This window comes from Mesorhizobium sp. LSHC412B00, assembly GCF_000503035.1.
Classification (GTDB): Bacteria; Pseudomonadota; Alphaproteobacteria; order Rhizobiales; family Rhizobiaceae; genus Mesorhizobium.
Window position 1 is genome coordinate 1 of the sequence record NZ_AYWB01000001.1, and the last position, 57,671, is coordinate 57,671.

44 protein-coding genes and 4 pseudogenes (1 of these 48 running past the window's edge) are annotated in these 57,671 nt (G+C 61.2%); 29 read left to right on the forward strand and 19 right to left on the reverse strand.

Annotation, left to right across the window (positions count from 1 at the left end; translation table 11 throughout):
• Together X757_RS1000000168765 and X757_RS164360 are read right to left on the reverse strand one after the other, a co-directional pair.
• Positions 1–275: pseudogene (locus tag X757_RS1000000168765) on the reverse strand (hypothetical protein); the annotation flags it as partial.
• 411 nt (positions 276–686) lie between these two features.
• Positions 687–1,064, reverse strand: a pseudogene (locus X757_RS164360) (type IV secretory system conjugative DNA transfer family protein); the annotation flags it as partial.
• Between the two features lie 2,637 nt (positions 1,065–3,701).
• Between X757_RS164360 and X757_RS1000000169505 the strand changes: the two are divergent.
• Positions 3,702–6,599 (forward strand): Ulp1 family isopeptidase, encoded by a 2,898-nt coding sequence (locus X757_RS1000000169505; RefSeq protein WP_023724795.1) that lies wholly within the window; start codon positions 3,702–3,704, stop codon positions 6,597–6,599.
• Between the two features lie 2,084 nt (positions 6,600–8,683).
• Positions 8,684–10,609 carry a Ulp1 family isopeptidase gene (locus tag X757_RS1000000168775; protein ID WP_245275009.1) on the forward strand — a complete coding sequence of 642 codons (1,926 nt, stop codon included), beginning with the start codon at positions 8,684–8,686 and terminating at the stop codon, positions 10,607–10,609.
• Between the two features lie 432 nt (positions 10,610–11,041).
• Here X757_RS1000000168775 and X757_RS1000000168395 read toward each other — a convergent pair.
• Together X757_RS1000000168395 and X757_RS1000000166025 are read right to left on the reverse strand one after the other, a co-directional pair.
• Positions 11,042–11,636: pseudogene (locus X757_RS1000000168395) on the reverse strand (winged helix-turn-helix domain-containing protein); the annotation flags it as partial.
• Between the two features lie 69 nt (positions 11,637–11,705).
• Positions 11,706–12,050, reverse strand: a complete 345-nt coding sequence (locus X757_RS1000000166025; RefSeq protein ID WP_373432817.1) for a response regulator — start codon at positions 12,048–12,050, stop codon at positions 11,706–11,708.
• A 1,291-nt stretch (positions 12,051–13,341) separates the two neighbouring features.
• Here X757_RS1000000166025 and X757_RS164335 point away from each other — a divergent pair.
• The 14 genes from X757_RS164335 (at position 13,342) to X757_RS1000000169340 (ending at position 24,882) form a co-directional block, all read left to right on the forward strand.
• On the forward strand, positions 13,342–14,127 hold the full coding sequence (locus X757_RS164335) for a type IV secretion system lytic transglycosylase VirB1 (RefSeq protein WP_023724798.1): 786 nt from the start codon (positions 13,342–13,344) through the stop codon (positions 14,125–14,127).
• Positions 14,128–14,201: 74 nt separating this feature from the next.
• On the forward strand, positions 14,202–14,507 hold the full coding sequence (gene virB2, locus X757_RS164330; RefSeq protein ID WP_023673707.1) for a pilin major subunit VirB2: 306 nt from the start codon (positions 14,202–14,204) through the stop codon (positions 14,505–14,507).
• Positions 14,507–14,833, forward strand: coding sequence for a type IV secretion system protein VirB3 (locus tag X757_RS164325; RefSeq protein ID WP_023673706.1), 327 nt, complete (start codon positions 14,507–14,509; stop codon positions 14,831–14,833). Before virB2 ends, X757_RS164325 begins: the two co-directional genes overlap by 1 nt.
• On the forward strand, positions 14,833–17,202 hold the full coding sequence (locus tag X757_RS164320; protein WP_023685155.1) for a VirB4 family type IV secretion/conjugal transfer ATPase: 2,370 nt from the start codon (positions 14,833–14,835) through the stop codon (positions 17,200–17,202). Before X757_RS164325 ends, X757_RS164320 begins: the two co-directional genes overlap by 1 nt.
• Positions 17,203–17,215: 13 nt before the next feature.
• Positions 17,216–17,899 (forward strand): type VI secretion protein, encoded by a 684-nt coding sequence (locus X757_RS164315; RefSeq protein ID WP_023673704.1) that lies wholly within the window; start codon positions 17,216–17,218, stop codon positions 17,897–17,899.
• 58 nt (positions 17,900–17,957) lie between these two features.
• Positions 17,958–18,845: a type IV secretion system protein gene (locus X757_RS164310; protein WP_023673703.1), complete on the forward strand. Its 888-nt coding sequence runs from the start codon at positions 17,958–17,960 to the stop codon at positions 18,843–18,845.
• A 27-nt stretch (positions 18,846–18,872) separates the two neighbouring features.
• Positions 18,873–19,031, forward strand: coding sequence for a type IV secretion system lipoprotein VirB7 (locus X757_RS1000000166030; RefSeq protein WP_081726271.1), 159 nt, complete (start codon positions 18,873–18,875; stop codon positions 19,029–19,031).
• Positions 19,028–19,741, forward strand: coding sequence for a type IV secretion system protein VirB8 (locus tag X757_RS164305; protein WP_023685154.1), 714 nt, complete (start codon positions 19,028–19,030; stop codon positions 19,739–19,741). Before X757_RS1000000166030 ends, X757_RS164305 begins: the two co-directional genes overlap by 4 nt.
• On the forward strand, positions 19,738–20,622 hold the full coding sequence (locus tag X757_RS164300; RefSeq protein WP_023673701.1) for a TrbG/VirB9 family P-type conjugative transfer protein: 885 nt from the start codon (positions 19,738–19,740) through the stop codon (positions 20,620–20,622). The genes X757_RS164305 and X757_RS164300 overlap by 4 nt, the downstream gene beginning before the upstream one ends.
• Positions 20,615–21,754, forward strand: coding sequence for a type IV secretion system protein VirB10 (gene virB10 / locus X757_RS164295; protein ID WP_023724799.1), 1,140 nt, complete (start codon positions 20,615–20,617; stop codon positions 21,752–21,754). Before X757_RS164300 ends, virB10 begins: the two co-directional genes overlap by 8 nt.
• Positions 21,738–22,778 carry a P-type DNA transfer ATPase VirB11 gene (gene virB11, locus X757_RS164290; RefSeq protein ID WP_023673699.1) on the forward strand — a complete coding sequence of 347 codons (1,041 nt, stop codon included), beginning with the start codon at positions 21,738–21,740 and terminating at the stop codon, positions 22,776–22,778. Before virB10 ends, virB11 begins: the two co-directional genes overlap by 17 nt.
• A 723-nt stretch (positions 22,779–23,501) precedes the next feature.
• Positions 23,502–24,188, forward strand: a complete 687-nt coding sequence (locus X757_RS164285) for a response regulator transcription factor (RefSeq protein ID WP_023673698.1) — start codon at positions 23,502–23,504, stop codon at positions 24,186–24,188.
• A 177-nt stretch (positions 24,189–24,365) separates the two neighbouring features.
• Complete coding sequence (locus tag X757_RS1000000167650; RefSeq protein WP_373432818.1) at positions 24,366–24,527, forward strand: hypothetical protein; 162 nt, start codon at positions 24,366–24,368, stop codon at positions 24,525–24,527.
• Positions 24,528–24,540: 13 nt separating this feature from the next.
• On the forward strand, positions 24,541–24,882 hold the full coding sequence (locus tag X757_RS1000000169340; protein ID WP_023724802.1) for a hypothetical protein: 342 nt from the start codon (positions 24,541–24,543) through the stop codon (positions 24,880–24,882).
• Between the two features lie 177 nt (positions 24,883–25,059).
• Here X757_RS1000000169340 and X757_RS1000000169615 read toward each other — a convergent pair whose 3' ends face one another.
• The 4 genes and pseudogenes from X757_RS1000000169615 to X757_RS164270 all read right to left on the reverse strand — a co-directional run bounded on the left by X757_RS1000000169615 (position 25,060) and on the right by X757_RS164270 (position 28,806).
• The gene (locus tag X757_RS1000000169615; RefSeq protein ID WP_081726270.1) at positions 25,060–25,281 is read right to left on the reverse strand and encodes an F-box protein; all 222 of its coding nucleotides are present in this window, start codon (positions 25,279–25,281) and stop codon (positions 25,060–25,062) included.
• A 441-nt stretch (positions 25,282–25,722) separates the two neighbouring features.
• Positions 25,723–27,509, reverse strand: a pseudogene (locus X757_RS1000000165570) (chaperonin GroEL).
• Positions 27,510–27,572: 63 nt separating this feature from the next.
• On the reverse strand, positions 27,573–27,824 hold the full coding sequence (locus tag X757_RS164275) for a co-chaperone GroES (protein ID WP_023724803.1): 252 nt from the start codon (positions 27,822–27,824) through the stop codon (positions 27,573–27,575).
• A gap of 184 nt (positions 27,825–28,008) precedes the next feature.
• Positions 28,009–28,806, reverse strand: a complete 798-nt coding sequence (locus X757_RS164270) for a class I SAM-dependent methyltransferase (RefSeq protein ID WP_023724804.1) — start codon at positions 28,804–28,806, stop codon at positions 28,009–28,011.
• 82 nt (positions 28,807–28,888) lie between these two features.
• On the opposite strand from X757_RS164270, the gene X757_RS164265 reads away from it, so the two are divergent.
• Positions 28,889–29,758 (forward strand): hypothetical protein, encoded by an 870-nt coding sequence (locus X757_RS164265; RefSeq protein WP_023689545.1) that lies wholly within the window; start codon positions 28,889–28,891, stop codon positions 29,756–29,758.
• On the opposite strand, the gene X757_RS164260 is transcribed toward X757_RS164265, so the two are convergent.
• A complete protein-coding gene (locus tag X757_RS164260) occupies positions 29,755–30,381 on the reverse strand; it encodes a TetR family transcriptional regulator (RefSeq protein ID WP_023682986.1) in 627 nt (208 codons plus the stop codon). The genes X757_RS164265 and X757_RS164260 overlap by 4 nt on opposite strands.
• 170 nt (positions 30,382–30,551) lie before the next feature.
• Between X757_RS164260 and X757_RS164255 the strand changes: the two genes are divergently transcribed.
• Together X757_RS164255 and X757_RS164250 are read left to right on the forward strand one after the other, a co-directional pair.
• Entirely contained in the window at positions 30,552–31,739 is a 1,188-nt protein-coding gene (locus X757_RS164255; RefSeq protein WP_023724805.1) for an MFS transporter, read from the forward strand.
• Positions 31,740–31,819: 80 nt separating this feature from the next.
• Positions 31,820–32,755: a helix-turn-helix domain-containing GNAT family N-acetyltransferase gene (locus X757_RS164250; protein WP_023724806.1), complete on the forward strand. Its 936-nt coding sequence runs from the start codon at positions 31,820–31,822 to the stop codon at positions 32,753–32,755.
• A 42-nt stretch (positions 32,756–32,797) separates the two neighbouring features.
• Here the strand turns inward: X757_RS164250 and X757_RS164245 are convergent, their stop codons facing one another.
• The gene (locus X757_RS164245; RefSeq protein WP_023724807.1) at positions 32,798–33,631 is read right to left on the reverse strand and encodes an AraC family transcriptional regulator; all 834 of its coding nucleotides are present in this window, start codon (positions 33,629–33,631) and stop codon (positions 32,798–32,800) included.
• 461 nt (positions 33,632–34,092) lie between these two features.
• Here X757_RS164245 and X757_RS164240 point away from each other — a divergent pair, with 461 nt between their 5' ends.
• The 4 genes from X757_RS164240 to X757_RS0132990 all read left to right on the forward strand — a co-directional run bounded on the left by X757_RS164240 (position 34,093) and on the right by X757_RS0132990 (position 40,612).
• A complete protein-coding gene (locus X757_RS164240; protein ID WP_023705728.1) occupies positions 34,093–34,563 on the forward strand; it encodes a MarR family winged helix-turn-helix transcriptional regulator in 471 nt (156 codons plus the stop codon).
• Positions 34,560–35,777 carry an HlyD family secretion protein gene (locus X757_RS164235; RefSeq protein ID WP_023724808.1) on the forward strand — a complete coding sequence of 406 codons (1,218 nt, stop codon included), beginning with the start codon at positions 34,560–34,562 and terminating at the stop codon, positions 35,775–35,777. The genes X757_RS164240 and X757_RS164235 overlap by 4 nt, the downstream gene beginning before the upstream one ends.
• Positions 35,778–36,124: 347 nt before the next feature.
• Positions 36,125–37,660, forward strand: coding sequence for a DHA2 family efflux MFS transporter permease subunit (locus X757_RS164230; RefSeq protein WP_023694754.1), 1,536 nt, complete (start codon positions 36,125–36,127; stop codon positions 37,658–37,660).
• A gap of 333 nt (positions 37,661–37,993) precedes the next feature.
• Entirely contained in the window at positions 37,994–40,612 is a 2,619-nt protein-coding gene (locus X757_RS0132990; RefSeq protein ID WP_245275010.1) for an EAL domain-containing protein, read from the forward strand.
• 29 nt (positions 40,613–40,641) lie between these two features.
• Here the strand turns inward: X757_RS0132990 and X757_RS164225 are convergent, their stop codons facing one another.
• The 4 genes from X757_RS164225 to X757_RS164210 form a co-directional block, all read right to left on the reverse strand.
• The gene (locus X757_RS164225; protein ID WP_023671529.1) at positions 40,642–41,172 is read right to left on the reverse strand and encodes a CAP domain-containing protein; all 531 of its coding nucleotides are present in this window, start codon (positions 41,170–41,172) and stop codon (positions 40,642–40,644) included.
• Positions 41,173–41,318: 146 nt separating this feature from the next.
• Positions 41,319–41,951 (reverse strand): LysE family translocator, encoded by a 633-nt coding sequence (locus X757_RS164220; RefSeq protein ID WP_023724809.1) that lies wholly within the window; start codon positions 41,949–41,951, stop codon positions 41,319–41,321.
• 159 nt (positions 41,952–42,110) lie between these two features.
• The gene (locus tag X757_RS164215; protein ID WP_023724810.1) at positions 42,111–44,084 is read right to left on the reverse strand and encodes a TadE/TadG family type IV pilus assembly protein; all 1,974 of its coding nucleotides are present in this window, start codon (positions 44,082–44,084) and stop codon (positions 42,111–42,113) included.
• Between the two features lie 187 nt (positions 44,085–44,271).
• Positions 44,272–46,161 carry a pilus assembly protein gene (locus X757_RS164210; RefSeq protein ID WP_023694757.1) on the reverse strand — a complete coding sequence of 630 codons (1,890 nt, stop codon included), beginning with the start codon at positions 46,159–46,161 and terminating at the stop codon, positions 44,272–44,274.
• 336 nt (positions 46,162–46,497) lie between these two features.
• Here X757_RS164210 and X757_RS164205 point away from each other — a divergent pair, with 336 nt between their 5' ends.
• Complete coding sequence (locus X757_RS164205) at positions 46,498–47,358, forward strand: TIGR01459 family HAD-type hydrolase (protein ID WP_023671533.1); 861 nt, start codon at positions 46,498–46,500, stop codon at positions 47,356–47,358.
• A gap of 9 nt (positions 47,359–47,367) precedes the next feature.
• A complete protein-coding gene (locus tag X757_RS164200; RefSeq protein ID WP_023724811.1) occupies positions 47,368–48,351 on the forward strand; it encodes a bifunctional riboflavin kinase/FAD synthetase in 984 nt (327 codons plus the stop codon).
• 29 nt (positions 48,352–48,380) lie between these two features.
• Here X757_RS164200 and X757_RS164195 read toward each other — a convergent pair whose 3' ends face one another.
• The 4 genes from X757_RS164195 to X757_RS164180 all read right to left on the reverse strand — a co-directional run bounded on the left by X757_RS164195 (position 48,381) and on the right by X757_RS164180 (position 50,274).
• Positions 48,381–48,935 carry an HdeD family acid-resistance protein gene (locus tag X757_RS164195; RefSeq protein ID WP_023671535.1) on the reverse strand — a complete coding sequence of 185 codons (555 nt, stop codon included), beginning with the start codon at positions 48,933–48,935 and terminating at the stop codon, positions 48,381–48,383.
• 128 nt (positions 48,936–49,063) lie between these two features.
• Positions 49,064–49,477, reverse strand: a complete 414-nt coding sequence (locus tag X757_RS164190) for an MAPEG family protein (RefSeq protein WP_023671536.1) — start codon at positions 49,475–49,477, stop codon at positions 49,064–49,066.
• A gap of 12 nt (positions 49,478–49,489) precedes the next feature.
• Positions 49,490–49,972: an SRPBCC family protein gene (locus X757_RS164185; protein WP_023724812.1), complete on the reverse strand. Its 483-nt coding sequence runs from the start codon at positions 49,970–49,972 to the stop codon at positions 49,490–49,492.
• A complete protein-coding gene (locus X757_RS164180) occupies positions 49,969–50,274 on the reverse strand; it encodes a helix-turn-helix transcriptional regulator (RefSeq protein WP_023689559.1) in 306 nt (101 codons plus the stop codon). The genes X757_RS164185 and X757_RS164180 overlap by 4 nt, the downstream gene beginning before the upstream one ends.
• Before the next feature lie 211 nt (positions 50,275–50,485).
• Between X757_RS164180 and X757_RS164175 the strand changes: the two genes are divergently transcribed.
• From X757_RS164175 to X757_RS164165, 3 genes are all read left to right on the forward strand, one after another.
• A complete protein-coding gene (locus X757_RS164175; protein WP_023724813.1) occupies positions 50,486–51,289 on the forward strand; it encodes a MipA/OmpV family protein in 804 nt (267 codons plus the stop codon).
• Positions 51,290–51,522: 233 nt separating this feature from the next.
• Positions 51,523–54,495, forward strand: a complete 2,973-nt coding sequence (gene ileS / locus X757_RS164170; protein ID WP_023724814.1) for an isoleucine--tRNA ligase — start codon at positions 51,523–51,525, stop codon at positions 54,493–54,495.
• Between the two features lie 201 nt (positions 54,496–54,696).
• Positions 54,697–55,380 carry a hypothetical protein gene (locus X757_RS164165; protein ID WP_023682973.1) on the forward strand — a complete coding sequence of 228 codons (684 nt, stop codon included), beginning with the start codon at positions 54,697–54,699 and terminating at the stop codon, positions 55,378–55,380.
• Positions 55,381–55,408: 28 nt separating this feature from the next.
• Here the strand turns inward: X757_RS164165 and X757_RS164160 are convergent, their stop codons facing one another.
• Entirely contained in the window at positions 55,409–55,861 is a 453-nt protein-coding gene (locus tag X757_RS164160) for a nucleoside deaminase (RefSeq protein ID WP_023724815.1), read from the reverse strand.
• A 180-nt stretch (positions 55,862–56,041) separates the two neighbouring features.
• Between X757_RS164160 and X757_RS164155 the strand changes: the two genes are divergently transcribed.
• Positions 56,042–57,671, forward strand: the 5' portion of a protein-coding gene (locus X757_RS164155) for a pseudouridine synthase (RefSeq protein WP_023724816.1). It continues 539 nt past the right edge of the window; the window shows 1,630 of its 2,169 coding nt (coding positions 1–1,630); the start codon lies at positions 56,042–56,044; the stop codon falls past the right edge of the window.

Sequence of the window (57,671 nt, forward strand, 5' to 3'; positions counted from 1 at the left end):
GACAGTGAGCTATGCTGGAGATTGGGGTGACGAGGCTGATCAAGCCTTCCAACAGTACCAGCCTGATCAATTACGGCGAGAGCTACCGGTCCGGAGATCGCATCAGCCCCTCTCTGCATATGCACGCGGCCGCCTGAATTGCCGATTTCGCTCAGCTGCTGCTGAATGGCGACGGCTTGCGGCGCATTCAGGGCCCTCTGCGTCTGCGCTGGCCACAACAGCGCTGTGGAATGTTCATTGTTGGGACTACTCACTCGGGTGGCAGGTGGTTGCATGGTCAAGCTCATCCGGCGAAGGGCGGATCTGCTGTCGGCTGGCAGCCAAGACTGGGGGCGGCGGCCCGAACTCCGGCGTCCCAGAGCTTGCGAAAGCCTCCGACACGCTTCTGTTGAGGTCATCCCGTCCATCGGGCATCCCTGGGTTGCTGAAAAAAGACGAGGCGGCTTGATGATCCTGCCCTCGCTGAAGCACCTCGCGAAACCCCTGTTCCAGTCGCAGAAGCTCCTCTGGATTGGTTGGCGGCTCGTCAGCTCGACCATCGAACAGCGGCCGGAGCGCCTCGGACACGTGCTGCTCAAAGCCCACTCGCCGGNCGCTTGCCCGTCTTCCAAGCCGGCGTCCTGCACCTGCGACAAAGCTGTTACACGGGATGGATTACTATTTCGCGGGTTCATACTAGCCTCACATCAAACTGTATCGTCAAAGTCCTGCGCCAATTCACACAGCGGGTCATCGAGTTGAGATTCTGCGGAGAGCGCCTCCTCTGCTCCCGTCAAGGGCGCCGGCTCCGGGAGGGCGCCTGTCTGGCTTTCAAAGATGCGTTTCAGAATGCGATCCGAAAAATATCGCACCTTCCTCAATTTTAATGGTGGCAGACCTTTGATGAGAACAATCTCGTAGTCGTCATCAAGCAGCCGAACCTGTTCGGGACGCAATAGCGGTGCACCTTGATGTGAATTCTGAATGTTCCAATCGAACGTTCGCGCCTGGCTGTAGGAAATCGATTGGGCTTGAAACGTGAATCCACCGATAGCTTTGGAAATGTAGTTCGGAGTCTCGTCATCTACCTCGATGTTCCTAGAAGCGCGCCGGCAGCCCGGGCGGGGGGCTTGGGGTTAGACTGCCAGCGCACGCCACTCATAAAGAGCGGCCTCTTTTCGCGGTTCGGACACCCATAGTCAACCCGGCAACGTCTGGATGCCCGCTGTGCTTTTTGCAGAGCGGCGATGCCGGGCATATCGGCCGATCCTGTCTAGGATGGTGTGGCCACTCTCGTCGGCCGAGTTGATGCTCCAGCCAGTATCGCCTTGCCGACCAGCATGAGTTCGCCGTTAGCAATCCATCGTTGCGAGCCGAGACCGAGGTAAAAAGCGCGTGTTATCGACTATGTAGCTGACGCTCCCGCTGACGCAGGGTTCCCGCCATTGCCTCGAGGACTACCTCGAAATGAAATACCTCTGCACGGGCGGCATCTGAAGCATGGGCTTGCAGGGCTCGCAGACCGGTAAACCAGCGAGCCATCTCCAAATATGTGAATTGTGGATTGCTCCTCGACGGGAGCTGAGGGGCGGCTCCGCAAGCCTTACGACGCTCTTTGCGAGCCGTAGCTGCCGAGCTGGCAAAAGGCCGGGCTACGTCGCGCCAGCGCAATCGGCGCGCAGAAAATTAGGCCTACCCGCTCCGGGACCGCGGACCTCGTCAGCTTCTCGTAAGTATGCCCGAGTAGGTTGCTCAGCTGATCTGTGGACGTGAGGCTAGCGTGAACCGGCACAAATTTGACCTATCCAATGTAACAGGTTGGCGGCAGGTGCAGCCCCCGGCATCTCAAGAGCAAGCGGCACAGGCCGGGCAAGAGGGCTTTGAGCAGCGCTCGGGCGAGGCGCGCCAAGCCGCTGCCCAAATTCCCGCCCCCGGCGTTCCGGCTCTGCCAGACCCGTTCCATCCTCATCCGTCTCAGGGAGACCTGAGCCTCATCGAAGGCGCGGCCCCATGGGAAGCGCAGCCCATGATGCAAGGGAGCGGACAAGAACACGCCGCGGCGCCGTACGCCGGAGGCAGTGGGTCGATGCTNCCCATCAAGTGGGTGCATTGCCATGGGAAGCGCAGCCCATGATGCAAGGGAGCGGACAAGAACACGCCGCGGCGCCGTACGCCGGAGGCAGTGGGTCGATGCTAGGTGCCTCGGTGCTGCAGCCGGGTCACTCAACGGCGCGCCATCATCATGCGCCGGATTCGTCAGTGGGTGATCTGAATCCTTCCGCACCGTTCGAGTTGCGTGACCATGCTCGTTCCCCCGTGCCGGCGGCGGTGCAGCCAGATCCTCCAGTAGTGGTCTCCGACGGTCGCGGCTGCAAGCGTCCTCTTTATTCCAACGATGCGACCGTTGTCGAACGGCTGAGGTCACTCTACGCGGGTAAGGCCAAGGAGGAAACGGTCAAGCGCCATGTAAATTCTCTTTACGGCTTTGGTCGTTGGCTCTTTAAAAATAACAAGCCGGGATTTGCTGCTCGGCTTCACGAGGAGTCGCTGGATGAAGATCTCAAGGAGTACGAGAGCAGTGGTGGCTCCTCGACTGTGGCTGTGGCACTGCGTCGTCTCAGAGAGTCGGCGGGCGGAGTGCCAATGGTGGGCCGCGCTGTCCTGAATCCCGACCCTGCCGACGCCGTGCTCATCAAAGAGTACAAAGCGGCTCTCATCAAAGAGTACAAGGGAGCGCCTGCGACCGGGCCGAATCGCCAAACCATTCACGACTATGGAGCTACTCTTAGACGTTTCAGTGAATACCTGGTTGAAAACAACAAGCCGGGGATTGCGGCTCGGCTTCACGAGGAGTCGCTGGATGAAGATGCCAAGCGCTATAAGGACTCCAGTGGTGACCGGAGGATCATTGCACTAGCTCAACTCCGGAAGTTCCTGCCGTCCGCCGCACTCGGGCGCGAAATTGCCCTTGCTGCTCGTCCGGAAGACGCAGTCGGCATGGAGGCTCGTGCCATTGGGGACGCCGCTGCGCAGCACAGCGGGCCGCAGAAGGCATTGGGTCGGCCAGAGAAGCTCCCTGGGNGGCATGGAGGCTCGTGCCATTGGGGACGCCGCTGCGCAGCACAGCGGGCCGCAGAAGGCATTGGGTCGGCCAGAGAAGCTCCCTGGGGAAGCTAATGAAGACGCCGCTGTTCTGCCATCGTCTTTCGTACCAACTGGGCACCATCACCAAGCCTCGGATCCCGCAGAGTCCTTTCGTCCCCTGATCTGGCGCGACGGCGACCAGCGCGCGCCGGACGAGCGGATCGCTGCACAGGACAGGAGCAACCTGGTACCAAGCGAGGAGGTGCCACTGAGGCCACCGGAATTCGCTCCGCCCAGCTTGCGGGCGGGGAATTCCGCCTCGCCAGAGCTCTTTCCTGAGGGGATGTCCCCCGCGGTCGAAGGGTTTTTTGGTGTTTTCGGCGACCCCAGCGGGCGGGTGCTCGGCGCATTGCAATTGCTAGGCGACGAACATATCCACAGGGATTACCAGCTCCTGGAGCAGGAGTTGCAGGGGAACAATCCAGAACTCGCCGCCCGGACGCGGTTCGTGGATCCCCTCGTAGCCAATTATCATCTGCGCTTGGGCTCCGAGAGCGACAAGCTAAGCGCATTCCAGCGCATCGTCCATAATCAGAACGGTAACGACACAGCCGACTTCCTGTTCGTGCCAGTGAGCGATGGCGGTAAGACTCTTGCGGAGCNATAATCAGAACGGTAACGACACAGCCGACTTCCTGTTCGTGCCAGTGAGCGATGGCGGTAAGACTCTTGCGGAGCGCGGCAAACATTGGTCGCTGCTGTTCGTTGATCGCAGCGACCGGGAACGGCCGGTTGCCTATCATTATGACTCCGTCAGCGGATGGCATGACAAGCTTGCAAAACACCTCGCAGAAAGGCTGGGCGCCAGCCTGGAGACCCGCGTGGACTTACCCCGCATCGCCCAGCAGAGCAACGAGTGGGATTGCGGAGTCTACGTGGTGGACGGCACGCGGGCGCTGGTTGGGCGATTGCAAAGATGGCAGCCAGACCTGCCAGACCTGCCAGACCTGAACCTCAACAACCTCGTCGTCAATCGGCAGGCACTACAAACCCGACTCATGGGTGACGATACATCTGGAACGGCAAATTATCTCACGAACTTTGAACTCATGGACCGACAGGCGCGAGACGCGGTTAAGGAAAGCCCCGTTGGGACGTTTCACCAGCGGATCAAGCGGCTCGGCCAGTCAGCGCGAGCGTTGCACGACAGAGCCCTGGCTCCAGTCGCGCCGGACCAAGGCAACCCAGACTCGGTGTTCGTACGGGACGTTGTTCCCGGGGAAACACGCCATCATCATGCGCCGGATTCGTCAGTGGTTGATCTGAATCCCCCCGCACCGTTCGAGTTGCGTGACCATGCTCGTTCTATGCCGGCGGCGGTGCAGCCAGATCCTCCAGTAGTGGTCTCCGGTCGCGACAAGCGTCCTCTTTATTCCAACGATGCGACCGTTGTCGAAGGGCTGCGGTCAGCACTCTATGCCGGTAAGGTCGGGGAGCGCACGGTCACGGACCATGTAAATTCTCTTCTCGGCTTTGGTCGTTGGCTCTTTGATAATAACAAGCCGGGATTTGCTGCTCGGCTTGACGATCCGTTGCTGGATCAGGATCTCAAGGAGTACCAGCGCGAGAGTGGCTCCTCGAACGTGGCTAGAGCACTGGGTCGTCTCAAAGAGTCGGCGGGCGGAGCGCCAATGGTGGGCCGCGCTGCCCTGAATCCCGACCCTGTCGACGCCGAGCTCATCAGAGATTACAAAGCGGCTCTCATCAAAAAGTACGAGGCAGAGCCTGCGACCGGGCCGAATCCCAAAACCACTCAGGACTATGCGGCTACTCTTAGACGTTTCAGTCAATACCTGCATGAAAACAACAGGCCGGGGATTGCGGCTCGGCTTTACGAGGGGTCGCTGGATGAAGATGCCAGGCGTTATTTGGACTCCAGTGGTAACCGGTGGATCAGTGCACTAGCTCATCTCCGGAAGTTCCCGCCGTACGCCGCACTCGGGCGCGAAATTGCCCTTGCTGCTCGTCCGGAAGACGCAGTCGGCATGGAGGCTCGTGCCATTGGGGACGCCGCTGCGCAGCACAGCGGGCCGCAGAAGGCATTGGGTCGGCCAGAGAAGCTCCCTGGGAAAGCTAAGCAGCTGAGCGAGATCGGCAATTCAGGCGCTCGCGTGCTGATGCAGGCCCCCACCCATCAAGTGGGTGCATTGCCATGGGAGGCGCAGCCCATGATGCTGGGGGACGAGCACCTGGCACCGCATACCGGAGGCAGTGGGTCGATGCTGGGTGCCTCGGTGCTGCAGCCGGATCACTCAACGGCGCGCCATCATCATGCGCCGGATTCGTCAGTGGTTGATCTGAATCCCCCCTCACCGTCCGAGTTGCGTGACCCTGCTCGTTCTGTGCCGGCGGCGCCTGCCGGGCCAGCGTTCGCCAGGGCTGGGGAGACGCCCTCCGCGGTTGGCGAGGCCGCGGTGGCCGAAAGGTGGGCTCGGTTGCAAAAGCAGAAGGTCGACGCTGATTTGTCGGGATATTTCGACTCGATTCCGCACGCGGACCTTCTACGATCGCCATGGGAGGCGCAACTCATGACGCAAGGGAGCGGACAAGAACACGCCGCGGCGCCCTACGCCGGAGGCAGTGGGTCGATGCTGGGTGCCTCGGTGCTGCAGCCGGATCACTCAACGGCGCGCCATCATCATGCGCCGAATTCGTCAGTGGTTGATCTGAATCCCCTCGCACCGTTCGAGTTGCGTGACCATGCTCGTTCTGTGCCGGCGGCGCCTGCCGGGCCAGCGTTCGCCAGGGCTGAGGAGACGCCCTCCGCGGTTGGCGAGGCCGCGGTGGCCGAAANTGCTCGTTCTGTGCCGGCGGCGCCTGCCGGGCCAGCGTTCGCCAGGGCTGAGGAGACGCCCTCCGCGGTTGGCGAGGCCGCGGTGGCCGAAAGGTGGGCTCGGTTGCAAAAGCAAATGGACGAACCAGTGCATGATCCCGGCCCTCAAGTGGATACATCGCCATGGGAGGCGCAACTCATGGTGCAAGGGAGCGGACAAGAACACGCCGCGGCGCCCTACGCCGGAGGCAGTGGGTCGATGCTGGGTGCCTCGGTGCTGCAGCCGGNTGCTCGTTCTGTGCCGGCGGCGCCTGCCGGGCCAGCGTTCGCCAGGGCTGAGGAGACGCCCTCCGCGGTTGGCGAGGCCGCGGTGGCCGAAACGCTGGCTCGGTCGCAAAAGCAGATGGTCGACGCTGATTTGTCGGGATATTTCGACTCGATTCCGCACGCGGACCTTCTACCATCGCCATGGGAGGCGCAACTCATGCAAGTGAGCGGACAAGAACATGCCGCGGCGCCCTACGCCGGAGGCAGTGGGTCGATGCTGGGTGCCTCGGTGCTGCAGCCGGGTCACTCAACGGCGCGCNCGCCGCGGCGCCCTACGCCGGAGGCAGTGGGTCGATGCTGGGTGCCTCGGTGCTGCAGCCGGGTCACTCAACGGCGCGCCATCATGATGCGCCGGATTCGTCAGTGGTTGATCTGAATCCCCCCGCACCGTCCGAGTTGCGTGACCATGCTCGTTCTGTGCCGGCGGCGCCTGCCGGGCCAGCGTTCGCCAGGGCTGGGGAGANATGCGCCGGATTCGTCAGTGGTTGATCTGAATCCCCCCGCACCGTCCGAGTTGCGTGACCATGCTCGTTCTGTGCCGCCGGCGGTGCAGCCAGATCCTCCAATAGGGGTCTCCGGTCGCGACAAGGGTCCTCTCTATTCCAACGATGCGACCATTGTCGAAGGGCTGAGGTCAGCATTGGAGAGCACGGTCAAGCGCCATGTAAATTCTCTTCTCGGCTTTGGTCGTTGGCTCTTTGATAATAACAGGCCGGGATTTGCTGCTCGGCTTCACGAGGAGTCGCTGGATCCGGATCTCAAGGAGTACGAGAGCAAGAGTGGCTCCTCGGACGTGGCTAGAGCAGTGGGTCATCTCAAGACGTGGGCGGGCGGAGCGCCAGTGCTGGACCGCGCCGCTGTCCTGAATAATCCCGACCCTGCCGACGCCGCGCTCATCAGAGATTACACAGCGGCTCCCATCAAAGAGTACAAGGCAGCGCCGACCGGGCCGAATCCCGCTACCATTCAGACCTATGGATCTGCTCCTAGACGTTTCAGTGAATACCTGGTTGAAAACAAAAAGCCGGGGATTGCGGCTCGGCTTCACGAGGGGTCGCTGGATGAAGATGCCAAGCGCTATAACAACTCCGGTGGGATCAGTGCACTAGCTCATCTCCGGAAGTCCGAACTCGGGCGCGAGCTCCCTGGGAAAGCTAATGAAGACGACGCTGTTCTGGCATCGTCTTTCGTGCCAACTGGGCCCCATCACCAAGCCNTACGCCGGAGGCAGTGGGTCGATGCTGGGTGCCTCGGTGCTGCAGCCGGGTCACTCAACGGCGCGCCATCATCATGCGCCGGATTCGTCAGTGGTTGATCTGAATCCCCCCGCACCGTCCGAGTTGCGTGACCATGCTCGTTCTGTGCCGGCGGCGGTGCAGCCAGATCCTCCAATAGGGGTCTCCGGTCGCGACAAGGGTCCCCTCTATTCCAACGATGCGACCGTTGTCGAAGGGCTGAGGTCAGCTTACGCGGGTAAGGTCAAGGAGAGCACGGTCAAGCGCCATGTAAATTCTCTTCTCGGCTTTGGTCGTTGGCTCTTTGACAATAACAGGCCGGGATTTGCTGCTCGGCTTGACGAATCGTCGCTGGATCAGGATCGCAAGGAGTACGAGAGCAGGGGTGGCCCCTCGGAGTACGAGAGCAGGGGTGGCCCCTCGATCGTGGCTAGAGCACTGGGTCGTCTCAAGACGTTGGCGGGCGGAGCGCCAGTGGTCGACCGCCCTGTCCGGAATCCCTACCCTGCCGACGCCGCGCTCATCAGAGATTACACAGCGGCTCTCATCAAAGAGTACAAAGAAGCGCCTGCGACCGGGCCGAATCGCGGTACCATTCAGGTCTATGGATCTACTCTTATACGTTTCAGTGAATACCTGCATGAAAACAAAAAGCCGGGGATTGCGGATCGGCTTCACGAGGGGTCGCTGGATGAAGATGCCAAGCGCTATGTGAACTCCGGTGGTAACCGGAGGATCAGTGCACTAGCTCATCTCCGGAAGTTCGCACCCGGGCGCGAAATTGCCCTTCCTGCTCGTCCGGAAGACGCAGTCGGCATGGAGGCTCGTGCCATTGGGGACGCCGCTGCGCAGCGCAGCGGGACGCAGGAGGCATTGGGTCGGCCAGAGAGGCCCCCTGGGAAAGCTAAAGACGGGCGGGTGCTCGGCGCATTGGAATGGCTAGGCGACGAACATATCCAGAGGGATTACCAACTCCTGGAGCAGGAGTTGCAGGGGAACAATCCAGATCTCGCCGCCCGGACGCGGTTCGTGGATCCCCTCGTAGCCAATTATCATCTGCGCTTGGGCTCCGAGAGCGTCATGCTAAGCGCATTCCAGCGCATCGTCCATCAGAACGGTAACGACACAGCCGACTTCCTGTTCGTGCCAGTGAGCGATGGCGGTAAGACTCTTGCGGAGCGCGGCACNGAACGGTAACGACACAGCCGACTTCCTGTTCGTGCCAGTGAGCGATGGCGGTAAGACTCTTGCGGAGCGCGGCACCCATTGGTCGCTGCTGTTCGTTGATCGCAGCGACCGGGAACGGCCGGTTGCCTATCATTATGACTCCTACAACGGATGCAATGACACGCTTGCAAAAGAGCTCGCAGAAAATCTGGGCGCCAGCCTGGAGACCCGCGTGGGCGTATCCCGCATCGCCCAGCAGAGCAACGTGGTGGATTGCGGAGTCTACGTGGTGGACGGCACGCGGGCGCTGGTTGGGCGATTGCAATCGCAGCCAGATAACCTGAACCTCAACAACCTCGTCGTCAATCGGCAGGCACTACAAACCCGCCTCAGGGGTGACAATACATTCGGAACGGCAAATAATCTTACGAACTTTGAACTCATGGACCGACAGGCCCGAGACGCGGTTAAGGAAAGCCCCGTTGGGACGTTTCACCAGCAGATCAAGCGGCTCGGCCAGTCAGCGCCAGACGTTGCTCCCGGGGACCCATTTAAATTTCAAAGTCTTGAGAGCAAGGGGGACGCCGCTGCGCAGCGCAGCGGGCCGCAGGAGGAATACAGTTGGCCAGAGTATCTCCCCCCTGGGAAAGCTAATGAAGACGACGCTGTTCTGGCATCGTCTTTCGTGCCAACTGGGCCCCATCACCAAGCCTCGGATCCCGCAGGGTCCTTTCGTCCCCTGAGCTGGCGCGACGGCGACCAGCGCGCGCCGGACGAGCGGATCGCTGCACAGGACAGGAGCAACCAGCTACCAAGCGAGGAGGTCCTCATCAACCGTGAGCATGATACAGCGGAGTTGAGACCAGCGAAGAGGCAAAGGACCCCGAACAGTCGTCTGCAGGACGTTGCCACTGAGCCGCAGCTGAGCGAGATCGGCAATTCAGGCGCTCGCGTGCTGATGCAGGCCCCCACCCATCAAGTGGGTGCATTGCCATGGGAGGCGCAGCCCATGATGCAAGGGAGCGGACAAGAACACGCCGCGGCGCCGTACGCCGGAGGCAGTGGGTCGATGCTGGGTGCCTCGGNTGATCTGAATCCCCCCGCACCGTCCGAGTTGCGTGACCATGCTCGTTCTGTGCCGGCGGCGGTGCAGCCAGATCGCCCAAAAGTGGTCTCCGGTCCCGACAAGGGTCCTCTTTATTCCAACGATGCGACCCTTGTCGAAGGGCTGAGGTCAGCACTCTATGCCGGTAAGGTCGGGGAGATCACGGTCAAGCGCCATGTAGATATTCTTTTCGGCTTTGGTCATTGGCTCGTTGAAAATAACAAGCCGGGGATTGCAGATCGGCTTCACGATTCGTCGCTGGATCGGGATCGCAAGGAGTACGAGATCTGGGGTGGCGGCCCCTCGGCCGTGGCTGGGTCACTGGGTCGTCTCAAGACGTGGGCGGGCGGAGCGCCAGTGGTGGGCCGCCCTGCCCTGAATCCCCACCCTGCCGACGCCGTGCTCATCAGAGAGTACACAGCGGCTCTCATCAAAGCGTACGAGGCAGCGCCGACCGGGCCGAAACCCCGTACCGTTGAGGTCTATGGGTCTGCTCTTAGACGTTTCAGTCAATGCCTGGTTGAAAACAAAAAGCCGGGGATTGCGGATCGGCTTCACGAGCGGTCGCTGGATGAAGATGCCAAGCGCTATATGAAAACCGCTGACATCAGTGCACTAACTCATGTCCGGAAGTTCGCACTCGGGCGCGAAATTGCCCTTGCTGCTCGTCCGGAAGACGCAGTCGGCATGGAGGCTCGTGCCATTGGGNTTCGCACTCGGGCGCGAAATTGCCCTTGCTGCTCGTCCGGAAGACGCAGTCGGCATGGAGGCTCGTGCCATTGGGGACGCCGCTGCGCAGACCGCGGCACAAGCTCATGGCCACGCAGGAGAGCAGGGACCCATCTCTCGAGCTCAACAAGTCGCGCCAGCGCCGTTTGAACGGCACTTGGGCAAGAAGCGTGAGGCCCAGGACGGACTGACGAGTACACTTGACAGGAGCAACCTCGTGAACAGCGGGGGCGTCATCATAAACAATGAACATTACACAGCGCTGTTGAGACCGGCGAAGAGGCAGAGGACTGATAATCCGCAAAGCCGCGCCATGGGGCGGCAACTGAGCGAAGCAACCACGACGTCCATCAGCCAAGCCTCCGATCAAGCCCGAGCGGACCTAATGGCTTCCTTCCGAAGCAGGGAGCGCTCCGACGCGGGGCGTTGAGCTCCATGGCTGGGGTCAAGCAGAACAGCTCTCTTGACGACAGAGGCGCTGATGCGATCTCCGGACCGGTAGCTCTCGCTGTAATTGATCAGGCTGGTACTGTTGGAAGGCTTGATCAGCCTCGTCACCCCAATCTCCAGCATAGCTCACTGTCACGCGGCCAACGTGCCTCCGTAGCTAACATCTACGTCAGCGTTGAAGAAGTACCCTGCGCCACGGGATGTTTTGACCAGGCGAGGGTTGGCCGCATCAGCCTCCAGCTTTCGGCGCAAGCGCATGATTAGGACATCGATACTTCGATCGTACACCTCTTCTCCACGCACACGGCTCGCGAGCAAAAGCCGTTCTCTGGATAGCACGTTGCGGGGGTTCTCCAGAAATGCGATCAAGAGATTGAACTCACATGCGGTAAGCTTGACCTCGCCACGCTCCGCACAGATCAGTCGCCGCTGCTTCACGCTGAGCTTCCAGGCCCCAAAGCGAAATGAGCGCTGCTCTCTGGTTCGCGGACTAGAAATGCGCTGGCGTAGCGCTACTCGAATGCGGGCCANAGGCCCCAAAGCGAAATGAGCGCTGCTCTCTGGTTCGCGGACTAGAAATGCGCTGGCGTAGCGCTACTCGAATGCGGGCCAGGAATTCGCGCATCCCGAAAGGCTTGGGAATGAAATCGGTTGCGCCGAGCTCCAGTGCAACCACTTTTTCCGCCTCATCAAGCCGGTCGCCGCTGATCACTATGATAGGAACATCCGCTTTTGTCGNCAAAGCGAAATGAGCGCTGCTCTCTGGTTCGCGGACTAGAAATGCGCTGGCGTAGCGCTACTCGAATGCGGGCCAAGAATTCGCGCATCCCGAAAGGCTTGGGAATGAATCGGTTGCGCCGAGCTCCAGTGCAACCACTTTTTCCGCCTCATCAAGCCGGTCGCCGCTGATCACTATGATAGGAACATCCGATTTTGTCGCCAGATTGCGGACGATCGCAAGTCCATCCTCCCGGCCTAGGTTAAGGTCAACAACCACGAGATCGACTGGCTCACGTGAAAGAACATAGTCAAACTGCTTGCTATCGTGGACTGCGGTTACCTTCAGGGCATGCATCGTGAGATACTCGGCGATGAGGCGCCGCATTGCGGCATCATCGTCAATGACAAGAACATGTTTCAACGGCACACCTTCAATCTTGAATCCCCTTGTCTAAACCTGTTGCCGAGCAACCCTGGGGCACCGACCCAGAACAGCTGCTCCTTGATACCACTCGCCGTTGCGTGCGGCCAATGTGAGGCCGTGCTCGTCCTGTTCTTTTCATCCCCAGCGAATTGACCGCACCAAGGCAGCCCGTGGCCACCAGACAGGTCCCAGCGCCGACATGACCCTGCCGTGTGGTCCTTCGCTTTTTCGCTTCGAGCTCCCCCGTTGGTGCAGGCCTGCCAATATCACTCAAGTTCGACCTCATGGATGCCAAGTTTCCTGCTATGCCCTTGCATCCTGGTCATCCTGGAGTTTGCGGACCTGGATCATCTCGATATCCTCCGGCTCGTGGATCCAGCTCGGACATGGTTGAGCAGCGCGGCGTTTGGCTTGATCGGAGAGGCGGTCGGCGGAAGAAGACCGTGATTCGCTGCAGCGGCCTTGTGCAAAATAGTGTGTCTCCTGCCAAGCCGGCTTCGTCCAAGGTGGCCGGCGGCCTCAAATGCTGTTCGGCGACCGGCAGGTCGCCGGTTGCGGTGAACGTCCGGGCTAACATTTCTCAGTTACTGCAACTCCTCCATCGTGAGCGTGTCACTATGCTTGTCCATTGCGCCGTCGGACTGCGTCAATGACGTGCGGTTATCTGCCGATGGGACTGTGCATGATCCACCCTTTGGCGGCGGCGGCCGAACAGCTGAACGAGGCTCGCACCAGGATGGGCTGCGCCGCCACGTCTTCCCAGTTGACCCTCGCCGCCGCGGATTTGCGCCTTCGAGCCAGCTTCGCGGACGAGCTCGCGTCTCAAGCAATGATCTGAGTATGCAGGGCCGCGCATGGCTGCTCTTTAAGGACCGGCAGCATACCGGCAAAGTTGGGCCGCTTTATCGCCTTAGTCGATTCCCCACGGTGATCCCGAGCCTGAACAAGCCCGCCAAGCTCCCCATTTTGTCCTTGGCTTGGCGCTGACAGAAGTACCGTCCATGACGCCAAAGTCGCGGCCCACACTCCAGGAGCAACGGACGGCCGGGACGAGCAATCCTGTACAGGAGTCATTGTACCAAGATGCTCCGGATGTCGCTGGCTGATCGGGCCCGCGCCACCCACGCATGCGCAAGATGCTCACCCACGCTGATACGAACACGGTCTTTGCTTCAATTGAAACCGAAAAGCTGAACTTGAACATCACACAGTAACAAACCTCCCCGATAAGCGCGTGCCGGACAGGGCCAGAACCCGTCCGGCGGCTTGGAAAGGTAGGTGATAGGGAATGTTTATTGCAGCTTGGCCGCTGGCCGTCGTCCTGTTGACATCCATGTCACTCCCAGCCGAGCCCGCGCCACTTTCCCCGCGTGAGTTCCGCAGCCTGTCGCGCAAATGCGCTCCCTGGGTTGCGCCGTCCACCCTCGCCGCGATTGCCAAGATTGAAAGTGGCTTTGACACGCTGGTGGCTCATGACAACACCACAGGTGAGCAGCTTCGCTGGATAGACCACCTGGAAGCCACGCGGGGCATCAAGGAACGCCTCGAAGCACAACATTCTGTCGATGTTGGATTGATGCAGATAAACAGCAAGAACTTTGCCATGCTCAATCTTACGCCGGAAAGGGCTTTCGAGCCCTGCGCCTCGCTTTCGGCTGCCGCCCACTTGCTTGAAAGCCGGTATGCCGGCGGCACCACTGCTGTGGCACAGCAACTGGCGCTTCGCCGTGCCATCTCGGCCTATAACACGGGCGACGTCACGCGTGGCTTCGCCAACGGTTATGTACGCAAGGTCGAGTCGGCCGCAAAGGACATCTCAAGTCTCCTTGAGCGAACGCTGGAGCCGACTGCTCGAGATGTGCCGCACCTTGAGGCACCCGGTCGGAAAGCCGTGCCGCCTCTGCTCCAGCAGAGCCAACAGGCCAATAGAAAGAAGCAGCCCAACCAAGATTCTTGGGACATTTGGGGCTCGTATCAGCCAGACCGCTCCGGGGCCGATCCCTCCGGTCCGACAGGCAGCCAGGCTGCGAAAGCACGGGAACCCGCGAACCCGAACAAACTCGTATTCGATTGAAACATGGAGATGCAATGATGACGCCACTCAAGATACTTCGTGCGCTTAAAACGCGTGTTCCTTCGCCTTTTTCCATGCTGCGCATGGCGGCTGAATATGTACCGGCCGCTGCTGCAGGCGCGGCGTGGACGGTCTTCTACAGCGGGCCAGCCGCGGCTCAGGTGACCGGAGGGACGGATCCTGCCAAGATGGTCCAGAATATCTGCACGTTCATACTTGGCCCCTTTGGACAATCACTGGCCGTGCTCGGGCTCGTAGCCATCGGTATCTCTTGGATGTTCGGTCGTGCTTCACTTGGCCTGGTTGCGGGTGTCGTTGGAGGGATCGTCATCATGTTCGGGGCCAGCTTCCTGGGCAAGGCGCTCATAGGCGGCGGCTGATGAGCGACCGGTTGGAAGTGAGCACCCTCTATGTGGCGGCGACGCGCCCCGCACTGTTTCTGGGGGTGCCGCTGACGCTGGCCGGATTGCTCATGATGTTGGCTGGGCTTGTTATCATTATCCTTCAGAACCCGCTCTACGAAATCGTTCTCGTGCCACTCTGGTTCGGAGCACGGCTGGTTGTTGAGCGTGACTATAACGCGGCAAGCGTCGTGCTGCTCTATTTGCAGACGGCCGGCAGAAGCGTGGACGGGCCGGTCTGGGGAGGCGCAAGCGTCAGCGCCAATCCGATCAGAGTGCCGAAACGCGGAAGAGGAATGGTGTAATGTTCGGCGCCAGCGGCCGGACCGAGAGGTCTGGCGAGATCTACCTTCCGTATGTTGGTCACGTAAGCGATCAGGTTGTCCTTCTGGAAGACGGATCGATCATGGCCATGGCACATGTGAACGGTGTGCCCTTTGATTTGGAAGACGCTGAGATGCGCAACTCGCGCTGCCGCGCGTTCAACACTCTCTTGCGCAACATCGCCGATGACAATGTCTCGATATACGCTCATCTTGTGAGACACAACGATGTGCCGGCGCCGGCGCCGCGCCAGTTTCAAAGTGCATTCGCTGGCAGTCTGAGCGAGGCCTACGAGCGTCGTGTGCTGTCGGGAAAGCTCTTTCGCAACGATCACTTCCTCACTTTGATCGTGTCCCCCCGCACCGCAATCGGCAAGATCGGCTTGCGGATTGCCAAGTCCCGCAGACGGAATGAGCACGATCTAGCCACCCAAATGCGGAGCCTGGAAGACCTCTGGCACATCACTGCTGGCGCACTCGGCGGTTACGGTCTGCGCCGGTTGGGCATTCGTGAGAAAGGCAACGTGCTCTTCACGGAAATCGGCGAGGCGCTTCGGCTCATGATGACTTGCCGGTTTCTTCCGGTTCCGATGGTTACCGGCTCACTTGGCGCCTCCATCTACACTGACCAGGTCATCTGCGGGAAGCGGGCGCTTGAGATTCGAAGGCCCGGGGATAGCTCCGTCGGATCATTGTTTTCGTTCCGTGAATATCCGGCGACGACGCGGCCGGGCATGCTAAATTCCTTGCTGTCCGCCAACTTCCCGCTTGTCCTGAGCCAGAGCTTTTCCTTCCTCACTCGCCCACAAGCTCATGCCAAACTAAGCCTTAAGTCCAGCCAGATGACGAGTGCCGGCGACAAGGCTCTCACCCAGATCAATGAACTTGCCGAGGCAGAGGACGCACTGGCAAGCAACGAATTCGTGATGGGTTCGCATCATCTGAGCCTGTGCGTCTATGCCGACAGCCTCAATAGCCTTGCAGATCGCGCAGCAAGTGCCCGCGCACGGCTGGCCGACGCGGGCGCCGTTATCGTCCAAGAGGGCATCGGCATGGAGGCCGCATATTGGTCCCAACTTCCGGGGAACAACAGGTGGCGCACGCGCCCGGGGGCGATCACCTCACACAATTTTGCCGGGCTCGTCTCATTTGAGAACTTCCCAAGCGGTTCCAGTTCCGGCCACTGGGGCAATGCTGTTGCGCGCTTTCGCACAAACGGTGGAACTTCTTTCGACTACATCCCCCATGAGAATGACGTCGGCATGACGGCAATATTCGGGCCCGTTGGCAAAGGCAAGACGACGCTGATGACCTTTGTCCTCGCGATGCTTGAGCAAAGCTTGGTCGATCGCAATGGTGCGATCGTCTTCTTCGACAAGGATCGGGGTGGTGAACTGCTGGTGCGAGCCACGGGAGGGACATATCTTGCGTTGCGCAGAGGCGCTCCGAGCGGCTTGGCCCCTCTGCGTGGACTGGACAACACCTCCGCCTCCCGGGACTTTCTGCGCGAGTGGTTGATGGCCCTGATCGAGAGTGACGGCCGTGGTCCGATCTCGCCGGAGGAAAGCCGTCGGCTGGAACGCGGCATTGTTCGTCAGCTTTCGTTCGAACCCCCTATGCGCTCACTTGCGGGCCTGCGCGAGTTCCTATTGCACAGCCCCTCCGAGGGCGCAGGAGCACGGCTGCAGCGGTGGTGTAGAGGGGGGGCGCTTGGATGGGCCTTTGACGGCGACGTGGACGAAGTAAGGCTGGATGCCTCCATTACGGGCTTCGACATGACGCAGCTCCTGGAATATGAGGAGGTCTGTGCACCGGCCGCCGCATACCTTCTGCATCGAGTGGGCGCTATCGTCGATGGTCGTCGGTTCGTCATGAGCTGCGACGAATTTCGATTCTATCTACTCAACCCCCAATTCTCGGCCGTTATCGACAAGTTCTTGCTCACGGTCCGCAAAAACAACGGCATGTTGATACTCGCAACGCAGCAGCCTGAACACGTTCTGGAATCGCCTCTCGGAGCTAGTCTCGTTGCGCAATGTATGACGAAAATTTTCTACCCATCACCGACGGCGGACCGCTCTGCGTATGTCGATGGCTTGAAGTGCACTGCGCAGGAGTTCGAGGCAATCCGCCAGGGAATGGCAATCGGCAGCCGCAAGTTTTTGCTCAAGCGCGATAGCGGGAGTATTGTTTGCGAATTCGATCTTGGGCAGATGCGCGAGTACGTAGCCGTACTCTCGGGGCGGGCCAACACAGTGCGCTTTGCCGACCAGCTTCGTAACCAGCACGGAGACGCCCCAAGTGGGTGGCTCGACAAGTTCATGGCCCGGTACCACGAAGTTCAAGACTGACGGAGGAATATTCATGAAATTTGCCAAACTTGCAGTAACGACCCTTGCTGCTTCCCTTCTGCTTCACGGACAGGCCCGTTCGCAATTTATCGTCAGCGACCCTGTAACAGAAACACAAGCGACCTTAACAGCGCTTTCCAATGCGGCGATCCTTGAGAGGTCAATCGAGACGCTCGCTACCACGATTGAAATGGTGACAATTCTAACGTCGTCATTCGCTGTCACGGGACTGCTAAGCTCACTTAACCAAGGAAATCACTACCCGTCGAGCAATAAGCTGGAGGAGCAGATGTTTGATGCTCGGGCGCCAGCTTCGATTATGGCCCGTAACATTGCGAAGGACCCAAATCGGATAGTCAACGGCACCGATTCAGAAGCGAAACTGTTACAGGGACAAATCGCCGGGGCCGCCAATGCCGCAGCTATTGCAGCCGACACTTTGGGCATGATGGACAAGCGCCTTAAGGATAACGCCGGCACGCTTGGTCAGCTTTCCCGCTCGGGAAATATTATGCAGGCCACCGTGACCAACGGTCTGGTCCTCAAGCAGATTCACGATGCGATGATCCAAAATGTCCAGGCCACGAGTCTGCTGACAATGGCCACTGCACAAGGGAGCCTTCACGCCGTGGAGGAGGCCGCCACGCAGCGTCGCGAACATCAGGACACCGCTAATATGTTTAGCATCCTCCCGTAAACCACACAGAGTTCATCAGGCTCAGCTGCGCTGATCAGGGACACATCAGGCTCACGCCATGAATTTTAAAATTCCCGCGCCATTCACGACTATACACACGATCTTTCATGGGGCCTTCACGTCCGGGCTGCACAAAGTGCTTGAAAACGTCCAAGCGGCGGTCAGTGCGCCTCTGGTTGCGTGTGTCACGCTCTGGATAATAATCCAAGGCTGTCTGGTCATGCGTGGTCAAGTCGATGCGCGCGGGGGTATCTCGCGCGTAATCATGGTGTCGATTGTCGTCGCCCTTATCTTAGGGCAGGCCAACTATCAGCAGTACATTGAAGCGCTCTTCGACGACACGATTCCGAGGTTGGCTCACGACATCAGTGGCAGCGACTTGCCCTTCATCGGAATCCCCCAGAAGCTCGATCTTATGTTTGCTTCAAGCCAGTATGTCTTTCAGCTGATTGCTTCCGAAATTGGGCCTATGAACGGCCAGGACATACTTGCTTTCGAGGGAGCGCAATGGATTTTCTACGGCGCGCTGTGGACAGCGTTCGAGATCTACGATGCCGTTGGAATTCTGACGAAGGTGCTCTTGACGATCGGCCCCCTGGTCCTTGTAGGCTACCTTTTTGATCACACTCGAGACATAGCCACCAGATGGATCGGCCAACTGCTCTCGTACGGGCTGCTGCTTCTCCTCCTCAACATCGTTGCAACGATAGTAATCGCTGCCGAAGCAGTCTCGCTGGCAGCCATGCTTTTGATGATCAAATTCTCGGGCACGACAGCAGCCAAGATCATCGGGCTTTACGAGCTCGACATGCTTTTCCTAGCTGGTGACGCTCTGATCGTCGCGCTTCCGACGATCGCCAGCAGCATCGCCGGCGGCTCTTGGGGAGGTGCGAACCGACCTCTTAACAGCCTCAATCGCCACTTTGCCAAAACGGCGGGTGCTTAATCAATCGACAAGCTCGGTGCCAAAAACATGAAATATTGCCTACTTCTGTCAATCCTCGCTTTGGCCGCCTGCAAGACGAGCCATGGGCTTGCGACATGCGCGGGTGCCCCATTCCAACTGAACGTGGGACAATGGGAAACCACCCCTGAGGATCTTCGGGTCGAATGCGCGGAAGAGCCAAAGTGAAAGTTCCTGAACATGCCCTTCTGGTGGAGAGAGAAACGCTAGCCGCCCACTATAAGAAGGTGGAAGCGTTTCAAACTTCACGAGCGAAGTCTGCGCGGCGCCTGTCAAAGGCCCTGATAGCCTTTGCCGCAGCGGCGGTCCTAGGAAATGTTGCCCAGGCATTTACCATTGCTGCCATGGTCCCGTTGGCCAAGCTCGTACCTGTGTTCCTCTGGGTCCGGCCGGATGGGACCGTCGACAGCGAAGTGTCAGTCTCTCGACTGCCGGCAACCCAAGACCGAGCCGTCATAAATGCTTCGCTGTGGGAATATGTACGCCTGCGCGAGGGGTACACAGCAGATACAGCCCAATACGCCTATGACCTCGTATCCAGTTTCAGCGCGCCGGCTGTGCGACAGCAATATCAAGATTTCTTCAACTATCCCAATCCCACCTCGCCGCAAGTCACGGTCGGCAAACGCGGCAAGCTCGAGGTCGGGCATATTTCTTCAAACGACATCAGTCCGGACGTTCAACAGATCCGTTACAAACGTTCGCTTGTTGTCGATGGGCAGATGCCGATAGTGACCACCTGGACAGCTACCATCCGCTACGAGCGCTTGACGGGTCTGCCTGGGCAATCGAGGCTCACCAATCCGGGAGGTCTACTCGTCACTTCCTATCAAAGCTCGGAAGATAGCGTATCGAACCTGGGCTATGTGCAGCCATGACAAAAAGAGCGTTTCTCGCGCTGGTCTGTTCACTCTTCTTAACGATGGAAGCGTCCGCGGAAGACACACCACTTGCCGGCAAGCACGATGCGCGCATGCGCTACCTGGCTTACCGTCCTGACGAAGTGGTGCGCCTGTCTACCGCAGTGGGGGCAACGCTGGTTGTCACATTCGCGGCCAACGAGACAGTCGCAGCCGTGGCCGTTTCCAATAGCAAAGACCTGGCTGCCCTCCCGCGCGCCAACTATCTCTTTTTTAAGGCTAGCCGGATGCTCCCGCCGCAGCCGGTCGTCGTGCTGGCCGAGAGTGAGTCCGGTACACGGAGATACGTCTTCAGTATTTCAACGAGAGCGATGCCAAAACTCGATGAGCAGCAACCTGACCTATACTACAGCGTGCAGTTCACCTATCCTGCTGATGAGGCTGCTGCTCAGAGAAAGGACGCAGAAAGGCGCTCGATTCTTGGTCAGGCCCGGGCGAAAGTGCTGCGCGACGAGAGAGTTCAGGATTTGTTGAATCGGCCCGCCGCAACTACCAGTCCGGACGAAAGCAATTTTCACTACGTCGCAAAGGGCGATCGATCGCTGGCGCCGCTGGAAGTTTTCGATAATGGCTTTACCACCGTATTTGGCTTCGCAAGCAATTCCCGCATACCCTCCCTCTACATTATCAATCCCGACGGCAAGGAAGCCGCTGCCAATTACACGGTCAAAGGAGACTATGTTGAAGTATCCGCAGTCGCCCGGGAATGGCGTCTGAGAGATGGCAATACGGTCTTGTCCATTTTCAACAGGGCTTATGACCCTGTGGGACGAGCGCCAGGGACCGGTACAGTGACACCCGACGTGTGGCGCGTTTTGAAAGGCCCGGCCGATGAATGAAACCGGCCCACAGTCGGGACAAGATGTCCATGCCTCAGGATCGATGGTCTCGGAGCCGGCCCGCCGGCATGTTTCGGGATTGCAGAAGTTGGCCGTCGCTGCTCTCGTTCTCATCTCATCTCTATCGCTCATCTGGCTCGGCGGTCGTCCCAGCACACAAGACGAGCCAACTCAGCCAAAACCTCCAATTGTCGCCGACGCCGAGCCATTCCGCCCCGTGCCGATTGAGATTGCTCCCGAAGCTCCAGCACCCGTACAGGCGGCGCAGGCAGGAGATCCTGCGCCATCCACGCCGCCTCCGACGCCAGCTGATCCGCCGCCGGAGGAAACACCAATTTTCGCCTACAGTGGCAGCGGTCAAATGCCCAACGACGGTCAGCGGAGCGAAGACAACCATAGGGATGCTCCCGCGACCTCGCATGAGATTTCAGACGCTGGCGATCTGACGGGGCGATTGAAACCAGATATACAGGAGCCAAGCCGGGCCACACTTTTGCCGCACCCTGATCTCGTGATTACCCAAGGAACGATAATTCCCTGCATTTTGCAAACGGCAGTCGACACAAATTTACCGGGTTATGTGAAGTGCGTCTTACCTAAAGACGTCCGCGGCGCCACCAACAACGTGGTGCTTTTGGATCGCGGGACGACCGTGATTGGCGAGATCCAGCGTGGTCTCCAACAGGGGGATGCGCGTGTCTTCGTGCTGTGGACGCGCATCGAAACGCCTGACCATGCCCTCGTTTCGCTAGCGTCGCCGGGCGCTGACGAGCTCGGCCGCTCCGGAATGCCTGGCACGGTGGATAATCACTTCTGGCAGCGCTTTGGCGGAGCAATGCTCATGAGCGTCATTCAAGGCGCGTTTCAGGCCGCCGGTCAATACGCTGGCAGCTCAGGTGGAGGAAGCGGCATCAACAGCTTCCAGAGCAACGCCGGACAAGCCGTTGACACGACCCTTAGAGCAACGATCAACGTTCCGCCAACTCTGAAGAAAAACCAGGGAGATGCTGTATCCATCTTTGTGGCTCGGGACCTCGATTTCTCAGATGTATACGATCTTAGACCGATCGCCGTGGCGCCAGCCCCCCAACATCGCCAACGCCGGAGAGACAACAATGCGACCGGAGGCTGACCCCCAATTGCGTTTGCTTCTCAACCCTGTTTTGAAATGGCTTGAGGAGCCAAGGACCGAAGAGGTCGCTATCAACCGGCCTGGGGAAGCCTTTGTCCGACAGGCCGGCGTTTTCACGAAACATCCGCTGCCGCTATCTTATGACGATCTGGAGGACATCGCGATCCTCGCTGGAGCGCTGCGCAAGCAAGATGTCGGACCGCAAAGCCCCCTCTGTGCGACTGAGCTGCCGAACGGAGAGCGGCTGCAGATCTGTTTGCCGCCCGCTGTTCCCTCAGGAACAATAAGCCTGACGATACGGCGTCCCTCAAGTCGTGTGACCGAACTCAAGGAAGTTTCTTCTCGCTACGAATACTCGCGTTGGAATCAATGGCGGTCACGAAAGGAGCGCCAAGAGCGGCAGGACGAAACGATTCTTCAGCACTACGACCATGGTGACTTGGAGCAATTTTTGCGAGCATGCGTTTGCGGGCGGCTCACGATGCTGCTTTGCGGACCTACTGGAAGCGGCAAAACGACAATGAGCAAGACTTTGATCAACGCTATACCCCCGCAAGAGAGGCTGATAAGTATCGAGGACACGCTCGAACTTGCAATCCCGCACGAGAACCATGTCCGATTACTCTATCCGAAGGACCGAGCAAGCGTAGGTGCGGTGACAGCCGAGCAACTGTTGCAAGCCAGCTTGCGCATGCGCCCTGATCGAATATTGCTTGGCGAGATGCGCGATGATGCTGCTTGGGCCTACCTTAGCGAAGTCGTCTCCGGCCATGCGGGATCAATATCAACGATTCATGGGGCGGATCCGGTCCAAGGCTTTAAAAAGCTCTTTTCACTCGTCAAGAGCAGCCCGCAAGGAGCTGCTGTGGAAGACCACACGCTTCTTGACCTGCTGTCGGCTGCCATTGACGTCATTGTGCCGTTCAGTACCCACGGCGACGTGTATGAGGTGGGGGAGGTGTGGCTCGCCGCCGATGCCCGGCGACGCGGAGAGACAGTAGCCGACCTTCTTAACAAGCACTAAGGCTAGAGCTAGAGCACGTCGGGGATCGGTAAGTCGTTTGTGATACGATGGCGTAATTTGTTCAGATTGAACGTCCACTTTGATTTGAAGGAGGTGGATAATGGGAGGAGGACTGGGCGTAGACCTTCGGTCACAAGTCTGAAGTCTTCGGGCGCCCTGTCGGCGCGGCAAGTCGCGGCACGATTCGACTGGGTGTATCGAGCGCGTCCGCTGAATTGCGCGGGCGACGCTCACCGATCTGGTGCCGATGCCTGCTTCAAAAGCGGCATCGACACCCGGCAGGTCGTACCCTTGATTTAGCTAGCCGCGCTCAATGAATGTCTTCAAAGCCGCCGAACGTGGTTCGGAATGACCGGTGGTAAATCGGGAAGTGCCATATAGGGAATCTCCTGGTATTGCCTCCAGGGGGTCCTCTCAATGAACAAAGCCGCAACCTGCCCTTGCGACCTCAGCTGGAGTTTGCGACGCAACCCATAGGAGGATCGATGCGCAGAGAAATCGCAGGCAGAGTCGGTGGCATTGTGGGCTGGCCGACCGACGGTTTCAGCCCGTCAACAGGTCTTCACGTGTTCCATCCCCGACTATTGCAGGCGTGCGGCTTGCATGCTCCCGCGATCACCCATCGGAAAGAGCGTTACGAACACTACGAAGAGTTGCGCGACTTCCGCTGTCGCCCCGGTCTTACAGCGGACGGTGACCTGTCCGACCTTGATAGGACGTGAAATGCGAACGCTGCTCATTGATCATCATGTGGATCTTACGCGCGCTGTGCGAGTTGCGCTCGGGGATAGCGGTTTTGCCGTTGATGTAGTTGGCAACCTGGAACAGGCATCGAGGGCATTTTGTTGCGCAACCTATGAAATTCTCCTGCTGGAGTTGGCTCTGCCAGATGGCGATGGCTTGGGCTGGCTGAGACAGCTAAGGAGCAACGGGCATTCAGTTCCAACCCTCATTATGAGTAGCATCAACGATCTCGAGAAGCGGATTGCAATTTTCAACGGTGGCGCGGACGACTTTCTGCTCAAGCCCGTCTCTTTCGATGAGCTCATCGCCAGAATGAGAGCCATTCTGCGCCGGTCGACACAGGTGACCGACCCCATCGTTGTATTTGGCAATCTCAATTTCGATCCGATCGGCCGACAGGTTTCCGTCTCGGGTCATCCTCTGAAGATCGCACGCCGCGAACTATGTATTTTAGAGCATCTGCTTATCCGTGCAGGCCGCATCGTGCCTCGTGCGCAGTTGGAAGATCACCTCTATTCGTTCAACGACGAGGTATCTGCCAACGCGCTTGAAGTCGGAATCTATCGCTTACGTGGACACCTGAGAAGGTCAGGTGCAACGCCACGTATCACGACCATGCGCGGCATTGGTTACATTCTTGAATTGACTGAGGCGGCATCCGCATAGTTGGTCTAAATTGAAAGAACAGACTGCCTGCCCGTCGTCAGGGTGAGCTTGTGGCCATAATGGACATCGCGGCCGCCCTTGACGATGGTGTCGGCATGCGGTTCGAACGGCTCTGTCGCAAACCTTTTTGTAAGCGAGCATGGCAAGAAAAACGCCTCAGCTGTGGAGGAGCACGTGATGTTCAAGGGCCGCCATTTCGACCAGGCTATCGGCTTCAAGTCGCATGCGAACGACGTGGTTATCCTCTCCGGCATCGAGATGATCCACATGATGGGCAAGCGACAGGCGAGGTATGCCTACAAGGCTGTCGATCGCTGTTTCGATCTCCTCGCTGCCTGACGGACAGGCCGAAATGGCCGTTCACAACCCCATTTCCAGGTTTGCGACAGAGCCTTTTGTCGGCGTTGCCGGCTTCGAAGGGCCGGTGCGCGCCGAGCGGATCAAGATCACCCCCGGCCACCTTGCTGCGGCCACTCGCCGAGTACGAAGCGGCGGCCGGAGGGAGCTGGTGATGGCGACCCTAGATCATGACCTGCTGATCGCAATCCTGGATCGGCTGAAGTTGACGGCGATCCGCGACCAGCTCGACACGCTCATGTCGAGCAAGATCGCGCAGTTCCCGTTTGTCCGCGAACTCGACGGCTTCGGCTTCGACGCGCAGCCATCGGTCTGCTTCAGCCAAACGTATTCATAGGTATGGGACAGGCTGCTATGTCCGCCACCCACGCCTGCTCCGAGGCCCTCCAGGGCAATGGTCTGAGACCTGGGCTCAAGCCCTTCGGCGAGGAGGATGAGACGCCGCTGGAGCTCGGGTGCAAGCGCTGCAACGCCCGCTCCGAGGCCCCACAAGGCCGTAGCGCAGTCGTCGGGGTCACGAGGCCCCTCGGCCATGACGACGAGACGCTGCTGGAGCCCGGTTGCAAGGGCTGCCACAGATGGCCTGAACCTGAATCCGCCTTTCTTGAGGCGTTGCGACTATCATCGCGGCGACACGCAGCTCTTGATTTGTGTGCGAAATCCTCAGCAGATCCATCGGGCTGAGCCGCTCAGCAATATCAACGAGAATGTCCAGCGGCAGATCAAGGATACTCAGAGGAGGAAACGCTCTTGAGGCTCAGAGCGCGTCTGCTCCACTATAGATCAGGGTGATTCACCGGGTCCTTCAACGCCAGCCGCCGGTTCCGATGAGAGAATTGTCCCTGATATCACGCTCGATGGAGTTAAATGCCGAGATGGGCGCCTTGCCACGCTCCTCAATGCCCCTCATGATTCACCGCCAATAGCTACCAACTGAATGAATCATCGTGATTGTGGCGCAGCGGAATGCTCAAGGATCGGGCAGTTCGTAGGGGGCGCCGGTTTGACCAGGTTGAGCCCGCGAATTGCTCGATCAGACAAGATCCTAATTCTCGACCATGCGGTGAGGCTCGAACGAGATCCTCGGGACGCACTCCAAGGTTTCGATCATGTTCGGCACACAAGGAAAGGGCGGCATTGCTGCCGCCCTGTCCGCTGTAAGTTGATAGGGGCTGGATTAAAAATCCATACCGCCCATCCCGCCCATGCCGCCCATACCGCCGCCGCCCATGCCGCCAGGCATGCCGCCGCCAGCCGACTCCTTCTTGGGAGCCTCCGCGATCATGGCTTCGGTGGTGACGAGCAGGCCGGCGACCGAGGCCGCGTCCTGGAGGGCAGTGCGAACGACCTTGACCGGATCGACGATACCCATGGCGATCATGTCGCCATACTCGCCGGTCTGGGCGTTGTAGCCGTAGGTCGCGCCCTTGTTGTCGAGGATCTTGCCGGCAACGATCGAAGCTTCCGCACCTGCGTTCGAAGCGATCTGACGGGCCGGAGCCTGCAGTGCACGACGAACGATGTTGATGCCGGCAGCCTGGTCGGCATTGACGCCGGTGACCTTGATGTTGGCCGAAGCGCGCAGCAGTGCGACGCCGCCGCCTGCAACGATGCCTTCTTCCACGGCCGCGCGGGTCGCGTTGAGGGCGTCATCGACGCGGTCCTTCTTTTCCTTGACTTCGACTTCCGTCGCGCCGCCGACACGGATCACCGCAACGCCGCCGGCGAGCTTCGCCAGACGTTCCTGCAGCTTCTCCTTGTCGTAGTCCGACGTGGTCTCTTCGATCTGCTGCTTGATCTGGGCAACGCGGCCCTGGATCTCGNCCGCGACGCCGCCCGCGAGCTTCGCCAGACGTTCCTGCAGCTTCTCCTTGTCGTAGTCCGACGTGGTCTCTTCGATCTGCTGCTTGATCTGGGCAACGCGGCCCTGGATCTCGGCCTTCTTGCCGGCGCCGTCGACGATGGTGGTGTTCTCCTTGGAGATCGACACCTTCTTGGCGCGGCCGAGCATGTTGAGGCCGACGTTCTCGAGCTTGATGCCGAGGTCTTCCGAGATGACCTGGCCACCGGTCAGGATGGCGATGTCTTCCAGCATGGCCTTGCGGCGATCACCGAAGCCCGGCGCCTTGACGGCGGCGATCTTCAGGCCNCGGCTTGGAGGTCTGCACGACGGCTTCGAGAACCGGCAGCATGGCCTGGAGGTTGGACAGCTTCTTCTCGTGCAGTAGGATGTAGACGTCCTCGAGCTCGGCAACCATCTTGTCGGCGTTGGTGACGAAGTAGGGCGAGAGATAGCCGCGGTCGAACTGCATGCCTTCGACGACTTCCAGCTCGGTCTCGGCGGTCTTGGCTTCTTCAACCGTGATGACGCCTTCATTGCCGACCTTCTGCATCGCTTCGGCGATCATGGCGCCGACCGACTCGTCGCCATTGGCCGAGATCGTGCCGACCTGGGCAACTTCCTCGGAGGTCTTGATCTTCTTGGCAGCCTTGCCGAGAGCCGCGACGACTTCGGTCACGGCCAGGTCGATGCCGCGCTTCAGGTCCATCGGGTTCATGCCGGCGGCAACGGCCTTGTGGCCTTCCTGGACGATCGACTGCGCCAGGACGGTCGCGGTCGTGGTGCCGTCGCCGGCGATGTCGTTGGTCTTCGAAGCAACTTCGCGGACCATCTGCGCGCCCATGTTTTCGAACTTGTCTTCAAGCTCGATTTCCTTGGCGACGGTGACGCCGTCCTTGGTGATGCGCGGTGCGCCGAACGACTTGTCGATGACGACGTTGNTCGATTTCCTTGGCGACGGTGACGCCGTCCTTGGTGATGCGCGGTGCGCCGAACGACTTGTCGATGACGACGTTGCGGCCCTTGGGGCCGAGCGTGACCTTCACTGCGTCGGCGAGGATGTTGACGCCGCGCAGCATGCGCTCGCGGGCGTCGCGGGAGAATTTTACGTCTTTAGCAGCCATTTTTTAGCTCCTGGCAGGGGGCTTGCGATCAAGCCCGAAATTAGTTGACGGTGAGGCCGATGATCAGCCGATGATGCCCATAATGTCGGATTCCTTCATGATCAGAAGGTCTTCGCCATTGAGCTTGACTTCGGTGCNCGGGACCAGCTTGCCGGCTTCGTCGCGAGCGCCGGAGCCGACGGCGATGATCTCGCCTTCCTGCGGCTTTTCCTTTGCCGTATCCGGGATGATGATCCCGCCGGCGGTCTTGGATTCGGATTCGACCCGGCGTACGACCACGCGGTCATGAAGCGGGCGGAACTTCGACTTTGCCATTTTTTCTTCCTCGAATGAGAACGGTGAGAGCTGTTCCTCGATCCGGCGGTGCCGGATGTGCGTTAGCACTCACCTGGGGAGAGTGCTAACGTGCGCTGAAATAAGCGCGTGGCTTTCGAGAGTCAAGGCGAACGGTGAGCACAATTGTGCCAATTGGAGCCGTGCCGCGATCCGACGGCAGACCCTACCGGCGCCGCGGCGATTTAAGCACCAGAAGCGGACAGCGTTCAGCCAGCCCATAGGTCCCTGTCGGCGCGAGGCGGACACTGTCAAAAAACCGGCTCGCCTCTTCGACCAGCGTCGCCGCCGGGGCGAAACTGTAGACAGTCTGCGAATTCGCGTAGACATCGATGGTGCCGATGACCGGCATCTCCCATCCGGTCGTCGCGGCAAGGGCCTCCCGGTCGGCAAACAGCGCATCGAAGGCGTCGAGGATCGCCCGCACCGGAATGGCGCGGTCGGGATCGCCGCCGGCACAAGCCATGGCAATGCGCCATTTGAGTTCGTGGAAGGTCGCGACACCACCGGACAGCGTCAGCGCCCGGACCTCCTGCAGATCCTCCGGCACCTGAGGGCTTGCATAGGCGCGCAATGCAGCCCGCCCACCGGACTTCAGCACACGCGCGATCTCGGCAAGCAGCGCCTGCCGTGCAACCGAGGAGTCCAGCGCCGACAGGCAGCCGTCGCCGATCACCGCCCCGGCGCTTTCGTCGCCCAGCGGCAACTCCAGCCAGTTGCCGATCACCGCCTTGCGTGAGGCGGTATCGCCCGGCCAGATGCCCGATATCATGGCAGTGGACTCGTCGATCGCGAGCATGGTCCTTCCGAGGCCGGCAAGCTCCGGCGTGACCCCGAGCAGCACCACATCGACTGATTGCAGGCTAAGTTCGCGCTCATAGGCGGCGACAGCTTCCGGGGGCGGACACAGCGGCGACCCGAGAAGCCGCCAATGACGGCGAATTGCGTCCCAATGCTCAGTCATGCGGAACGGTTTGGGGAAAGGCTGGACATATTTCCTTCCAGGCTGTTGGTTGCCTTGCGAGTTACCTCATGCAGGAAAGGCCATGGCCCGCATTGCCGTCATAACGCATGAATTTGACCGCTTCCAGAGCCGGCGGGGCCTCCTGCTGCGCCAGGACAGCCCCTACATGCTGTTCGACGTCCTGGCGGAGCTGAAACGGCGCGGTCACTCCGTGCAGATCATGCGTGGACCCTCGGCAAGTCATAACGCCGATATTGCCGTCCTGCATGTCGACGCGACAGTGACGCCATCGGACTATGTCGACTACGCGCGCGGATTTCCGATTTGTCTCAATCTTGGTGCAACCGACATTTCCAAGCGCCGCATCAGCGGTGCTATCCTCGAGGAGGGTGCCAACTGGAGCGGCCAGGTCATCGTCAAGAGCAACCTCAATCATTGGGGGACGCCCGAGGAGCAGCTCAACCGAAAATCCGTTCGCGCCGGCAAGGCAGTGCCTTTCCCGGGCGCGCAGACCTTCGACCGTTATCAGGTGCATGCCTCGCTGGCCGATGTGGCGCCGGAGATTTTCAGGCGTGCCGACCTAATCGTGGAAAAATTCATTCCCGAAATCGAGCCCGACGGGTTTGCGGCGCGGTTCTGGATATTCTGCGGCGATCGGGAGCGCTGCACCCGCTATGTCTCGCCGCAGCGCCTGGTCAAGGGCGACGACACCATCCGCCGGGAGCCGGTTGCGGTTCCCGACGAATTGCGCGCCTTGCGTCGGAAGCTGGGCTTCGACTATGGCAAGTTCGACTTTGTCGTGCATGAGGGCAGGGCCGTGCTGCTCGATGCCAACAAGACCCCAGGTCGCGCCAGGAACCTGTCGAAGATCGTTGCCGCCGGCACCGCCAACCTGGCCGACGGCTTCGAAAACCTCATCCACCAGACCGGACGGGGCCGAATAGGGCGCTAGAGGAACAGTCCCAACTGCGTATGGATGATCGACCGGTAGTCCTCGATGGTGTGGCGGCTTTCCTCCTGGTTCTGGGTCAGCGCCATGCGCACGACGCCGCCGGCCAGTTGGAAGATCAGGAAAACCATACGGCCGAACTCATTGCGTCGCTCTGGCGCGAGAAAGGGGCCGACATGGTCGCAGAACATCGTCGCCTGGCGCCGGGTTTCGGCGATGTCGAGATTCTTCAGCGCCTTGTCAGCCTGGATGGCGTTTTGCAGGTCCTGAATGGCGGGGTCGCCGGCGACGCGCTCATAGTAGTCGTCGAGCAGCCGGTCGGCCGCAGCGATAACGTCGCTCAGCCCGCCGACGTCGGCAACGATCGCGGCAAGCCGGGCGCGGCTCACTTCGGAGAATCGCTCGTAGAGCATCGCCAGGATCGCCGACTTGTTGGGGAAGTAATGATAGACGGTGGCGATCGGCCCGCCGGCCTGTGCGCCGACTTCCTTCATGGTGACGGCGTCGATGCCTTTCTCGCCGATCAGCCGCATGGTCGTCGACAGGATGGCGTCGATGCGCTCGCGGCTGCGCTCCTGTTTGGGCCTGCGCCTCGGTTCGGTCGTCATCTGCACTGCTTCGTTCATGCCGCCATCCTCTCGATCGCCCAGACCATTCGATCGCCAAGACCATCCCCAGCCTTGTTGGTGCCAAGTCCCGCTACTGATTGACAAACGAATATGATCGAGTATCAGTTTCTAAATGCTGACAGACTGTCAGTTTTTCTGCCGTCAGGCAAGGACGTTGGGAGGCGACCGTGACTTCTGCTGGTAACGCGGATGCCGGGAACGGCGACTGGCTGGTCGGCAACCCCACTGGGGCGCAACTCGCCTCGGCATTGTGGATCGGCTCGGTCGGGCTGCTCATTCTCGGGCTGCAGCCGGTGCTTCTCGGCGCGCTCTACACCGAAGGGCATGTCAGCGGTGACGAACTCGCGCTGGTCGCCACGGCGGAGATGATCGCCATCGGCATCGGATCGGCGGCCATCGCCATGATGCTGTCCGCCCACAATATGCGCTTGAAAAGTGCCGTCCTTCTGCTCTTGCTGGCGCTGGCTAACTGCGCGACCGCCTATGCGCTGACCTCGACCTCGCTGATTGCCGCCCGCGCGGTGGCAGGCCTCGCCGAGGGTGGGCTGGTGGCGGTCGCCACGGAACTGATCGCCCGTTCACGCCGGGCCGAGCGCATCGGCGGCTTCTTCGTCACCCTTCAGACCCTGGCGCAATGCGCCCTTGCCCTGCTGCTGGCGCTTTACGTCATCCCGGCCGCCGGATCGGCGGGCGGCTTCATCGTTCTTGCCGTCGTCTGCATCGCCTCGGTGGCCGTCGCCTTCATCGTCCCCGATAGCTATGCCGACCTGCCCAAGGAGGAACAGTTCAGCAATGTGCTGACCGTTCCTTCGCTTGCCGCTTTGCTGAGCGTCTTCTGCTACTTCATGTTCTTCGGCTCGGTCTGGGCGTTTCTCGAGCCACTTGGCGCACAATACGGCATCGATGGCCGCACCGTCGGCCTGATCGTCTCGGCCAACCTCGCATTGCAGGTGCTGGGCGCAATGACGGCTACCGTCTTCGAGGCGCGCATCGATTACCGCTTCGCCATCGTGGCGATCGGCGTGGTCGCCGTCGCCAGTTCCGTGATGCTCGCCGGCAGCCCCGGCCTGACGGTTTTCTGGGTCGCGGCCTTGATCATGGGCCTCATCCTTCTGTTCATCGTGCCCTATCAGATCCGGCTGGCGATCACCGCCGACGAGACGCGCACGGCCGTGCTTCTGGTGCCGGCGGCCCAGCTTTTCGGTCTGGCGATCGGCCCGGTCGCGGCATCGCTGCTGATCGACGGCAAGGATTTTCGGCCGGTGCCGGAATTTGCCGCCGCCAGTGCTGCGGCCAGCGTTGTGCTGCTCGGCCTGTTCGTCCTGATCGCACGGCGCCGCCGCGCCATCGCCTGAGACACGACCGGGGGAGCATCTCCTCGATGCTTGACTAAGTCAAATAAATGACCGATCGTTGATGGGGCAGGAGGCTTCCCATGACGATCCATCATCAACCCGGCAAGGAACGCATCGACGCGGTGCGGGCTTTCAACCGCTTCTACACCCGCCAGATAGGTCTGCTCGACGAAGGCCTGCTGAAAAGCGCCTTCTCGCTGACCGAGGCGCGGGTGCTCTACGAACTGGCGCATCGCGATGGCCTGACCGCCAGCGATCTCATCCGCGATCTCGGCCTCGACGCCGGTTATGTCAGCCGGCTCCTGAAGAAGTTCGAGCACCTGCAGCTGATTGCGCGCGCGCCGCTGGCGTCGGATGCGCGGCAGTCGTCGATCACGCTGACGCCGGTGGGGCGGCAGGCCTTCGCGCCGCTGAACCGGGCTTCGCACGACCAGGTCGCGGCCTTGCTGGAGCGGCTTCCTGCTGCCGAACAGGACCGGCTGGTCAAGGCCATGCAGACGGTCCAGCAACTCCTGGGCGACAGCCCGGAGACCAAAGTGCCGTATATGCTGCGCCCCTTGCAGGTCGGCGACATCGGCTGGGTGGTGCGCCGCCAAGGACAGATCTACGCACAGGAATATGGCTGGGACGAAACCTACGAGGCGCTGGTCGCCGAAATCCTCGGCGCCTTCGTAAAATCCTTCGATCCAGAATGGGAACGCAGCTGGATTGCCGAGCGGCAAGAGGAGGTAGTCGGCTCGGTCTTCGTCGTGCGCAAGTCCGACGAGGTGGCAAAATTGCGCCTGCTCTATGTCGAGCCTTCGGCGCGCGGCCTCGGCATCGGCAAACGGCTGGTCGAGGAGTGCATCGGCTTCGCCCGCGCCAGGGGCTACAAGACGCTGACCCTGTGGACCAACGACATTTTGACCGCCGCCCGGCACATCTATGAGAGTGCGGGCTTCAGGCTGGTGGACGAAGAGCGCCATCACGCCTTCGGCAAGGATCTGGTCGGCCAGAACTGGAAGCTGGAGCTGTAGCGCCTTTTCACCGGAAGAAGGCAAGATCGCGCGCAAACGCTCTCACACTCTAACCGGAATCCATATCTCCAGCCCGCCATTGCCACTGCGCGGATCGAACTCCGGGCCGTAGCGTTCGAATTCGGGGCCGTCGGCTATATCGTGCCCCGAGGCCGGCAGCCATTTGTTCCAGATCGTGTTGACGGTGCGGCGGATCGTGGAGATGTGCTCGGCATGGGTGAACACGGCGTATTTCTGCGCCGGCACCCGCACCCGCGAAAGCTCCTTCGGCAGGTCCGAGAAATCCGAAACTTCGACGCCGGCGATATAGTCGAAATTGCCGGCATCGTCGCCGTTGACGCAGACGCCATAGGCGACGTCGCCGGTCTCGCCCGGAATGTTGCCGATATAGGGACCGAAGCGCTGCCACTGCATCGGAATAGCCGCGCTGGCTTCGCAGCTGTAGCGCTCGCCGAGGCCGGCAATGAGGAAGGGATGGCCGGTCTCGAAGCGCGGCGGCGGCAGTGAGGCGAGGAAGGACTGGTCCATCAGGATCGGCTCCACCAGGTCGAGATTGCTGAGACTGCCCTGCGCGCGCACCAGTTCCGGCGTCGTGCCGAACTGATCGCGGAAGGCGCGGGTGAAGGCTTCGTGCGAGGCGTAGCCGGCATCGAGCGCGACCGCGAGGATGTCGGGCGCGCCGGAAGCCAGCTTGCGCGCCGCTTCGGTCAGCCGGCGCGCGCGCATATAGCCCATCACCGAACGGCCGGTGGCGGCGCCAAAGGCGCGCGTCACATGAAAGCGCGAGACGCCGCTGCTTTGCGCGACATCTTCAAGCGAGATCGCTTCCGGCAGATGGCTCTCGACAAACCACAGCGCTTTCTCGGTCGGGTTCATAGGTCTCCTCGCATTTGGCGGCACATTTTGTCGGCTTTTTGCGAGGCCAGTTTGATCGAAATTGCGCCTGTCGTAAAATCGAAGGGCGCTGGTCGACTGTGGCAGGTCACCATCGTGGAAAGCCGTTGCTGGGCGGCCTCGGCTTGGCTCGCTGGGACAATATCTGGGCGCGCTAGGTGCGGGCACCACCCTTGCCTATGCGCTGTGGAACCACCGCCGGCTCGATGCCTTCGCCGCCGGCGAAATGCCGCCGAAAGCCTAGGTGTGCCGGTGGCGAGGACGCGCAAGACGACCTTTCTTCTCACGGCGTTCTCGACGGCAATTCACGTCTCGGTCGGGAAGTCATCCGCAACCGTCATTGCCTGTGCCATGACCGCATCTGCATGCTGCCATCCCTCTTTTTCGGCTCTGGTGCAATGCGGCGCCTTGAATGGTAAGCACGCTTATAATATATACCGCTCATGGTTTCCGACGGCATAGATAGATTGGGCTTTTTGATCCACGACGTGCAGCGCCTTATGCGCAAGCGCTTCGAGGCGCGCGCCAGCGGTCTTGGCCTTTCCTCGGCACAATGGCGGCTTCTGGTTCGCGTCGCCAAGGAGGCCGGCGTCGCCCAGGCTCGCCTCGCCGAACTTCTCGAAATCGAGCCGATCAGCGTTTCACGCCTCGTCGACCGGATGGAGGAGGGCGGCTGGATCGAACGGCGCTCCGATGCAACTGACCGGCGCGTGCGCATGATCTTCCCGACAGCCAAGGCGAACGCGGCCTATGCCGAGGTCAAAAGCCTTGCCGGCGAAGTTTATGAGGAATCGCTGGTCGGCGTTTCGCCGGACGACCGCCGCGTCCTGATCCGGGCGCTGGACACCATCGTGCAAAACCTGGCGGACGGCGAGACGTCGTCCTTGAAGAGTACGGAAGGGGCAGCAGCATGAACGCGGCAGCCAAGCTAGACGAGAATGTTACCAAGATCGAGACGCCGGCACAGCCGGCTGCCGAAGCGCCTGCACAGCCGGCTGCCGAAGCGCCTGCACAGCCGGCCGCAGCACCTGTCGCGGTGGCTCCCCCGGTTCAACCCGCTCCGGCTCCGGTCAAGAAGCGCCGCATCGGCCGCTTGCTGCTGATGGTCGCCCTGCCGGCCGCGCTGGCCATTGGTGGCGGTTATGTCTGGGTGACCGGCGGCCGCTATCAGGAAACCGAGAACGCCAATTTGCAGCAGGCCAAGGTGTCGATCGCCTCGGACACGGCCGGCCGCATCGTTCAGGTCGGCATCTCGGACAATCAGCAGGTCAAGCAGGGCGATGTGCTGTTTGCCGTCGACCCCGAGCCCTACCGGATTGCATTGGCGCAGGCCGACGCGGCGGTCGCAGTCGCACGCGTCGGTATCGAACAGCTGCGCGCCGCCTACAGCCAGGCGCTGGCGCAGGAAAAGTCCGATGCCAGCCAGGTCGACTACGCGCAGTCGCAGTATGACCGCGCCGCCGACCTTGCCCAGAAGGGCATCAACGCCAAATCGTCGCTGGACGAGGCCAAGAACGATCTCGACAAAGCCAGGCAGCAACTGGCCGTTGCCGAGCAAGGCATCATCAGCGCCAAGGCGGCTCTCGCCGGCAATCCCGATATCGAGACCGACAAGCATCCGACGGTGATGGCCGCACTCGCCGCGCGCGACAAGGCCGCCTACGATCTGGCGCAGACCACGGTCAAGGCGCCGGCCGACGGCGTCATCAGCCAGGCCTCCTCGTTCAAGGTCGGCCAGTATGTCGGTTCCGGCACGCCGCTGTTTGCGTTGGTCGAGACCGGCGACACCTGGATCGATGCCAATTTCAAGGAAACCCAGCTTACCCACATGAAGCCTGGCCAGAAGGCCGAGATCGTCGTCGACACCTATCCGGGCAGAACTTTCGAGGCCGCCGTCAAGGCGATCGGCGCCGGCACCGGCGCGGAGTTTTCGCTGCTGCCGGCTCAAAACGCCACCGGCAACTGGGTCAAGGTCACGCAGCGCATTCCGGTGCGCCTGGAGCTGACCGATGCCGACGCCAAAATGGCGCTGCGCACCGGCATGAGCGCCTCGGTTACGGTGGATACCGGCGTTGCCCGCGGGTTCCCCGCTATCTTCGGCCACGCCACCGCAGGGGAAGCACAATAGACTGTGAGGACCGTGATCTCGAAAAGCAGGATCACGGCCCGGCAGAACGCCCGCCGCAGGCGAGGTGAAGTTGAGATGACAGGATCGGCCCGACGGCAGGTTGAACGAGGGGTGGATTGGACCGGGCCGCATCGCGGCCTGCCCAGAACCTGGACCATCTCGGCGCCCATCCTTCGGACCTTGGATTTCCGGGCGGCAAGCGCCTGATGTGTCGAGACCTTCGATCGATGTAACCCCCACATCGATAGATCGCGTCCCACCGCGATGAGGGTCTCTTCACCAGAGAAGGCCTCGCCGCCCGGAAACCTAATGTACACGTTTTTGTTACCTGTCGGAAGTTCCGCATCATGACCACACCAGAACCTTTCAAGGAAGTGCCGCATCGCGGCCTGATCACCGTGGCGCTGATGCTGGCGACGGTGATGCAGGCGCTCGACACCACGATTGCCAATGTCGCGCTGCCGACCATGACCGGCGACCTCGGCGCGTCGCCTGACAACATCAACTGGGTGTTGACCTCCTACATCGTTGCCGCCGCGATCATGACGCCGGTGACCGGCTGGCTGGCCGACCGCTTCGGCCGCAAGGAACTGTTCCTGGCGGCGGTTGTCGGCTTCACCGTGTTCTCGATGCTGTGCGGCATTGCCTGGAGCCTGGAGAGCATTGTGTTCTTCCGGCTGATGCAGGGCGTGTTCGGCGCAGCCATCGTGCCGCTGTCGCAGACCTTCCTGCTCGACATCAACCCCAGGGAACGCCACGGCCAGGCGATGGCCATCTGGGGCGCCGGCATCATGCTGGGGCCGATCCTGGGTCCGACGCTGGGCGGTTGGCTGACCGAGAATTTCAACTGGCGCTGGGTGTTCTTCATCAATTTGCCGGTCGGCATCATCGCCTTCCTCGGCATGGCAGCCTATTTGCCGGTCATTGCCCGGCGGATACGCAGCTTCGATTTCTTCGGTTTCGCCATGATTTCGCTCGGCGTCGGCGCACTGCAGCTGCTGCTCGACCGCGGCGGCGAGGTCGACTGGTTTTCCTCGGTCGAAATCTGGATCGAGCTTGCTCTTTCGATCACCGGCTTCTGGGTGTTCATCATCCACACACTGACGGCGGAACGTCCTTTCATCGACCCCAAGATCTTCCTCGACCGCAATTTCGTCACCGGTCTGGCCTTCATCTTCGTCATGGGCGTGCTGATCCTGGCCTCGATGTCGCTGCTGCCGCCGATGCTGTCGACCATCTTCGGCTATCCGACCGTGACCATCGGCGTCGTCCTGGGGCCGCGCGGTGTCGGCACGATGATTTCGATGCTTGTCGTTGGGCGGCTCATGAGCAGGATCGACGCCCGGATCCTCGTCGTCATCGGCTTTCTGCTCACCGCGCAGTCGCTCTACACCATGTCCTCCTTCACGCCGCAGATGGACAATTGGCTGATCCTTAGCTCCGGCGTCATCCAGGGCCTCGGCATGGGCATGGTGTTCGTGCCGCTGTCGACGGTGGCCTTCGCCACGCTCGACGTGCGCTTCCGCACCGACGCCACGGCCCTGTTCAGCCTGGTTCGAAATCTCGGTTCGTCGATCGGCGTGTCGGTGGTGACGGTTCTCATGGTGCGCAACACGCAGGTCAATCACACCGAACTGTCGGCTTTCATCAACCCGTTCAACCCCAATTTGTGGGCGGCCTCGCCGGCGGCAGCAGGCGGCGATCCGACGGCACTTTCGCAGGTGGACCGCATGGTCAACATCCAGGCGATGATGATCTCCTACGTCAACGACTTCAAACTGCTGATGGTGATGACGCTGGTTGCCATTCCGTTTGTCTTCCTGCTGCGCAAGCCGAAGACCGCTCCGGCCGGCGCGGCCGCTCCTGCCGCGCATATGGATTGAGGCGGGCGCCGGTAGCGCTGGCAGCAAGCTGGTTGCCCCTGATGATTGTTGCTCGGATGATCGTCAAAACCCGCGTGTGCAAAAGAATATCGATAATGAGCCGTTGGAAGTTGATTTGAAATGACATTTGCACCTTTGGTATCTGGTTGCTGACGCCTCCAATTCCGTTACAGTTCATCTTGAATTAGCACATCTGTAACATTGTCAGTCGACTTTCGTCTGGCACGACAGAGGCCCTTTCTTGTTTCAGGTGCCAAACCGGAGGAGGTCTGTTTGGTCACGAAGTCATCCAGAAGATCCGTCGGGGCGCGCGGGCCGGTGGGCGTAGCCGCATTGGCAAGACTGGCTGACGTTTCCTACGATACGCTCGAGGGAGAACTTCGCACGACCATTGCGGGTCTCGAAGGGCAGACCCTGCGCTTCGAGACTGCGATCGAGAATATTTCGCAAGGCATCTGCTTTTTCGATGCCGATGAACGGCTGATCCTGAGCAACCGGCGCTATGCGGAAATCTACCGCATTGCGCCCGAGGAATTGCGGCCTGGCGTGACACTGAGCGAAATAGTCGAACGCCGCGTCGCCGCCGGCACGGCGGCGACGGCCGCCGACACCTATCTCGCAACGGCTCGCTCGATCAATTCGGGCAAGGCTTCGCGGCTCTGGACCGCCAAACTTGTCGATGGTCGCACAATCCAGATCCGTAACCAGCCCATGCCCGATGGCAGTTGGATCGCCACGCATGAGGACATCACTGAACTCCTCGCCAATCGGCAGATCGTCGACGAGCGCATTTCGCTGCAAGCGCTGATCGACTGGGTGCCCGATTATCTCTGGGTCAAGGATACGCAAAGCCGTTTCGTCGTGGTCAACAGCGCCCTTGCGACCGATAGCGGCCGCAACAAGACCAGCGACATGATCGGATTGACCGATTTTGATCTCCACCCCCCGGAATTTGCGCGGAAATTTCGCCTGGTCGAGCAGCGCCTGCTCAAGAGCGGACAACCAATGATCGACGCGGAAGAGTTTGTCGTGGATGCGTCGGGCGCCGGCAAATGGCTTTCGTCGACGAAGGTGCCGCTGCGCAATCGTCAAAATGAAATCTTCGGCCTGGTTGGCATCGCCCACGACATCACCGCCCGCAAGCAGGCGGATGTCCTTCGCAGCGGGCAGGCGCAGATCCTCGAAATGATTGCCACGAGCGCGCCGCTGGAGGACGTGCTCGACCGCCTCATGCGCTTCGTCGAGTCTCAGTTGAAGGGGATATTCGGTTCCGTCCTGCTGCTCGACAAGGACGGCATTCATTTGCGTCACGGTGCGGCGCCGGGCCTGGCGAAAGCCTATACGAGCGCCATCGATGGGGCCGCCATCGGTCCCAAGGTGGGATCCTGCGGAACCGCCATCTACCGGCGGGAACCGGTCATTGTTACCGATATTCAGCAGGATCCGCTTTGGGACGATTACCGCGAACTGGCGGCGCCCCATGGCTATCGTTCGTGCTGGTCAACCCCGATCCTGTCGCATCGGGGCGTCGTGTTGGGCGCCTTTGCCATGTATTCGATGACCGTGCGCGAACCCACCCATGCCGAGACCCGCCTGATCGAGTTCACCACACACATTGCCGGCATCGCGATCGAGCGCAAACTGGCGGAAGACCAGATCCACTTCATGGCCAACCATGATGCGCTGACCGGCCTGCCCAATCGCGCTTTGCTGGAGGATCGGCTTTCCCAGGCGGTCCTCTACGCGCAGCGATACAATCGCTGGATGACGGTGGTGTTCATCGATCTCGACAATTTCAAACTGGTGAACGATACGTTTGGCCACAATGCCGGCGACGAACTCCTCAAGACCGTCGCCAGCCGTTTGGTTGGATGCGTGAAGGCCACCGACACCGTCGTGCGGCTTGGCGGCGACGAATTTGTCATCGTCCTGTTCGACCAAACCACCAATGTCGATGTGGTCTCGGAAACCCTGCAGACGATCAGGGATGCGATCGCGGAACCGGTTCTTGTCGGAGAGCATCGGCTGAGAACGACGGCCAGCATCGGCATCGCAAATTACCCGAAGGACGGGACCAGCCCGGATACGCTGTTGGCCAATGCCGACGCCGCCATGTATCGCGCCAAGGAATTCGGCCGCGACAATTTCCAGTTCTATGCCCCGGAGTTCAACTCAACGGCACATGAAAAATTCCTGCTTCAGGAGGAATTGCGAAACGCGCTCGCCCGGTCGGAATTCGCTCTGCATTATCAGCCACAGGTGGATCTGCGATCGGGGCAGGTTTTCGCCGTCGAAGCGCTGGTGCGCTGGAACCACCCGACGCGAGGCCTGGTTTCGCCGGCGATGTTCATCCCGACCGCCGAGGAGACCGGGCTGATCGTGCCGCTCGGCGACTGGATCCTGCACGAAGCCTGCCGGCAGAACAAAGCCTGGCAGCGCGCCGGTCTGTCGCCCGTAACCGTCTGCGTCAACGTGTCGGCGCGGCAGTTCCGGGAGAAGAACCTGATCGACCGCGTCGTCAACGCATTGAAGGAAAGCGGCCTGGAGGCGAGGTATCTCGAGCTCGAAGTGACGGAAAGCCTGATCATGCAGGATTTCGAGCTGGCGGTCGCAACGATGAACGGACTGCAAAAGCTCGGCGTGCAGATATCGATCGACGATTTCGGAACAGGCTATTCCAGTCTCAGCGCTCTCAAGACGTTTCCGGTGGCGCGGCTGAAGATCGACAAGTCCTTCATCAACGATCTCGCGACCGACGAGAACGATCAAGCGGTCACTGGCGCCGTGATTTCCCTGGGGCAGAAGTTGAACCTTCGGGTGCTGGCCGAAGGTGTCGAAACGGAAGACCAGGTCGGCTTCCTGCGCAAGAACAATTGTGACGAGGTGCAGGGCAATTATTTCAGCAAACCCCTGTCGGCTGGGGATATCGGCGAGCTGATCGCGAAAGGCTGACGGCTGGCTCGCGCCGTAACCGCTGGCTGCTATTTTCCGAGCACCAGGCTCCAGTAGCGGATGGCGCTGTCGCGTCCGTCGCGTACATAGGCGAGGCCGAAGCGGCTGAAATCCGGATCGAGCATGTTGCGGCGGTGGCCAGCCGAATGCATCCAGATGTCGAACAGTTTCTGCTGGTCGAAGCGGCCCTCGGCGATGTTCTCGGCGGCGGCGCCCCGCACCCCATTGTCCTTCATCCGCGACGCGAAATCCTTTCCCCAGCCCGTCGTGTGGCTCATGCGTTCGCGTGAGGCCATATAGCCGGCCTGCTGCCGAGCGGCCTGCTCGAGCTGGGCGTCCGGCACCAGCGCCGGCAGTCCGGCCGAAGCTCGGATGCCGGCCAGCGTCGCGGTGGCCGAGGACGACACACCGGCGCCTTCGCCGGTCGGCACCGAGACCGTACTGCAAGCAGCGAGGCCGGCCATGGCTGCAAGGCCGATCAGCAGCAGGCGCCTGTTTGGTTTTGGACTTGCTGCGCCAGAGCGGGTTTGCGCGAGCGGATGATTGGTGGTGCAGATCATTGTCATGCCTGCCTGACTTAGCCGCGATCATGGCTTTTGCCGGGCAGGGCTGCGAAAATCTCAATCGCTGGCCTCCGTGCAGGTTCGGCCGGCCGATTCGAATGGGAAGGTCGGCGGCCGATGTAGTCTCGGCGCGCTGCGTCCGATCAGCGTTGCGCGTCGGTCGCCATTTTAAGCGCCAGCGCGGCGAGCACCGTGCCCATCATCCAGCGCTGGATGACCATCCATAGCGGCCGTCCGGCAAGGAAGGTGGCGATCGAACCGGCCGTTACCGCGATGATGGCATTGGCGGTCAGGCTGATCGAGATCTGCGTGGCGCCGAGCACCAGAAGCTGCGACAGCACATGGCCGTTGCCCAGCGAGATGAACTGCGGCAGCAGCGACAGATAAAGCACCGCCACCTTGGGATTGAGGAGATTGGTCATCAGGCCCATCGCGAACAGCTTGCGCGGCCTGTCCTTCGGCAGTTCGCGCACCTGGAATGGTGAGCGCCCGCCGGGCCGCACCGCTTGCCAGGCGAGCCATAGCAGATAGAGCGCGCCGGCAATGCGCAGTACGTCATAGGCAAACGGCACGGCAAGCAGCAGCGCGGTGATGCCCAGCGCTGCCGATACGACATAGAACAGAAAGCCGGCCGCCACGCCGCCGAGCGAGATCAGCCCGGCCTTCGGGCCTTGCGACAGCGAGCGCGAGATCAGGTAGATCATGTTCGGCCCGGGCGTCAGCACCATGCCCAGGCAGACCAGCGCGAAGGCGAGATGGTTGGCGGTTTCGGGCACTGGCAATCTCCGGGAAGCGGTGACGATACCCACCACGCGTTTTGACCTCACCGCAAGAGCATGATGGCCGGAGCCTTTGCGCCAGCGTCGAAAATTGGCGAAAGCGGCGAAGCCGCCAATTTCCCCCGCAAGGTGGGGGAAGATCAGCAGCTTCAACCCTCAGCTCACCACGCGCAGGTTCGAGAGCTCGTTGGCGATTTCCTTGAAATTGTCGGACAGCGTGGCGCCGGTCGCGTTCCAGAACAGTTTTGCAGGCTTGCTCGGGTCGGCCGGATCCTTGCGGAAGCGCGAGTCCGACGAGCACACCTTCAGTGCCTCCATCGCGCTCTTGTCGCCGGCGTCGGTCGTCGACATATCGAGCGCCACCGTCATCACCATGATGTTGGCCGCCTTGGCGTTGTTGCACAGCGTCGCCATCTGCTCGTTGAGGGCGGCGGTGTAGTTGCTCGACGAATAGTTGAGCTGGCCGATGGCGCTCGACGTGCCGCCGAACAGGCGGGTGACCGCAGTGCCGTTGTAGCCGACGCCGGTATAGCCATAGGCGGCATAGGTCGACTTGTTGCCGGCGGGATCGCTGCTGGGCACCGCGTAGGTGTTCTCGCCGTCGGTGAGCACGATGACCACCTTGTCGTTGCCGCGCTCCGTCTCAGGACGTCCTCCTGTGAAAGGCTCCGTGCTGGAGACGGTGCGCCAGCCCCAGGCCATGCCCTCCGGCACATTGGTGAAGCCGTTCGGCGCCATCAGGTCGATCGCAGCCTTGATCTTGGTCAGCCCGGCGGTGTTGGAGACGTCGGTCAGCGGCGTGATCGGTGTCGTCGTGCAGCTGTAGTTAGGACCGGCACCGGCCGACAGCACCGGAGCATTGATCGGCCGCGGCTGGAAATACTTGGCCATGTTGGACTGCCTGGTCTTGCCGGAGGTGCTCGCCGGATCGTCGTTCCACCAGCTGTTGGCCGCGCCATAGGTCTTGGGGGCCACCTCGTCGGGGTCCTGCGTTATGTACCAATGATTGCCCGGCTCGTCTGGCGCGAACATCGGCACGAACATGGTGGCGGGATCGCCGACGCCGGTGCCGGTGTTGTTCGGTCCGCCGGAGGCCGGCGCGTCGGTGACATTATAGGGGTAGGGACGGACCTCGACGCAGCCCTGCCAGCTGGCGAACGGTCCGTATGTGTCGTTGTAGTCGTATTCGTTGTGGCTGTCCGAGCATGTATGATTGGCACGATATTTGTCGCAGACCACGCGTTTGCTGCCGACGATGCGCTCGTGGCTGGTGACCACCTTCATGTCGCGGTAGAGCGAGAAGCGGGTCAGCATCTGCCCCTCCTGCTCACCCCAGCCAGTGCCTTTCTTGTACCAGATGCCGCCGATCTTCTGGGCATATTTGTCGGCTGCGTTAAGCGTGGACCAGGCGAAATTCTCATTGTGGATGGGCGACAGCCCGTAGGCGTCGATCCACGACGCGTTGTCGTTGCTGGCGCCGACATTGACCGAGGCGGCGAACGGCACAAGGCTGAACTGGACCGGCTTGTCGATCTGCTTGATCATCGCGGCCTGCAAGGCAAGCGTGTCGACGAGCTGCTTGGCGGCTTGCTTGAGAAGGTCGATGCGCTTTTGTCCGGCACCCGTGCCCGTGTTCGACATCGACCCCGAATTGTCGAGCACCATGGCCACTTCCAGCGTGTTCTTCAGCCGGACTTGCGAACACACGGAGTAGGTGACGTTTTCCGACGTCCTGCCGATCAGCATCGCCGCTGCCGGCAGGAAATAGGGCTTGTAGACCAGGCTGGCGCACAGCTTGACGATGCCGCCGCCGGTCGTGCTGCTGGGCAGCGTAACGCTGAGCGTCGTGTCGGCGGGATCGACGTCGTTGAGGTTTGCCTTGAAGAAGTCGAGCGCATAGGCCCGCAACTGGTCGTCGGTGGCGCCTTCCACCAGCCGGCGCGCGGTGGCGAAGTTGGCGGCGTCGAGTGCGTTGACCACCCTCTGCTTCTCGCTGACCACGCCGGTGTAGTCGACAGCCATTGCCACGCCGCCCATCAGTGGCACCATCGCCACAACGGTCATCAGAGCGTAATTGCCGCGGCGGTCACGCCAGAAGTCACGCCGGAATGTGCGCCAGAGTTCACGCATGTGATGTAAGCGGCCCCGCCTGCGGATTCTTCAATGCCGCCACAGTTTCACAAAACGTTGAAGGACGGGTTTGGGAAACTGCTCGATTGCGCGGATAGCGCTTCACCAGGCGCTAACCAAATGCGCCAGCTGCCGAACGCAAAACGCCCCGCCGAGGCGGAGCGCCTTGTTCGAAAGATCGCGCCGATCAGCTGACGATGCGCAGGTTCGACAGTTCGTCGGCGATTTCCTTGAAACTTTGCGACAAGGTGGCGCCGGTCGCGTTCCAGTACAGCTTCGCCGGTTTGCTCGGGTCGGTCGGATCCTTGCGGAAGCGCGAATCCGAGGAGCATTTCTTGAGCGCATCTATGGCAGTCTTTTCCGCCGGCTTGGAACTAACAAGGTCGAGCGAGACGGTCATCAAGAGAATGTTCGAATTCTTCGCATTGGCGCAAAGGGTTTGCATCTGCTCGTCAAGCGCGGCCGTGTAGTTGGTCGCCGTATAGGTTGTCTTGGCGACGGTCGTGTTGACGAACAGGCGGGTCGCAGGCTCCACTGGCTTCGGAAAATTAGGGCCGGTGTAGCCATAGGCGGCGTAGGTCGATCCATTCTTGGCGTAGTTGCTGGTCATGTCGTTGCTGGGGCCGATGCTATAGGTGTTTGCGCCGTCGGTCAGGACGATGACCACTTTGTCGTTGCCTCTTTCGGTGTTCGGCCGGCCTTGCGTAAAAGGCTCGTTGCTCGACACCGTCCGCCAGCCCCAGGCCAGCCCTTCCGGCACGTTGGTGTTGCCCGTCGGGGCCATGGCATTGATGGCATCCGTCAGGATTTTCTTGCCATCGGTGGTGGTTATGTCCTGCAACGGCGTGATCGCGGCGGTCGTGCATGCCGAATTGGGTCCATCATCGGCCGCAGCGGCTGCTGCGTCCCAGGGCTTTGTCAGAAAATACTTGCGCATATCCGCCTGGCGTTTGGGGACAGTCAGCGTGTCGGAATAATCGATCCACCAATTGTTGGCGTAACCCCACGTCGATGTGCTGGTGCGAGTTGTGTCGGTCCAGAAATTGCCAGCTTCGTCCGGCGCGAACATCGGCACGAACATGGTGGCGGGCGTCCCAGTGGTCGGCGACGTGTCGTCGTCATTATAGGGATACGGCCTCGCCTCCACGCAGCCCTTCCAGGCTTCGTATTTGGCGACGACGGAGGTCTTGCAAGTGCCGTTCGAGTTTTTCTTCGTACAGGTCGTTGCCATCATGTCCTGATAGAGGGTGAAACGCGTCATCTCCTTGTCTTTGTCTGTGCCCCAGCCCGTGCCGCGCTGGTAGTAAACGCTGCCTACTTTTTCGATCCATTTGGTGGCATTTGCCGCCGCTGTCATCGTCGACCAATCGAAGTTCTGATGATGGATCGGGGAAATGCCGGTCGTGTCCAGCCACGTCGGCAATGGAGCCGGGGGGATCGGAGCGCCGACATTGACCGACGCAGAAAACGGGACCAGCGAGAACTGCACCGGCTTGGTCACCTGCTTCATTTGTGCGGCCTGGAGCGCCATTGTATTGACAAGCTCGGTCGCGGCCTTCTTGAGCAAATCTATTCGCGGCTGGCCGGTGCCGGAGCCGTTGATGCTCATAGAGCCGGAATTGTCGAGCACGAGAGACACTTCCAGCGTGTTTTTGAGGCGGATCTCCGAGCATGCCGATGTTGTGACGTCGGCGGCGGTTCTTCCGATCATCATGGCCGCTGCCGGCAGGAAATAGGGGTGGTACGTCAATTCGGCGCACAGCTTCAGCGTGCCACCACCTGCGTTGTTGTTGGGAAGCGTCACCGTCAGGGCCGTATTGGCTGCTTTGACGCGGCCGAGATTGGCTTCGAAGAAATCCTTCGCATAGGCCTTGACTGCCGTGTCGGTCGCCCCGGTGACGATCTGCTGTGCCGTGGCAATCCCGGCGGCATCCAGCGCGTTCAGCATGTTCTGCTTTTGGCGCAAGAGATCGGTGTAGTCGATGGCAAGCGCCAGCGCGCCCATCAAGGGCACCATGGTGATCACTGTCATCAAGGCATAGTTGCCGCGTCTGTCGTTCAGAAATCTGCGGATCATGCCTTCAGCACCCCTGCCAGGACCCCAATATCGGTCCGAAGATGCCCACAAAATCGTTAAATTTCAGGTTGCTGAAATGCGTTCAACATAGGCCGATCTTTTCAAGGCTCGTTAACCACTCGGCCCTGGTGATCAGCGGTGCGACATTGTTTCGATAGACCAAAGCTCGGAGAAGGGTGGTTCCTGCCTGTGCAACCTTCGATCAGCCCGTTGCGCAACAGCCTGGCAAGTGCCGAAAAGCTGGTGACAGGATGAAACGCTTCGGTTAATGCGGGGCCGGTTGCGGCGGACCGTCGGCTGCAGCTCTCGCAACGATCGTCACAGCAGGTAAACGGCATGGCGGATTCGCCTGATATCATCGGCTCGCTCGCGGATTTGTCGGGCGCCTACTCGGCCATCCTGTGCGATGTCTGGGGGGTGATCCACAATGGCGAATGGCATTTTCCGGCGGCTGCCGAAGCGCTTGCCGCCGCGCGTGCGGCGAAGGTCCCGGTCGTCCTGATCACCAACTCGCCGCGCCGCAATGCCGATGTGGTGGCGCAGATGAATGCGATCGGCGTTCCCGCCGCCGCCTACGATCGCGTCGTCACCTCAGGCGATGTGACCCGCGACCTTATCGCCGAAGGCCCACGAAAAATCTTCCATATCGGCGCCGACCGCGATTTCACCCTCTATGACGGTCTGGACGTCGAGCTCGTCGAGGAGTTCGAGGCCTCCGGCGCGGTCTGCACCGGGCTGTTCGACGACGAGGTGGAAACGCCTGAGGATTACGCCGATCTGCTGCGCCGGCTGCGCGCCAGGAACCTGCCTTTCATCTGCGCCAATCCCGACATCGTGGTCGAACGCGGCGAGCGCATGATCTGGTGCGCCGGCGCCTTGGCGCGCGACTATGCCCAGCTTGGCGGCCGCACGCTGATCGCCGGAAAACCTTATGCGCCGGTCTATGACGTAGCGCTGCGGGAGGTTGCCGTGCTTCTAGGCCGAGACGTCGCGCGCACCGAGGTGCTGGCCATCGGCGACGGCATGATGACCGACGTCAAGGGCGCCGCCGACAACGGCATCGACGTGCTTTACGTCTCGGGCGGCATTCACGCGCGCGACTATGGCGATCCCATGCAGCCGGACCCCGCCAGGCTTGCAGCCTTTCTGCAAAAGCACGGCTACCGGCCGGTCGCCGTCATTCCGAGACTGCGGTAGGGTTGCTGCATGAGCGCAGCTTTCGAACACATTTCAGCAACCGCGCCGCTGCCGCCGCATTTGCGCGGCGGCGTGGTGGCGATCGGCAATTTCGACGGCGTCCATCGCGGCCACCAGGCGGTGCTCGATCGCGCGCTTGCCGAAGCCGGGCGGCGAGGCGTGCCGGCGCTGGTGCTGAGCTTCGAGCCGCATCCGCGCAAGGTGTTCAGGCCCGATATGCCGCTGTTCGTATTGACGCCGCCGCCGATGAAGGCGCGGCTGTTGTCGCATCTGGGCTTTGCCGCACTCGTCGAACAGCCGTTCACGCGCGCCTTTGCCGGCCTGTCGGCCGAGGCTTTCGTGACCGATGTGCTGGAGACGAACCTCGGCATCACCCATGCCGTGACCGGCTTCGATTTCCACTTCGGCAAGGACCGGCAGGGCGGTCCTGCGTTTCTGATGGCGGCAGGCGAGCGCCATGGTTTCGGCGTCACCCTGGTCGACGCCTTTCGCGACGAGGGCGCCGAGGTCGTGTCGTCGAGCCGTATCCGCGAGCTGCTCTGCGAGGGAGAGGTCGCCGAGGCCGCAGGCCTGCTCGGCTACCGCTTCACCGTCGAAAGCGAAGTGATCGGCGGCCAGCAGCTCGGCCACACGCTCGGCTTCCCGACAGCCAACATGAGGCTTTCGCCGGAAACGACTCTGAAGGAAGGGATTTATGCCGTCCGCTTTCGCCGCGCCGATGGCACGCTCTATGATGGTGTCGCCAGCTTCGGGCGTCGCCCGACTGTCGACGACAATGGCGCGCCGCTGCTCGAAACCTTCGTCTTCGACTTTGCCGGCGATCTCTATGGTGAGATCTGCGACGTATCGTTCTTCGGCTTTTTGCGCCCCGAGGTGAAGTTCGATGGGCTCGATGGGCTGGTGGCACAAATGAAGCGCGACGAGGCGGAGGCGCGCGCGCTGCTGGCCGGCGTCAGGCCGCTTTCGGATCTGGACGGCGCCATCGCTTTTTGAGCCTTCCGGCCGCTTACCTCTTCAAGCCCCTACTTCTTCAACGCCAGTCCGAGAGCGATGAAGCTCCAGCCCTGGAAGATCAGGTCGATGGCCAGGAACAGGCCGAGCACCCACAGGCTGTTGACCGGCCAGCCCATGGCGATGGTCAGCCCCGCCAGCACGCTGATCAGGCCCGCCGCGACGACCCAGCCCCAGCCCTTTTCCGGTCGGTGGCTATAGCCGACCCAGGCCCTGAGCGCGCCTGAAGCGACCAGCGCCACCGCCAGCAGCAAGGTCAGCACCGTCGAGGCCAGAAGCGGATTGTCGAAGGCAAAGAAACCGGCAACGGCATAAAGTAGGCCGCTGAGCAGCCAATAGAAGAAGCGACTCCAGGTCTTCACGCCGAAGGCATGCACGATCTCGATGATGCCGGCCATCAGCATCAGCCAGCCCACGACATAGACCGAGGCGACGGTGGCGATGAACAGATTGCCGAAGGCAATGCCGCCGAAGATGAGCAGCAGCACGCCGAGCGCGACGAACCACCCCCATTTGTCCCGTGTCCGGCCGATCGCATCTTTCAGGGTATCACCGTGCAGGGTCATGGCTGCATCTCCTCGAAATCGCCTGGCACCTTGCCGGGAGGTTAGCCCCGGCTGTAGCGGACGTCCAGCCGATGGCGACGGCTAGCAAACAAACAAAGCGTCGGTGGCTTGAGGTTCGCGCGTACGTGTCAATTTATGGCAGCCCACCCAGTCACAAGGACGAGGACAAGCGTGACGATCGCTCCAGAGACGTAGACGATCGTTCTGACACTGCCACCCTTGGCGGCATTGCCGCCGCGTAGGTAAACCCCCAGGTGAAGCAGGCGTATCGCCACATGAACCCAGACAATGGTCGCCAACGTGGCCGACCCAACGCCAACCATCATGGCCAGCACCGCCGGGACGACAAAAGGCGCCAGCGCCTCGACCGAGTTCATATGCACGCGGTCGATCCTGTAGAGGAGATTGGCGTCGTCGGCCGGGATCACCGGACCGGAAAGCGCTCCGGCAAATCCCTTGGACGAACCCGAGTAAACCGCCAGTGCGACTGACAAAAGACAGAGGATCAGTACACCGAGGATGCTTAGCCAATAGGGTTCCATAATTGTGCTCCTTCAGGTCACTTTGCCGGCAAAAAGATCTTGGAATCGCCTGAGATACAGCGGCCAGCCTTGATCGCCGTCGACCCCAAAGCGCACGCCTTCCCAGCCTTCGCCATGACGTTCGAGATTGCGATGCTCGATCTCGACGCGGGTCCGGCTATCCGCCTCCGCCGTAAACCGGACTTCCCACTCGCTGGTCCTGTCCGGATTGGTCTCGATCTGCCATTGAGGGCTGATATCCCAACTCAGAAGCAGTCGGTTCGGCGGCTCGTAGGCCAGCACCCGTGCCCAGCGGCACTCGCTGCCATCCACACCGCGGTCGTAGACGTGACCGCCAACGCGGGGTTCGAAGATCGTCTCCGCGACCGGCACCGCAAGCAGGTTATGCTCTTTGGGTTTGAAACTGCCGAAGTGCTCGGTGAAAACCTTGAAGGCATGCGCGATCGGAGCCTCGACAAGGATGGAGTGCCTCACGGGCGGTTGATGCGTGCTCATTCCTGCTCCTTCAAGGGCTGTTCGACGACCACTTTGTAGGCCGCCAAGGTCTTGCTCCAGAACCGGTCGAGTTCGGCGCGCAGGCTGGCCAAGCCTTCCGGTTCGACCCGGTAGATGCGTTGCTTGCCTAGCCGTGTGTTGGCCACCAGGCCGGCGTCCTTGAGCACCTTCAGGTGCTGCGAGACCGCCGGCCGGGTGACAGGAAGCGCACGAGCCAATTCCCCGACCGAACAGGGTTGTTCGACCAGCAGTTCGAAGATCGTCCGCCTGGTCGGGTCGCCAAGCGCTGTCCATCTGTTCATGTTAGTCTGCACTAACGCGAATTTAGGCAACCTCGCTATTTCTGTCAACTCGCCACAGGCCCGGCGGCGCCCTGTTCAAACGGGCCACAGCATAAAAACAGGGTCGCAGTTGCCGCAACTGCTGTAGATTTTAAGTCAAATTTTACCGAACCGGCGCCATGGCTTTGGCTGCCGGGTGTTCTCTCCGTTTTGTTTCGCGTATGGGGTGGTGATGCGTATTGTCTGGGCGATTCCGCTGTTTCTCGCCTCGGCGCTGCTCACTGTGTCCACCGCCAATGCGGGCGAGGGTGCCTTCGGCTGGATGTCCGGCGACTGGTACCTGACGCTTGGCGCCACCGGCATGGTCGCGCCGAAATTCGAGGGCTCCAACAGCTATCTGCTCAGCGCATCGCCGATCATCTCGCTGGGCAAGGCCGGCCCGGCCGCGCGCTTTACCTCGCGCAACGACAACATCTCGCTGGCGCTGGTCGACGATGGCGGCGTCCGCGCCGGCCTGACCGGAAAATTCCTGTTTTCCCGCGACAGCAAGGATGAGCTCAAGGGCCTCGACCCGGTGCGCTGGGGCGGTGAGGTCGGCGGCTTCTTCGAAATCTATCCGACGGACTGGATGCGCGCCCGCGCCGAACTGCGCCATGGCATTCGTGCCCATGATGGCTTTGTCGCCGACATCGCCGCCGATGCTTTCTACGACGTGACGCCGACTGTCAGAATTTCGGGCGGACCACGCGTGTCCTTTGCCTCGTCGGGCTATTTCGACTCTTATTATGGTGTCAACGCCAAGGAGGCTGCGGCCTCGGGCCTGAGCGAATACCATCCTGGCGGCGGCCTGAAATCGACCGGCCTTGGTGGCGCCATCACCTGGAAGGTGACCGATCCGATGACCGCCAGCCTGTTCGGCGAATATGCGCGCCTGATGGGCCCGGCCGCCGATTCCAGCCTGGTCAAGGAGCGCGGCGACCGGAACCAGTTCACGGTCGGCGTCTCGACCACCTATCGCTTCGACTTCGCGATGTAAGTGAATCGAACAAGAGACGCTTTATTCCTGCGGCTTTCTCGGCTAAAAGCCCGGCAATGACGAGCTTTTCACGCCTTCGCGCGCTGACGATACGAATTACAGGCCCGGTGTTCCGGGCGGCCTGAGCGCCGCCGGAGCCGCCGGGAGTTTTGCGCGCCCCCTCGCGCTTTTCCAAATCATGATAGTTCACGCCCGAGCTTTTACGCCCGCCGGGCAATGCACATGGCAGACCAATGACCGACACTGTTGAAACGATCGACTATTCCAAGACGCTTTACCTGCCGCAGACGGATTTCCCGATGCGCGCCGGCTTGCCGGAAAAGGAACCGCTGCTGGTCAAGCGCTGGCAGGATATGGACCTTTACGCCAAGCTGCGCGAGGCGGCCGCCGGCCGCGAAAAATACGTGCTGCATGACGGCCCGCCCTACGCCAACGGCAACATCCATATCGGCCACGCGCTGAACAAGATCCTCAAGGACGTCATCACCCGCTCGTTCCAGATGCGCGGCTATGACTCCAATTACGTGCCCGGCTGGGACTGCCACGGCCTGCCGATCGAATGGAAGATCGAGGAACAGTACCGCGCCAAGGGCAAGAACAAGGACGAGGTGCCGGTCAACGAATTTCGCAAGGAATGCCGCGACTTCGCCGCGAACTGGATCACGGTGCAGGGTGGCGAGTTCCAGCGGCTCGGCGTCGTCGGCGACTTCAAGAACCCCTATACGACGATGGCTTTCCACTCGGAGTCGCGCATCGCCGGGGAGTTGTTGAAGTTCGCCATGTCGGGCCAGCTCTATCGCGGCTCCAAGCCGGTAATGTGGAGCGTCGTCGAGCGCACCGCACTGGCCGAGGCCGAGATCGAATACCATGATTATGAGAGCGACACGATCTGGGTGAAGTTCCCGATCGTCGGCGCTGGATCAGGAAGAACTGTCACGACACCCGAGTTGGGTGGCGCTTGGGAAGCTATCAAGGAACTGAGGGATGCCCACGTCGTCATCTGGACGACAACCCCGTGGACGATCCCCGGCAACCGTGCCGTCAATTATTCGTCACGGATCGGCTACGGCCTTTATGAAGTTACCGCAGCCGAAAATTCGTTCGGTCCACAGCCCGGTGAAAAGCTGATCTTTGCAGATGCGCTTGCCGAAGACTCCTCGGCCAAGGCCAAGGTCACCTTGAATCGGCTTCGCAGCGTTTCGGTCGAAGAGCTTGGAAGCCTTACACTTTCACATCCCTTCAAAGGTCTCGGCGGCGGCTACGAATTCGCCGTGCCGATGCTGGCCGGCGAGCATGTCACCGACGACGCCGGCACCGGCTTCGTCCACACCGCGCCCGGCCATGGCCGCGAGGACTTTGATGCCTGGATGGATGCGGCATCGGATTTGCGCGCACGTGGCATCGACCCTGCCATCCCCTTCACTGTAGATGATGCCGGCTTCTTCACCAGGGACGCGCCGGGTTTTGGCCCGGATCGCGAAGGCGGGGCGGCGCGCGTCATCGACGACAACGGCAAGAAGGGCAATGCCAACCAGGCGGTCATCGACGAACTGATCAAGCGCAACGCGCTGTTCGCGCGCGGCCGGCTGAAGCACAGCTATCCGCACTCGTGGCGGTCGAAGAAGCCGATCATCTTCCGCAACACGCCGCAATGGTTCGTCTATATGGACAAGGACCTCGGCGACGGCACGACGCTGCGCAGCCGTGCGCTGAAGGCGATCGACGACACACGCTTCGTGCCGGCGGCCGGCCAGAACCGCATCCGCGCCATGATCGAGGAGCGCCCGGATTGGGTCTTGTCGCGCCAGCGCGCCTGGGGCGTGCCGATCGCCGTCTTTGCCGACGAGGACGGCAATGTGCTGAAGGACGAATCCGTCAACCAGCGCATCATGGACGCATTCGAGAAGGAAGGCGCCGACGCCTGGTTCGCTGCCGGCGCCAAGGAGCGTTTCCTCGGCAATCACGATGCCTCTAAATGGAAGCAGGTGATGGACATCCTCGACGTCTGGTTCGATTCGGGCTCGACGCATGTCTTCACGCTGGAAGACCGTCCGGACCTGAAATGGCCGGCCGACGTCTATCTCGAAGGCTCCGACCAGCATCGCGGCTGGTTCCACTCCTCGCTGCTCGAAAGCTGCGGCACCAGGGGCAGGGCACCTTACGACACCGTCGTCACCCATGGCTTCACCATGGATGAGGAGGGGCGCAAGATGTCGAAATCGCTCGGCAACACCGTCGTGCCGCAGGACGTCATCAAGCAGTCCGGCGCCGACATTCTGCGGCTATGGGTGGTGACGACCGACTATTGGGAAGACCAGCGTCTCGGCAAGAACGTGCTGCAGACCAACATCGATGCCTATCGCAAGCTCAGGAACACCATCCGCTGGATGCTGGGCACGCTCGCCCATGACGATGGCGAGGAAGTGCCGCTCGAAAAGATGCCGGAGCTGGAGCGGCTGATGCTGCATCGGCTGGCCGAGCTCGATGAGGTCGTGCGCTCGGGCTACGACGCGTTCGAGTTCAAACGCATCACCCGCACTTTGCTGGACTTTATGGTGGTCGAGCTGTCGGCCTTCTATTTCGACATCAGGAAGGACGCGCTCTATTGCGAGGGGCCCGCCAGCGTGAAGCGCAAGGGCTCGGTGCAAGTGGTGCGCCACCTCTTCGACTGCCTGGTGAAATGGCTGGCCCCGATGCTGCCCTTCACTACGGAAGAAGCCTGGCTCGACCGTCATCCGGATGCTGTCTCGCTGCATCTCGACCAGTTCCCCGAGATTCCGGCCGACTGGAAGAACGAGGCGCTGGCGGAAAAATGGCGCAAGGTGCGGCAGGTTCGCCGTGTCGTCACCGGCGCGCTCGAGATCGCACGCGCTCAGAAGGTCATCGGTGCCTCGCTGGAAGCCGTGCCGGTCGTGACCCTCGACGATGCCGCGCTTGAAGCCGCGATCGCCGATGTCGACATGGCCGAAATGGCGATCACCAGCGATCTCGTCATCGCCCATGGCAAGGCGCCGGAAGGCGCCTTTGCGCTCGACGACGTCAAGGGTGTCGCGGTGGTGGTCGAAAAAGCCGAGGACCGCGGCTTGGTCAAATGCGCGCGTTCGTGGCGCTATACCGCCGATGTCGGGCAGGACGTGGAATTCCCCGACGTGTCTGCCCGCGATGCCGCCGTCCTGCATGAACTCAAGGCTCTGGGACGTTTGTGACTGCTCATAAGCCGGTGCACAAATGCCACGCCGCGTGGGCGAAAACCGCCCGCGCGTTGCCCTTAACGAGTGGTTGAGATAAACACGCGAAACTCCGGAAGACAAATTGTCGCCGGAATTCCGTCGCAAGAGCGTGGACGATGGGGACCGGGCCTTTGGCCGGTGACGATCGAGAGGCTGTCTAGAGTGGGACTTTTTGGCATGATCGACAGAACTTCCGTGCGCGTTGCGCTGCTGGCGCCGCTTGTCGCGTCCGGCCTCGCTCTGTCCGGTTGCATGGGCTCGCCTACCTACGGCACCGACAAGACGGCTGGCGAGCAGCTTGCCGGAGACCTTTCCGGCGCCTTCGCGATCACGCCCAAGCACAAGGAACAGATCGACTACAGGCCGCGTCCGGAGCTGGTAAAGCCGGCGCCGGGGCAGAAGGAAGTGCTGCCGCCGCCGCAGGAAAGCATCGAGACGGCGAGCACCGATTGGCCCGAATCGCCCGAGCAGCGCCGCGCCCGCCTGCGTGCCGACGCCACTGCCCACCAGGACGACCCGTCCTATCAGTCGGGGATCGTCGATGACGTGCAGACCGATCCGGCTTCCGTGAAGAAGGCGCTGGCGGATTCGGGCTCCAGCCACCCGCCGGCCTGGTCGCCGAAGGATTCAGACAAGGGCCGCGCCGCCGAGATCCAGCGCCGCACCGCAGAGCAAAAGCAGGGCGACCCCAACACTCGCAGATATCTGAGCGAGCCGCCTCTGGCCTATCGAGCTGCCTCCGACACGGCGCCGCAGGGCGAACTCGGCGAGGATGAATACAAGAAGGAACGCCGCCTCAAGAAGGAAGCGGCCGCCAAGGGCAAGAGCGGCGGGCTCTTCGACTGGCTGCCCTCCTGGTAGGAACCGTCGCCTTCGGTAGCTGAAGGCTCTACGTTTCGCGTCTTTCCCGAAAGAATTCCCTGAGCAGCAGCGCCGCGTCGGCCTCGGCCATGCCCGGATAGATGTCGGGCGTATGGTGGCAGGTCGGCGAGGCGAAGAAGCGCACGCCGTTGACCACCGCGCCGCCCTTCTCGTCGGCCGCGCCGAAATAGAGCCGGCGCAGCCTGGCGAAGGAAATGGCGCCTGCGCACATGGCGCAGGGTTCCAGCGTCACATAGAGGTCGTGGCCGGTCAGCCGCTCCCTGGAGAGCGTTTGGCAGGCCGCGCGGATGGCCAGCATTTCGGCATGCGCCGTCGGATCGGCAAGTTCGCGGGTGCGGTTACCGGCGGATGCCACCACCGTGTCGCCGCTGGCGATGACGGCGCCAACTGGAACTTCTCCGCGCAAGGCGGCGGCTTGCGCCTCTTTCAGCGCCAGCGCCATGAAATCCGGCCGCTTCACGCGGTTTCCATTCCGATTATCTCCTCGCCACTTGGCGGTGATCCTGTTATGGAGCGCGTCAACCCGAATATCGGAACAGATTTTCGGAAATGATCATGCGCCAAATCAAAGTGCTATAGCGTCCTTTGCGCGTCCGAAAGGATGCGCCACGCTGTAGCAGCGCAACAAGGCAAAGGCCACATGGACGACAACGACAAGAAATCTCCGCGCCACAAAGGCCCGGGCAAAAGCGGCCCTGGAGCCGCGGGGCCGCGCCGCGATGGCGCCGCCGGCAAAAGCGGCAAACCCTCCTTCGGGGCCAAGAAACCCTATTCACCGCGAGGCGCCCGGCCCGCAGCGGCTGAGGGCGAGCGGCCCAAGCGCGATTTCAAAAGTGGCGACCGGCCATTCAGCAAAGGTCCGCGTTCCGAAGGCAAGCCCTTCGAAAAGCGCGAGGGACCGCGCAAGCCATATGCACCACGCGGTGACCGGCCGATGGCAGCCGAAGGCGAGCGCAAGCCGTATGAAAAGCGCGAAGGGCCGCGCAAACCCTATGCGCCGCGTGGGGATCGCCCTATGGCGGCCGAGGGTGAACGCAAGCCGTATGAAAAGCGCGAGGGGCCGCGCAAGCCTTATGCACCGCGCGGCGATCGGCCGGTTGCGGCCGATGGCGAGCGGCCAAAGCGCGATTTCAAGGGCGGCGATCGGCCATTCAGCAAGGGGCCGCGTCCCGAAGGCAAGCCTTTCGAAAAGCGTGAAGGGCCGCGCAAGCCCTACGCACCGCGTGGCGATCGGCCTGCTTCCGCCGAGGGCGAAAAGCGTTTTGACCGGCCAAAGCGCGATTTTGGCGATCGCCCGCAGCGCGACGCCGGAGATCGTCCCAAGCGTGACTTCAGCGATCGCCCCAAGCGCGATTTCGGTGGTGACCGGCCGCAAGCATCTGGCGGCGCCTTCAAGCCGCGCCCGCGTCCGGCAGATGCGGAAGAAGCCGGCGAGCGTATCGCCAAGCGGTTGGCCCGCGCCGGCCTGGCGTCGCGCCGCGACGCCGAAGACCTGATCGCGGCGGGCCGTGTCAAGGTCAACAACCGGGCTTTGACCTCGCCGGCCTTCAACGTCATGCCGGGCGACATCATCCATCTCGACGGCATGGAGATCCCGCCGATCGAGCGCACCCGCCTGTTCCTGTTTCACAAGCCGGCCGGCGTCGTTACCACCAACCGCGACCCCGAGGGCCGCAAGACCGTGTTCGACGTGCTGCCGGCCGAATTGCCGCGGCTGATGACCATCGGCCGCCTCGACATCAACACCGAAGGCCTGCTGCTGCTCACCAATGATGGCGGTCTGTCGCGCGTGCTCGAACTGCCTGCCACTGGCTGGCTGCGCCGTTACCGCGTGCGCGTTCATGGCAAGGTCGAGGAAAGCATGCTCGCAGGCCTGCGTGAAGGCATTGCCGTCGACGGCGTCTTCTACGGCGCCATCGAGGCGACGCTCGATCGTGAACAAGGCACCAACGCGTGGCTGACGATCGGCCTGCGCGAAGGCAAGAACCGCGAAGTGAAGAACATCCTTGGATCGCTCGGCCTCGACGTGACGCGGCTGATCCGTATCTCCTACGGACCGTTCCAGCTCGACGATCTCGCCGAAGGCCATGTGCTGGAGATCAAGGGCCGCGTCTTGCGCGACCAGCTCGGCGAGCGACTGGTCGAGGAATCCGGCGCCAATTTCGACGCCGAGATCATCAAGCCGTTTTCCAACCAGCCGGTGCGGCGAGAGCGTGACGTGGAGCCGGAACGGCCGAAAGTCACCCGCGAGGGTGACCATCGGCCGATCG

Bases quoted from the DNA above. Each gene is read 5' to 3' on its own strand.
- X757_RS164200 (WP_023724811.1), top strand. From the start codon at position 47,368: ATGAGCGCAGCTTTCGAACACATTTCAGCAACCGCGCCGCTGCCGCCG.
- X757_RS1000000169340 (WP_023724802.1), top strand. From the start codon at position 24,541: ATGGCCGTTCACAACCCCATTTCCAGGTTTGCGACAGAGCCTTTTGTC.
- ileS (WP_023724814.1), top strand. From the start codon at position 51,523: ATGACCGACACTGTTGAAACGATCGACTATTCCAAGACGCTTTACCTG.
- X757_RS164225 (WP_023671529.1), bottom strand. From the start codon at position 41,172: ATGATCTGCACCACCAATCATCCGCTCGCGCAAACCCGCTCTGGCGCA.
- X757_RS164250 (WP_023724806.1), top strand. From the start codon at position 31,820: ATGACGATCCATCATCAACCCGGCAAGGAACGCATCGACGCGGTGCGG.
- X757_RS164325 (WP_023673706.1), top strand. From the start codon at position 14,507: ATGAGCGACCGGTTGGAAGTGAGCACCCTCTATGTGGCGGCGACGCGC.
- X757_RS164235 (WP_023724808.1), top strand. From the start codon at position 34,560: ATGAACGCGGCAGCCAAGCTAGACGAGAATGTTACCAAGATCGAGACG.
- X757_RS164320 (WP_023685155.1), top strand. From the start codon at position 14,833: ATGTTCGGCGCCAGCGGCCGGACCGAGAGGTCTGGCGAGATCTACCTT.
- X757_RS164215 (WP_023724810.1), bottom strand. From the start codon at position 44,084: ATGCGTGAACTCTGGCGCACATTCCGGCGTGACTTCTGGCGTGACCGC.
- X757_RS164310 (WP_023673703.1), top strand. From the start codon at position 17,958: ATGAATTTTAAAATTCCCGCGCCATTCACGACTATACACACGATCTTT.
- X757_RS1000000167650 (WP_373432818.1), top strand. From the start codon at position 24,366: ATGTTCAAGGGCCGCCATTTCGACCAGGCTATCGGCTTCAAGTCGCAT.
- X757_RS164205 (WP_023671533.1), top strand. From the start codon at position 46,498: ATGGCGGATTCGCCTGATATCATCGGCTCGCTCGCGGATTTGTCGGGC.
- X757_RS164230 (WP_023694754.1), top strand. From the start codon at position 36,125: ATGACCACACCAGAACCTTTCAAGGAAGTGCCGCATCGCGGCCTGATC.
- X757_RS1000000166030 (WP_081726271.1), top strand. From the start codon at position 18,873: ATGAAATATTGCCTACTTCTGTCAATCCTCGCTTTGGCCGCCTGCAAG.
- X757_RS164260 (WP_023682986.1), bottom strand. From the start codon at position 30,381: ATGAACGAAGCAGTGCAGATGACGACCGAACCGAGGCGCAGGCCCAAA.
- X757_RS164210 (WP_023694757.1), bottom strand. From the start codon at position 46,161: ATGATCCGCAGATTTCTGAACGACAGACGCGGCAACTATGCCTTGATG.
- X757_RS164175 (WP_023724813.1), top strand. From the start codon at position 50,486: ATGCGTATTGTCTGGGCGATTCCGCTGTTTCTCGCCTCGGCGCTGCTC.
- X757_RS164185 (WP_023724812.1), bottom strand. From the start codon at position 49,972: ATGAGCACGCATCAACCGCCCGTGAGGCACTCCATCCTTGTCGAGGCT.
- X757_RS164245 (WP_023724807.1), bottom strand. From the start codon at position 33,631: ATGAACCCGACCGAGAAAGCGCTGTGGTTTGTCGAGAGCCATCTGCCG.
- X757_RS164300 (WP_023673701.1), top strand. From the start codon at position 19,738: ATGACAAAAAGAGCGTTTCTCGCGCTGGTCTGTTCACTCTTCTTAACG.
- X757_RS164195 (WP_023671535.1), bottom strand. From the start codon at position 48,935: ATGACCCTGCACGGTGATACCCTGAAAGATGCGATCGGCCGGACACGG.
- X757_RS164285 (WP_023673698.1), top strand. From the start codon at position 23,502: ATGCGAACGCTGCTCATTGATCATCATGTGGATCTTACGCGCGCTGTG.
- X757_RS164240 (WP_023705728.1), top strand. From the start codon at position 34,093: ATGGTTTCCGACGGCATAGATAGATTGGGCTTTTTGATCCACGACGTG.
- X757_RS164265 (WP_023689545.1), top strand. From the start codon at position 28,889: ATGGCCCGCATTGCCGTCATAACGCATGAATTTGACCGCTTCCAGAGC.
- virB10 (WP_023724799.1), top strand. From the start codon at position 20,615: ATGAATGAAACCGGCCCACAGTCGGGACAAGATGTCCATGCCTCAGGA.
- X757_RS164335 (WP_023724798.1), top strand. From the start codon at position 13,342: ATGTTTATTGCAGCTTGGCCGCTGGCCGTCGTCCTGTTGACATCCATG.
- X757_RS164315 (WP_023673704.1), top strand. From the start codon at position 17,216: ATGAAATTTGCCAAACTTGCAGTAACGACCCTTGCTGCTTCCCTTCTG.
- X757_RS164190 (WP_023671536.1), bottom strand. From the start codon at position 49,477: ATGGAACCCTATTGGCTAAGCATCCTCGGTGTACTGATCCTCTGTCTT.
- X757_RS164180 (WP_023689559.1), bottom strand. From the start codon at position 50,274: ATGAACAGATGGACAGCGCTTGGCGACCCGACCAGGCGGACGATCTTC.
- virB11 (WP_023673699.1), top strand. From the start codon at position 21,738: ATGCGACCGGAGGCTGACCCCCAATTGCGTTTGCTTCTCAACCCTGTT.
- X757_RS164270 (WP_023724804.1), bottom strand. From the start codon at position 28,806: ATGACTGAGCATTGGGACGCAATTCGCCGTCATTGGCGGCTTCTCGGG.
- virB2 (WP_023673707.1), top strand. From the start codon at position 14,202: ATGCTGCGCATGGCGGCTGAATATGTACCGGCCGCTGCTGCAGGCGCG.
- X757_RS164165 (WP_023682973.1), top strand. From the start codon at position 54,697: ATGATCGACAGAACTTCCGTGCGCGTTGCGCTGCTGGCGCCGCTTGTC.